62 protein-coding genes and 1 tRNA gene (2 of these 63 running past the window's edge) are annotated in these 55,025 nt (G+C 62.1%); 6 read left to right on the top strand and 57 right to left on the bottom strand.

The window, feature by feature from the left end; genetic code table 11:
* Positions 1-641, top strand: partial view of a M48 family metallopeptidase gene (locus NKI46_RS08775; RefSeq protein ID WP_352745762.1) — the 3' portion only. 430 nt of this gene lie to the left of the window's left edge; only the last 641 of its 1,071 coding nucleotides appear in the window; the start codon falls outside the window, past its left edge; its stop codon occupies positions 639-641.
* Between the two features lie 25 nt (positions 642-666).
* Here the strand turns inward: NKI46_RS08775 and NKI46_RS08770 are convergent, their stop codons facing one another.
* The gene (locus NKI46_RS08770) at positions 667-2,667 is read right to left on the bottom strand and encodes a hypothetical protein (protein ID WP_352745759.1); all 2,001 of its coding nucleotides are present in this window, start codon (positions 2,665-2,667) and stop codon (positions 667-669) included.
* The gene (locus tag NKI46_RS08765) at positions 2,664-4,205 is read right to left on the bottom strand and encodes an NAD(P)H-hydrate dehydratase (RefSeq protein ID WP_352745885.1); all 1,542 of its coding nucleotides are present in this window, start codon (positions 4,203-4,205) and stop codon (positions 2,664-2,666) included. Before NKI46_RS08765 ends, NKI46_RS08770 begins: the two co-directional genes overlap by 4 nt.
* Positions 4,206-5,363: 1,158 nt before the next feature.
* On the opposite strand from NKI46_RS08765, the gene NKI46_RS08760 reads away from it, so the two are divergent.
* Together NKI46_RS08760 and glnA are read left to right on the top strand one after the other, a co-directional pair.
* Positions 5,364-5,702, top strand: a complete 339-nt coding sequence (locus tag NKI46_RS08760; RefSeq protein ID WP_006205430.1) for a P-II family nitrogen regulator — start codon at positions 5,364-5,366, stop codon at positions 5,700-5,702.
* A gap of 59 nt (positions 5,703-5,761) precedes the next feature.
* Positions 5,762-7,171, top strand: coding sequence for a type I glutamate--ammonia ligase (glnA, locus tag NKI46_RS08755; RefSeq protein WP_023672775.1), 1,410 nt, complete (start codon positions 5,762-5,764; stop codon positions 7,169-7,171).
* Between the two features lie 137 nt (positions 7,172-7,308).
* Here glnA and NKI46_RS08750 read toward each other — a convergent pair whose 3' ends face one another.
* Positions 7,309-8,349 carry a glutamine synthetase beta-grasp domain-containing protein gene (locus NKI46_RS08750; RefSeq protein ID WP_023748691.1) on the bottom strand — a complete coding sequence of 347 codons (1,041 nt, stop codon included), beginning with the start codon at positions 8,347-8,349 and terminating at the stop codon, positions 7,309-7,311.
* A gap of 317 nt (positions 8,350-8,666) precedes the next feature.
* Here NKI46_RS08750 and NKI46_RS08745 point away from each other — a divergent pair, with 317 nt between their 5' ends.
* Positions 8,667-8,864: a DUF2735 domain-containing protein gene (locus tag NKI46_RS08745; protein WP_023672773.1), complete on the top strand. Its 198-nt coding sequence runs from the start codon at positions 8,667-8,669 to the stop codon at positions 8,862-8,864.
* A 94-nt stretch (positions 8,865-8,958) separates the two neighbouring features.
* Here NKI46_RS08745 and NKI46_RS08740 read toward each other — a convergent pair whose 3' ends face one another.
* From NKI46_RS08740 to rpsL, 39 genes are all read right to left on the bottom strand, one after another.
* Positions 8,959-10,845: an MFS transporter gene (locus NKI46_RS08740; protein ID WP_023743043.1), complete on the bottom strand. Its 1,887-nt coding sequence runs from the start codon at positions 10,843-10,845 to the stop codon at positions 8,959-8,961.
* 179 nt (positions 10,846-11,024) lie between these two features.
* Positions 11,025-11,816, bottom strand: a complete 792-nt coding sequence (locus tag NKI46_RS08735) for an ATP12 family chaperone protein (RefSeq protein ID WP_023748694.1) — start codon at positions 11,814-11,816, stop codon at positions 11,025-11,027.
* An 11-nt stretch (positions 11,817-11,827) separates the two neighbouring features.
* A complete protein-coding gene (locus tag NKI46_RS08730; protein ID WP_502896809.1) occupies positions 11,828-12,685 on the bottom strand; it encodes a DMT family transporter in 858 nt (285 codons plus the stop codon).
* Positions 12,686-12,747: 62 nt separating this feature from the next.
* Positions 12,748-13,728 (bottom strand): RluA family pseudouridine synthase, encoded by a 981-nt coding sequence (locus NKI46_RS08725; RefSeq protein ID WP_023672769.1) that lies wholly within the window; start codon positions 13,726-13,728, stop codon positions 12,748-12,750.
* A 133-nt stretch (positions 13,729-13,861) separates the two neighbouring features.
* The gene (gene crcB, locus NKI46_RS08720) at positions 13,862-14,236 is read right to left on the bottom strand and encodes a fluoride efflux transporter CrcB (RefSeq protein ID WP_023726805.1); all 375 of its coding nucleotides are present in this window, start codon (positions 14,234-14,236) and stop codon (positions 13,862-13,864) included.
* 24 nt (positions 14,237-14,260) lie between these two features.
* On the bottom strand, positions 14,261-15,091 hold the full coding sequence (locus NKI46_RS08715) for an aspartyl/asparaginyl beta-hydroxylase domain-containing protein (protein ID WP_352459020.1): 831 nt from the start codon (positions 15,089-15,091) through the stop codon (positions 14,261-14,263).
* A 183-nt stretch (positions 15,092-15,274) separates the two neighbouring features.
* Positions 15,275-16,585, bottom strand: a complete 1,311-nt coding sequence (locus NKI46_RS08710; RefSeq protein ID WP_023730668.1) for a replication-associated recombination protein A — start codon at positions 16,583-16,585, stop codon at positions 15,275-15,277.
* 47 nt (positions 16,586-16,632) lie between these two features.
* Complete coding sequence (locus tag NKI46_RS08705; RefSeq protein WP_023734056.1) at positions 16,633-18,126, bottom strand: DegQ family serine endoprotease; 1,494 nt, start codon at positions 18,124-18,126, stop codon at positions 16,633-16,635.
* 197 nt (positions 18,127-18,323) lie between these two features.
* Positions 18,324-18,755, bottom strand: a complete 432-nt coding sequence (rplQ, locus tag NKI46_RS08700; RefSeq protein WP_023691248.1) for a 50S ribosomal protein L17 — start codon at positions 18,753-18,755, stop codon at positions 18,324-18,326.
* Between the two features lie 101 nt (positions 18,756-18,856).
* Positions 18,857-19,867: a DNA-directed RNA polymerase subunit alpha gene (locus NKI46_RS08695; RefSeq protein ID WP_023682599.1), complete on the bottom strand. Its 1,011-nt coding sequence runs from the start codon at positions 19,865-19,867 to the stop codon at positions 18,857-18,859.
* A 102-nt stretch (positions 19,868-19,969) separates the two neighbouring features.
* Complete coding sequence (gene rpsK / locus NKI46_RS08690) at positions 19,970-20,359, bottom strand: 30S ribosomal protein S11 (RefSeq protein WP_006205444.1); 390 nt, start codon at positions 20,357-20,359, stop codon at positions 19,970-19,972.
* A gap of 126 nt (positions 20,360-20,485) precedes the next feature.
* Positions 20,486-20,854 (bottom strand): 30S ribosomal protein S13, encoded by a 369-nt coding sequence (gene rpsM / locus NKI46_RS08685; protein ID WP_006205445.1) that lies wholly within the window; start codon positions 20,852-20,854, stop codon positions 20,486-20,488.
* A 211-nt stretch (positions 20,855-21,065) separates the two neighbouring features.
* Positions 21,066-21,674, bottom strand: a complete 609-nt coding sequence (locus NKI46_RS08680) for an adenylate kinase (protein WP_023738902.1) — start codon at positions 21,672-21,674, stop codon at positions 21,066-21,068.
* The gene (gene secY / locus NKI46_RS08675; protein ID WP_023672761.1) at positions 21,671-23,011 is read right to left on the bottom strand and encodes a preprotein translocase subunit SecY; all 1,341 of its coding nucleotides are present in this window, start codon (positions 23,009-23,011) and stop codon (positions 21,671-21,673) included. Before secY ends, NKI46_RS08680 begins: the two co-directional genes overlap by 4 nt.
* A 257-nt stretch (positions 23,012-23,268) precedes the next feature.
* On the bottom strand, positions 23,269-23,739 hold the full coding sequence (gene rplO, locus NKI46_RS08670) for a 50S ribosomal protein L15 (RefSeq protein WP_023672760.1): 471 nt from the start codon (positions 23,737-23,739) through the stop codon (positions 23,269-23,271).
* Between the two features lie 22 nt (positions 23,740-23,761).
* The gene (gene rpmD, locus NKI46_RS08665; protein WP_006205449.1) at positions 23,762-23,959 is read right to left on the bottom strand and encodes a 50S ribosomal protein L30; all 198 of its coding nucleotides are present in this window, start codon (positions 23,957-23,959) and stop codon (positions 23,762-23,764) included.
* Positions 23,960-23,983: 24 nt separating this feature from the next.
* A complete protein-coding gene (gene rpsE, locus NKI46_RS08660; RefSeq protein ID WP_006333394.1) occupies positions 23,984-24,547 on the bottom strand; it encodes a 30S ribosomal protein S5 in 564 nt (187 codons plus the stop codon).
* Between the two features lie 154 nt (positions 24,548-24,701).
* Positions 24,702-25,061, bottom strand: a complete 360-nt coding sequence (rplR, locus tag NKI46_RS08655; protein ID WP_023682602.1) for a 50S ribosomal protein L18 — start codon at positions 25,059-25,061, stop codon at positions 24,702-24,704.
* Between the two features lie 140 nt (positions 25,062-25,201).
* Positions 25,202-25,735, bottom strand: coding sequence for a 50S ribosomal protein L6 (gene rplF / locus NKI46_RS08650; protein WP_023682603.1), 534 nt, complete (start codon positions 25,733-25,735; stop codon positions 25,202-25,204).
* A gap of 41 nt (positions 25,736-25,776) precedes the next feature.
* Positions 25,777-26,175 carry a 30S ribosomal protein S8 gene (gene rpsH, locus NKI46_RS08645; RefSeq protein WP_006205453.1) on the bottom strand — a complete coding sequence of 133 codons (399 nt, stop codon included), beginning with the start codon at positions 26,173-26,175 and terminating at the stop codon, positions 25,777-25,779.
* Between the two features lie 12 nt (positions 26,176-26,187).
* Positions 26,188-26,493: a 30S ribosomal protein S14 gene (gene rpsN, locus NKI46_RS08640; RefSeq protein ID WP_010909282.1), complete on the bottom strand. Its 306-nt coding sequence runs from the start codon at positions 26,491-26,493 to the stop codon at positions 26,188-26,190.
* A 27-nt stretch (positions 26,494-26,520) separates the two neighbouring features.
* On the bottom strand, positions 26,521-27,120 hold the full coding sequence (rplE, locus tag NKI46_RS08635) for a 50S ribosomal protein L5 (protein WP_023672755.1): 600 nt from the start codon (positions 27,118-27,120) through the stop codon (positions 26,521-26,523).
* A complete protein-coding gene (rplX, locus tag NKI46_RS08630) occupies positions 27,113-27,427 on the bottom strand; it encodes a 50S ribosomal protein L24 (RefSeq protein WP_013531428.1) in 315 nt (104 codons plus the stop codon). The genes rplE and rplX overlap by 8 nt, the downstream gene beginning before the upstream one ends.
* 12 nt (positions 27,428-27,439) lie before the next feature.
* Positions 27,440-27,808, bottom strand: coding sequence for a 50S ribosomal protein L14 (gene rplN, locus NKI46_RS08625; protein ID WP_006205457.1), 369 nt, complete (start codon positions 27,806-27,808; stop codon positions 27,440-27,442).
* A 72-nt stretch (positions 27,809-27,880) separates the two neighbouring features.
* Positions 27,881-28,120 (bottom strand): 30S ribosomal protein S17, encoded by a 240-nt coding sequence (rpsQ, locus tag NKI46_RS08620; protein ID WP_010909280.1) that lies wholly within the window; start codon positions 28,118-28,120, stop codon positions 27,881-27,883.
* A gap of 11 nt (positions 28,121-28,131) precedes the next feature.
* Complete coding sequence (gene rpmC / locus NKI46_RS08615; RefSeq protein WP_006205459.1) at positions 28,132-28,332, bottom strand: 50S ribosomal protein L29; 201 nt, start codon at positions 28,330-28,332, stop codon at positions 28,132-28,134.
* A gap of 13 nt (positions 28,333-28,345) precedes the next feature.
* Positions 28,346-28,759, bottom strand: coding sequence for a 50S ribosomal protein L16 (gene rplP / locus NKI46_RS08610; RefSeq protein ID WP_006205460.1), 414 nt, complete (start codon positions 28,757-28,759; stop codon positions 28,346-28,348).
* 26 nt (positions 28,760-28,785) lie between these two features.
* A complete protein-coding gene (rpsC, locus tag NKI46_RS08605) occupies positions 28,786-29,511 on the bottom strand; it encodes a 30S ribosomal protein S3 (RefSeq protein WP_023672753.1) in 726 nt (241 codons plus the stop codon).
* Complete coding sequence (rplV, locus tag NKI46_RS08600) at positions 29,511-29,900, bottom strand: 50S ribosomal protein L22 (protein WP_006205462.1); 390 nt, start codon at positions 29,898-29,900, stop codon at positions 29,511-29,513. The genes rpsC and rplV overlap by 1 nt, the downstream gene beginning before the upstream one ends.
* Positions 29,901-29,902: 2 nt before the next feature.
* Positions 29,903-30,181: a 30S ribosomal protein S19 gene (rpsS, locus tag NKI46_RS08595; protein WP_006205463.1), complete on the bottom strand. Its 279-nt coding sequence runs from the start codon at positions 30,179-30,181 to the stop codon at positions 29,903-29,905.
* A 16-nt stretch (positions 30,182-30,197) separates the two neighbouring features.
* Positions 30,198-31,031: a 50S ribosomal protein L2 gene (gene rplB, locus NKI46_RS08590; protein WP_023706515.1), complete on the bottom strand. Its 834-nt coding sequence runs from the start codon at positions 31,029-31,031 to the stop codon at positions 30,198-30,200.
* Between the two features lie 23 nt (positions 31,032-31,054).
* Complete coding sequence (locus NKI46_RS08585) at positions 31,055-31,348, bottom strand: 50S ribosomal protein L23 (RefSeq protein WP_023672751.1); 294 nt, start codon at positions 31,346-31,348, stop codon at positions 31,055-31,057.
* The gene (gene rplD / locus NKI46_RS08580; RefSeq protein ID WP_023672750.1) at positions 31,345-31,965 is read right to left on the bottom strand and encodes a 50S ribosomal protein L4; all 621 of its coding nucleotides are present in this window, start codon (positions 31,963-31,965) and stop codon (positions 31,345-31,347) included. The genes NKI46_RS08585 and rplD overlap by 4 nt, the downstream gene beginning before the upstream one ends.
* Positions 31,965-32,693 carry a 50S ribosomal protein L3 gene (gene rplC, locus NKI46_RS08575; RefSeq protein WP_023682606.1) on the bottom strand — a complete coding sequence of 243 codons (729 nt, stop codon included), beginning with the start codon at positions 32,691-32,693 and terminating at the stop codon, positions 31,965-31,967. The genes rplD and rplC overlap by 1 nt, the downstream gene beginning before the upstream one ends.
* Positions 32,694-32,754: 61 nt before the next feature.
* A complete protein-coding gene (rpsJ, locus tag NKI46_RS08570; RefSeq protein WP_010909272.1) occupies positions 32,755-33,063 on the bottom strand; it encodes a 30S ribosomal protein S10 in 309 nt (102 codons plus the stop codon).
* A gap of 69 nt (positions 33,064-33,132) precedes the next feature.
* Positions 33,133-34,308 (bottom strand): elongation factor Tu, encoded by a 1,176-nt coding sequence (gene tuf, locus NKI46_RS08565; protein ID WP_023723394.1) that lies wholly within the window; start codon positions 34,306-34,308, stop codon positions 33,133-33,135.
* 65 nt (positions 34,309-34,373) lie between these two features.
* On the bottom strand, positions 34,374-36,464 hold the full coding sequence (fusA, locus tag NKI46_RS08560) for an elongation factor G (RefSeq protein ID WP_352745752.1): 2,091 nt from the start codon (positions 36,462-36,464) through the stop codon (positions 34,374-34,376).
* 30 nt (positions 36,465-36,494) lie between these two features.
* A complete protein-coding gene (gene rpsG / locus NKI46_RS08555; RefSeq protein ID WP_008875664.1) occupies positions 36,495-36,965 on the bottom strand; it encodes a 30S ribosomal protein S7 in 471 nt (156 codons plus the stop codon).
* A 60-nt stretch (positions 36,966-37,025) separates the two neighbouring features.
* Positions 37,026-37,397 (bottom strand): 30S ribosomal protein S12, encoded by a 372-nt coding sequence (gene rpsL / locus NKI46_RS08550; RefSeq protein ID WP_006333356.1) that lies wholly within the window; start codon positions 37,395-37,397, stop codon positions 37,026-37,028.
* Between the two features lie 496 nt (positions 37,398-37,893).
* On the opposite strand from rpsL, the gene NKI46_RS08545 reads away from it, so the two are divergent.
* Positions 37,894-38,175, top strand: a complete 282-nt coding sequence (locus NKI46_RS08545) for a transcriptional regulator (RefSeq protein ID WP_352659110.1) — start codon at positions 37,894-37,896, stop codon at positions 38,173-38,175.
* 106 nt (positions 38,176-38,281) lie between these two features.
* Complete coding sequence (locus NKI46_RS08540; RefSeq protein WP_352659112.1) at positions 38,282-39,217, top strand: Gfo/Idh/MocA family protein; 936 nt, start codon at positions 38,282-38,284, stop codon at positions 39,215-39,217.
* Between the two features lie 46 nt (positions 39,218-39,263).
* On the opposite strand, the gene NKI46_RS08535 is transcribed toward NKI46_RS08540, so the two are convergent.
* From NKI46_RS08535 to NKI46_RS08465, 15 genes are all read right to left on the bottom strand, one after another.
* Positions 39,264-39,929: an O-methyltransferase gene (locus NKI46_RS08535; protein WP_352745749.1), complete on the bottom strand. Its 666-nt coding sequence runs from the start codon at positions 39,927-39,929 to the stop codon at positions 39,264-39,266.
* Between the two features lie 79 nt (positions 39,930-40,008).
* Complete coding sequence (gene rpoC / locus NKI46_RS08530) at positions 40,009-44,205, bottom strand: DNA-directed RNA polymerase subunit beta' (protein WP_023667434.1); 4,197 nt, start codon at positions 44,203-44,205, stop codon at positions 40,009-40,011.
* A 147-nt stretch (positions 44,206-44,352) separates the two neighbouring features.
* Positions 44,353-48,489 (bottom strand): DNA-directed RNA polymerase subunit beta, encoded by a 4,137-nt coding sequence (gene rpoB, locus NKI46_RS08525; RefSeq protein WP_023686024.1) that lies wholly within the window; start codon positions 48,487-48,489, stop codon positions 44,353-44,355.
* Positions 48,490-48,737: 248 nt separating this feature from the next.
* The gene (rplL, locus tag NKI46_RS08520; RefSeq protein ID WP_023667436.1) at positions 48,738-49,115 is read right to left on the bottom strand and encodes a 50S ribosomal protein L7/L12; all 378 of its coding nucleotides are present in this window, start codon (positions 49,113-49,115) and stop codon (positions 48,738-48,740) included.
* A 54-nt stretch (positions 49,116-49,169) separates the two neighbouring features.
* Positions 49,170-49,688, bottom strand: a complete 519-nt coding sequence (gene rplJ, locus NKI46_RS08515) for a 50S ribosomal protein L10 (RefSeq protein WP_023667437.1) — start codon at positions 49,686-49,688, stop codon at positions 49,170-49,172.
* A gap of 373 nt (positions 49,689-50,061) precedes the next feature.
* Positions 50,062-50,760 (bottom strand): 50S ribosomal protein L1, encoded by a 699-nt coding sequence (rplA, locus tag NKI46_RS08510; protein ID WP_023667438.1) that lies wholly within the window; start codon positions 50,758-50,760, stop codon positions 50,062-50,064.
* Between the two features lie 4 nt (positions 50,761-50,764).
* The gene (gene rplK, locus NKI46_RS08505; RefSeq protein ID WP_006333334.1) at positions 50,765-51,193 is read right to left on the bottom strand and encodes a 50S ribosomal protein L11; all 429 of its coding nucleotides are present in this window, start codon (positions 51,191-51,193) and stop codon (positions 50,765-50,767) included.
* A 172-nt stretch (positions 51,194-51,365) separates the two neighbouring features.
* The gene (gene nusG, locus NKI46_RS08500) at positions 51,366-51,893 is read right to left on the bottom strand and encodes a transcription termination/antitermination protein NusG (RefSeq protein ID WP_006333333.1); all 528 of its coding nucleotides are present in this window, start codon (positions 51,891-51,893) and stop codon (positions 51,366-51,368) included.
* 27 nt (positions 51,894-51,920) lie between these two features.
* A complete protein-coding gene (gene secE / locus NKI46_RS08495; protein ID WP_023667439.1) occupies positions 51,921-52,124 on the bottom strand; it encodes a preprotein translocase subunit SecE in 204 nt (67 codons plus the stop codon).
* A gap of 489 nt (positions 52,125-52,613) precedes the next feature.
* Entirely contained in the window at positions 52,614-53,081 is a 468-nt protein-coding gene (locus tag NKI46_RS08490; RefSeq protein ID WP_023749180.1) for a hypothetical protein, read from the bottom strand.
* A gap of 73 nt (positions 53,082-53,154) precedes the next feature.
* Positions 53,155-53,619: an Hsp20 family protein gene (locus NKI46_RS08485; RefSeq protein ID WP_352608128.1), complete on the bottom strand. Its 465-nt coding sequence runs from the start codon at positions 53,617-53,619 to the stop codon at positions 53,155-53,157.
* Positions 53,620-53,732: 113 nt separating this feature from the next.
* Positions 53,733-53,927 carry a hypothetical protein gene (locus NKI46_RS08480; protein ID WP_352745744.1) on the bottom strand — a complete coding sequence of 65 codons (195 nt, stop codon included), beginning with the start codon at positions 53,925-53,927 and terminating at the stop codon, positions 53,733-53,735.
* 119 nt (positions 53,928-54,046) lie between these two features.
* Positions 54,047-54,122, bottom strand: a tRNA-Trp gene (locus NKI46_RS08475).
* 158 nt (positions 54,123-54,280) lie between these two features.
* Positions 54,281-54,763, bottom strand: coding sequence for a group II truncated hemoglobin (locus NKI46_RS08470; RefSeq protein ID WP_352745741.1), 483 nt, complete (start codon positions 54,761-54,763; stop codon positions 54,281-54,283).
* A gap of 199 nt (positions 54,764-54,962) precedes the next feature.
* Positions 54,963-55,025: the final stretch of a COG3904 family protein gene (locus NKI46_RS08465; protein ID WP_352745738.1), read on the bottom strand. The gene runs 1,572 nt beyond the window's last position; 63 of the gene's 1,635 nt are visible here — the last part of the coding sequence; the start codon falls outside the window, past its right edge; it ends in the stop codon at positions 54,963-54,965.

Below are 55,025 nucleotides of genomic sequence, written 5' to 3'. Positions count from 1 at the left end.
CCGCGATCCTTGCCCATGAGGACGCGCATGTGCGCAACAAGGATACCAATGGCAGCCTCAATCTCGCTGAGTTCGAAAACGGTTTCGGATTTGTCTTCGAGTATGCCCCGCCCGGAACCACGATCACAGGCAGCCTGCTCCACGCCGCTATCGGCTGGCTGGCGCAATCGTTCGAGCGGGAAGAAATCCGGCTTTCGCGCGAAGCGGAGATCAAGGCAGATCGACACGCGGCATCCTCCGGCGACGCCGAGCACGCCGCACGCGCGCTGTTGCTTCTTGCCACGGCAGACGTGCATTTCACGGAGACGGTCTATGACCCTTTGCAGCATGAATTGCGAGGTGCTTTGCGTCCGCCGCGAGCGCCGCTCGAGCGCGTGCTGGAAGCTGCCGGCCAGCTGCGAGAACCCATTTGCCTCAATGTTTGCGCCCGCAAGGCGTGGGCAAGCCCGGATGACGCAAAGTCTACCCATCCATCATGGGCTCAACGGCTGGCGGCGCTTGGCTACACGGAGCCGCCCGACCTGGACCCGATCGCCGTGACCGCGCTCTCGACGCTGCTGAACTCGAGCGTAGCACAGCGGCATATTGCGGAATTCGACACCAAATGGACTGCGCGGATGGAAGACTATCTCCAGCGCTGAACTGGTGGTCGCCCAACTCGCAGGCTCACTCCTCTTCCGCCGCGCCGAACCCCGCATCCCTGGGGGCGCTGGTCGCGGTCGCCCAAGGCGTTGCGTGGTTGTCGATGCGCATCTGGAAGATGAAATAGGTCGGCGAGCAGTAGCCGATGCCTTTTACCTTGTCGGCGCCCGGCGTGTCCGGCGGCAGCGACTGGCACATATAATCCTCGCGGCAGAAATGATCGGCCGAACATGCGGGACGGTTGCCGCGGTTGACCGCGCCGCCGAGGCACTGGTCGAAATTGTTGGTGGCGACGCAGGTGTCGAATTTCTTGCCGCCGACCATGCCGCAAATTTCCGATGGCATCGGCTTGCCCGTCTTGAAGGCGGCGAAGCTGCGGTCCTTGTCGTCGCAGGCGCGATAAGCGATGCCTGCCGGTACGCCGATTTTCGGTGGCCGGCAGGTGTAGGCGGTCCGCGAAAAGGTCGGCGCAAAAGCGGCGAACTGGCCGGTGATCTTGTAGCGGTCGTTGAACGGCTGAGACGGGTTGCTGGAGATCGACCCGGTCAGGCAGGGATGGCCCGAAAACATCTTTGGACTGTCCTTGGGCAACAGACATTGCGCCAGCGTGGTGCGCACGCCTGAGGCCGTCGCCAGCGGCGTGCAGACGGTGCCGCCACCGCATTGCCAAGTCGCGCCGAAGCGTTTTGCATCATCCGGCATCAGGCACGGCATCGCGATCTCGGCCGGGGCGTAGCCGACATCGCCGGCATCGGTCCATGTCGCCGGCGGCGCGAAGGACAGCGGCCGGTAGCGGTTCGGCTCCTTGCCTTCTTCCGTCGCGCGCAGCCAGGCCTCACGTCGCGCAATCTCGGCATGGAGATGCGGCGAGATGCCGACCTCGATCCGGTTGAGAGGCGACGTCGTTTTGTCGTCGAGGCCGATGAAGTGAAAGCCGGCCGTCGAGCCCGCCTGGTGGCAGCCCTGGCAGGCGCCATTGTCCAGCCGCTCGACCAGCGCCTCCGGTGTCCGCACCAGCTTCAGCGCCGCATAGTCCAAGCCGGCGAAATCCGCTGGCTGGAACAGCGGCGTGAACGGATGGTTGGCCCGTCTCGCGCTGCCGAAGGTCGACCACGAGATGATTTTCTTGGCCAGGAATTCGTCGGGGATTTCGTAGACGCCGAGATCGACGGCCGCGACATTGGCGCTGACGTAGTCGGCGAGCCCTTTCTTCAGTGCGGCATCATCCGAGAGCCGCGCAACGTCAGGCGTATTCTCCAGCGGCTTCTCGCTGATGGCAGCGCCATCGATACCGAAGATCCGCATCAGATAGGCCGCCTGCCCGCCGAATTCGGTCTCCTGTCCCGAGGGAAAACGCACCACCTGCGCATTGAGTTCAAGCTGCTTGAACGTCAGTTCCTCCGGTGCCAGCGAACCGCCGGCCAGCCAGCCGGCATCGACGTTTTCGTCGATCTGCGGTGTCCAGCGCCCGGCAACGCCGACGCAGCCGCCATCGGCATCCGGCGCCACGCTGTAGACGGCGTTGAAATTGAATGGCAGCCGCGATGCCAGAACCTTGCCGTTCTTGCGGAAACTGTAGGCCAGGCGATAGACAAAGCGCACCTCGCCACAGCTCTTGTCACCTTGCAGCGCGGTGAAGTCACGCCGGTCCAGCCGGTTGACGACGCCGACCAGGCGGAAGCGCGCGGCCTCGGTCTTCAGCCAGCGCATATCCATGATGCGGCCGACATTGCCGTCGGTCACCTCGTAGAGCGTGCGCCCGCCGGCCTTTATCTCGGCCCGTAGCGTGGCAATATCGGCCGCAACCATGTCGACAACAGCACGATAGGCCGGCACCTCGCTGTAGAGCGTCTTCAGATCGTCCGCGCCGTCGACGGCGAAAATGCCGGCGAAGCCAAACCCCTTGGCATCGAGGGCGGCGAGCACCGCCGGATCGTCGACGATGGTCACCGGCTGCTCAGCGCGCACGCCATGCGAGGCGAACAGCGCGATGATGGCTGCAATGGCGAGCGCGAAACGCTTCATCCGATCGGCACCTTCTGCCGTGCCTCGACAAGTTCACGCAGCACCGGCACCAGCGCCAGCGGCAGATCCTCGGCGATCAGACCCGGTCCGAAGCGGCTGCCGGCCTCGGCATGGATCCAGACCGCTGCGCAGGCGGCCTCGAATGCCTGCATGCCCTGCGCCAGCAGCGCGGCGACAATGCCCGCCAGCACGTCGCCGGAACCGGCGGTGGCGAGCCATGGTGCACCATTGGCGTTGATCACCGCGCGGCCGTCCGGCGCCGCGATGACGGTGTCGGCGCCCTTGTAGACCATGATGGCGTTGGCTCGTTCAGCGGCTGCGCGCGCCTTGGCGAGCTTGGACAGACTTTTGTCGTCGGCGATGTCGGGAAACAGTCGGCCGAACTCGCCCTCATGCGGCGTCATGACCAATGCTGGCGCATCCGGCCTGCCGGCCGCCTCGAACAGCGTTGAGACCGCGTTGCGGAAAGACGTGATGCCGTCGGCATCGAGCACCAACCCTTCAACACCACCCTCTTGCCGTGCTCTGCCGAGCACGGCGAGGGCGAAATCGCGCGCCTTGTCACCAACACCAAAGCCCGGGCCGAGGACAAAGCTCGACGACCGGCGATCGCCGAGAAAGTCTTGCACGTCCTCGATAGCGTCGGCCTTGCGCAGCATGATCGCGGTCAGATGCGTGGCGTTCACCTGCATGGCATTGGCGGGAGACAGCATGGTCACGGCCCCTGCCCCGCTTCTTGCAGCGGCAAGTGCGGCCAACCGCGCCGCACCCGTCGCCGACGGTCCGCCGGAGAAGACGCCGACATGGCCGCGTTTGTATTTGTGTGCATCGACGGCCGGCACCGGCAACGCGTCGAGCCAGAACGCCGGCTTGTTTTCGAATGCGCGCGGCGCGACCTGGGCGATGATGTCGTCGCCAATGCCGATATCGGCGACGACGATCTCGCCGCATCGGTCCCGGCCGGGCAACAGCAGATGCCCCGGTTTCTTGCGCGCGAAGGTGACGGTGATGTCGGCACGAAATGCCGTGCCGAGAATGTCGCCGCTGTCACCTGAGACACCTGAAGGCAAATCGACGGCGACAACAGACAGGCGGGCAGCACTGTCGACCGCGCGTGCGGCATCGCCCGAAAGGTCCTTGGATAGGCCCGCGCCATAGAGAGCATCGACAATCAACGAGCCGGGCTCGGCGGCAAAAGCCGCTAGCGGCTTGCGCTCCAGCAGGCATTGGGTCGCGGCGATCGCGGCATCGCTGCCTGCCCTCGGTTCGCCTGATGTCCACAGCGCGACTTCGACACCCGTCTCCGCCAACAGCCGCGCCACGACAAAGCCGTCGCCGCCATTATTGCCGGGGCCGCACAGCACATGCACCCTAGTGGCTGAAGGATAGCGCGCCAACACCACCGCCGCGACCGCTTCGCCGGCGCGCTTCATCAGGCCATAGCCGTCCAGTGGACCGGCCGCGATTGCCAACCGGTCGGCATCCGCCATCTCGGTCGGCGACAGCAGTTCCAATTTGGCGCCGGCTGGCAAACCCATCGCTGGTACGTCCTTCGGTTCATCCGCCTTGCGTGGCAGCGTCGGGAGCTCCGCCGGACACGAGGCCCGGATCGAGCTTTGAGGCATAGATCGCCGATTCCATGACGATGGTGAGACCCAGCTTCGGGTCGAGCAAATCCTTGGCTGACCGAGAATCAATGCCGCCACATTGGCGGTGATGGCCGGCCAATTGATCACATCGGCCTCGCCATAGACAATTGTCGCATTCGGCAGACGGCCGGTCAGACACGTCACCGCCACTGGCCATGCAAATCCAAGCAGCTTCCTGACCGGGAAATGCGGATGATGATTTTTGCCGAACGACGGCAGCCCCTCCAGTGGGCCGCCCAGCGTCTGCGAGACATGGGCGAACATGGCCTCCAGCGAAGGCATACCATTCGGCGGCAGGCCGTTGTTGATCGCCGTTCCGGCAGCGAGGTTCCAGAGCCGCTCCGGAGCCTTCTTGTCGTCGCGGGCAAAGAGCATCTCGTTCAGCGGCTCGCCGAACAGGAAACGCGACCCGTCCTTGGTCGTCACGATGTCTAGCTCGGGTGTGCGGCCGCTGAGCAGAGCGCACTGCGCGGCAAAACCGGCAATCGCTCCCGCAGCCGAAACAATGGTCTCGGCATGGATGCGTCCATTCACCGCCAAAAGCTGCGGAAGGTTGTCGCGCAAATGCCCGAATGCAAAGTTGCAGGCGGCGCTGTCAGGTTTGTCGCGCCATGGAAAATCCACGGCGCGCGGTGGTCCGCCACCAGTCGAACCGCCACCGGAGCCGGCAGAGCCACGTGAAGACTGCCCGCGCCCAGATACACCTTCATTCGTCCACCTTTCACTGCGTCGTTGACGCGGATATGCCCACACCGGGAATGATGGGTCAAATCTGCCAGGCCGCCCAACTGCACGGATCCGCGCGGGCCTGCAAAATGCGCAATCTGCCTAATTATCGTGCAGACGCCCGAAGCGGCAATGTGTAGGCTTCGGGCAGCTTTGCCGCAGCCGAAGCAGAGGATGACGCGAATGTGCATCCCGGCGCGGCGCGGCATTGGAATTGCGCGAAACCGCTTCGCGTGGGCTGAAATTGGCACAGTTCGTGCTTGATGGAGGCGCAAGCGGGGCGCACAACCCGTTTTTTTGGCAGTGGAGGCCACTTTTTACATGAAAAAGATCGAAGCGATCATCAAGCCGTTCAAGCTAGACGAAGTGAAGGAAGCGCTTCAGGAGGCCGGTCTGCAAGGCATAACCGTGACCGAGGCCAAGGGCTTTGGCCGCCAGAAAGGCCATACCGAACTCTATCGCGGCGCCGAATATGTCGTCGACTTCCTGCCCAAGGTGAAGATCGAAGTGGTGCTGGGCGACGACGCCGTCGAAGGCGCCATCGAAGCCATCCGCAAGGCGGCGCAGACCGGCCGCATCGGCGACGGCAAGATCTTCGTCTCCAACATCGAGGAGGTCGTTCGCATCCGCACCGGCGAAACGGGGATGGACGCCGTCTGAGCTTTCTGATTTCAGATTAACGTCTCCTCGAAACGTCATCCACACAGGGAAGAAACGACATGACGACAGCCAAAGACATCATGAAGCAGATCAAGGACAACGACGTGAAATTCGTCGACCTGCGCTTCACCGATCCGAAGGGCAAGCTGCAGCACGTGACGATGGATGTCATCGAGGTCGAGGAAGACATGTTCGCCGACGGCGTCATGTTCGACGGCTCCTCGATCGCCGGCTGGAAGGCGATCAACGAGTCCGACATGGTGCTGATGCCCGATGCGGACACCGTCCACATGGATCCGTTCTTCGCCCAGTCGACCATGGTCATCCTGTGCGACATTCTCGATCCGGTCTCCGGCGAATCCTACAACCGCGATCCGCGCGGCACTGCAAAGAAGGCCGAGGCCTACATGAAGGCCGAAGGCATCGGCGACACCATCTATGTCGGCCCCGAAGCCGAGTTCTTCGTCTTCGACGACGTCAAGTACAAGGCCGATCCCTACAACACCGGCTTCAAGCTGGACTCGACCGAACTGCCGTCCAACGACGACACCGATTACGAGACCGGCAATCTCGGCCACCGCCCGCGCGTCAAGGGCGGCTATTTCCCTGTGCCGCCGATCGACAGCGCGCAGGACATGCGCTCCGAAATGCTGACCGTGCTCGCCGAAATGGGCGTGCGCGTCGAAAAGCACCATCACGAGGTTGCCGCTGCCCAGCACGAGCTCGGCATCAAGTTCGACACGCTGGTCCGCAACGCCGACAAGATGCTGATCTACAAATATGTCGTGCACCAGGTCGCCAACGCCTATGGCAAGACGGCCACCTTCATGCCGAAGCCGATTTTCGGCGACAACGGCTCGGGCATGCACGTCCACCAGTCGATCTGGAAGAACGGCAAGCCGACCTTCGCCGGCAATGAATATGCCGGCCTGTCGGAGTCGTGCCTGTTCTACATCGGCGGCATCATCAAGCACGCCAAGGCGATCAACGCCTTCACCAACCCGCTGACCAACTCCTACAAGCGCCTTGTGCCTGGCTATGAAGCCCCGGTGCTGCTCGCCTACTCCGCGCGCAACCGTTCGGCCTCCTGCCGCATTCCGTTCGGCTCGTCCCCGAAAGCCAAGCGCGTCGAGGTCCGCTTCCCCGATCCAGGCGCGAACCCCTACCTCGCTTTCGCCGCCATGCTGATGGCCGGCCTCGACGGCATCAAGAACAAGATCCACCCGGGACAGCCGATGGACAAGGATCTTTACGATCTGCCGCCGAAGGAACTGAAGAAGATTCCGACCGTCTGCGGTTCGCTGCGCGAAGCGCTGCAGAGCCTCGACAAGGACCGCGGCTTCCTGAAGGCCGGCGGCGTCTTCGACGACGACCAGATCGACTCCTACATCGAGCTCAAGATGGCCGAAGTGATGCGCTTCGAAATGACCCCGCATCCGGTCGAATACGACATGTACTATTCGGTCTGAACGATAAGCCTCAGCGACAAGGAAAAACCCCGGCGTCAGTTCAGACGCCGGGGTTTTTGTTTGACCAATAGCAGACCGTAGACGTGATAGCAGCAGGCTACGGCGCAGGCTTACGAAGCCTGCGCCGCTATAGATGCTTAGGCGGCCGCCGAAACCTGCGCGCTGGTCGCAACCTCCGCGATGGTCTTCAGGATCTGCGAAGCGATCTGGTAGGGGTCGCCTTGCGAATTCGGGCGGCGGTCTTCCAGGTAGCCCTTGTAGTCATTGTTGACGAAGGAATGCGGCACGCGGATCGAGGCGCCGCGGTCGGCGATGCCGTAGCTGAAGCGGTTCCACGGCGCGGTCTCATGCTTGCCGGTCAGGCGCTTGTCGTTGTCCGGGCCGTAGACGGCGATGTGGTCCATCAGGTTCTTGTCGAATTGAGCCATCAGCGCTTCGAAATAGGCCTTGCCGCCGACTTCGCGCATATAGGCGGTCGAGAAGTTAGCGTGCATGCCCGAGCCGTTCCAGTCGGTGTCGCCGAGCGGCTTGCAGTGATACTCGATGTCGATCTCGTATTTTTCGGTCAGGCGCTGCAAGAGATAGCGGGCCATCCACATCTGGTCGGCGGCCTTCTTGGAGCCTTTGCCGAAAATCTGGAATTCCCACTGGCCCTTGGCCACTTCGGCGTTGATGCCTTCATGGTTGATGCCTGCTGCGAGGCAGAGGTCGAGATGCTCCTCGACGATCTGGCGCGCGATCGGGCCGACATTCGAATAGCCGACGCCGGTGTAGTACGGACCCTGCGGCGCCGGATAGCCGCTCTCGGGGAAGCCGAGCGGACGGCCGTCCTTGTAGAAGAAATACTCCTGCTCGAAGCCGAACCAGGCGCCCTCGTCGTCGAGGATGGTGGCGCGCTTGTTGGACACATGCGGCGTCACGCCATCTGGCATCATCACTTCGCACATCACCAGCACGCCATTGGTGCGGGCCGGATCGGGGAACACGGCAACCGGCTTCAGCACGCAATCGGAGCTATGGCCTTCGGCCTGCTGCGTCGAGGAACCGTCAAAGCCCCACAGCGGCAGCTGCTCGAGCGTCGGGAACTCGGCGAACTCCTTGACCTGGGTCTTGCCGCGAAGATTGGGGACCGGCGTGTAACCATCGAGCCAGATATACTCGAGCTTGTATTTCGTCATTCTAGAGCCTCTCGTTGCTTGATCACCGAACCTGGATGACGCCGGCGCGCCGAGCCATCCAGCAGCCCAGCTGCCAAGCCAATAAAATGCAAATCGTGTGCCACTTCAGTTGGTCAGGGTGCGGCAAAAATGCCCTTTCATGCCGGTGACGAAGGCAAGCCGCCTAAGCAATGCGCCCGGATCGATCAAAGGCAGAATTTGCTTAAATAACAGGCAAATGCCGATCTTTCTTTAGGCATCTTGCCTAAATGGATTGCAGGACTTACCTTGATGGAAAGATGAATCGAAGAGCCTCTCCAGAAGAAAGGAGACCGACCATGGAAATCACCTCAGCCCGTCCGTCGGCCAAAATCCTGATGTTCCCGGTGGCAGCGCGTGCGGGTGCCTCAAATTTAGGCGTAAAGGCCAAGTTTGCGGCAGAGCTTGCTTCGCTGCGCGATCAGCCGCTTGACCATGGCGAGGCTTGGTATCATGAGGCCGCCATTGCGGACGCCGAACAGCCTCGCAAGAGCTAGGCGTCTTCCGCGCTGATAGATCGAACAGGCCCACAAATGAAAAACCCGGCGCGATCGCTCGCGCCGGGTTTTTTGTATGACACAGACCTGTCGGCTACTGTTTGGTATGCAGGTCGGTGCCGAGCGTATCCCTGACGAAGATCATGCCGATGATCAGCGACATTGCCGCGATCACCACCGGATACCAGAGCCCGTAGTAGATATCGCCCTTGTAGGCACTGAGCGCGAACACGATCGCCGGGAGGAAGCCGCCGAACCAGCCATTGCCGATGTGGTAGGGCAGCGACATGCCGGTGTAGCGGATGCGGGTCGGGAACATCTCAACCAGGATCGCCGCGATCGGCCCGTAGACCATGGTCACGTAGAGGACCAGGATGAACAGGATGCCGATGACCTTGGCCCAGTTGACCTGTGCCGGGTCGGCAAACATCGCAAACGCACCCGCTGCCGGAATGCTGTAGACGGTCACCTCGGTGGCGCCGGCTGCCTCATCCTTGGTCAGCACCTTGTCCTTGATCGCCTGCTCGGTCGGGACTGCGGTCTTTTCGCCTGCGCGGATGGCTGCCGCGTCGAGCTTCAGTTCGGGGTTGGCCGCGACAAAGGCGTCGAGCTTCTGGTCGGCAACCTTGGCGGCAGCGCGCTTCAGCGGATAACCACCATCCTGCAAGGCAATATTGATTGCCTTGCCGAAGGCTGCCTCTTTGGCCTTCAATTGATCGCCAGCCGCGACCGCGTCATAGGATTCAGCTGTCTCGTTGCCGATCTTGACTGTAGCAGGCGTTCCAGCCGCTGCCGTCGTCACGACGTCATAAGGCACCGAGTTCTTGCTGAGAAAGGCGGTCGCGATATCGCATGACGTCGTGTATTTGAAAGTGCCCGTGGGGTTGAACTGGAATTTGCAGTCGCCAGGCGCGGCGGTCACAGTCGCACGCGTTGTCTGTTGTGCCGTTGCCAGAGCTGGATTAGCCGCCCAGGTCAGCGCCTTAAACAGCGGGAAAGTGGTGACGATCGCCAGCGCAAGACCGGCCATGATAATCGGCTTGCGGCCGATCTTGTCGGAAAGCCAACCGAACACGACGAAGAAGATCGCGCCTACCGCCAGCGCGATGGCGACCATGATGTTGACCGACTGCGCGTCCACCTTGAGCACATTGGTGAGGAAGAACAGTGCGTAGAACTGGCCGTTGTACCAGACCACGGCCTGGCCGGCGGTGAGGCCGAAAAGCGCCAGCAGCGCAATTTTTGCATTCTTCCATTGGCCGAAGGCTTCCGACAAAGGCGCCTTGGAGCCCTTGCCCTCTTCCTTCATACGGACGAAGGCCGGCGATTCCGAAAGCGTCAGGCGAATCCAGACCGATATTGCGAGCAGGATGGCCGAGAGTAGGAATGGAATGCGCCAGCCCCAGGCCGCGAAATCCTCCTTGCTCAACGAATTCTGCACGGCCAGGATGATGATCAGCGACAGGAAAAGGCCAAGCGTCGCTGTCGTCTGAATCCACGACGTATAGAAGCCACGGCGATCGTCGGGTGCATGTTCGGCGACATAGGTCGCGGCACCGCCATACTCACCGCCGAGCGCCAGGCCCTGCAGCATGCGCAGCCCAACCAGGATGATGGGCGCCGCGATGCCCCAGCTCGCCGAACCGGGAAGCAGGCCGACCAGGAAGGTCGACAGGCCCATGATCGTGATGGTGACGAGGAATGTGTATTTGCGGCCGACGAGATCGCCGATACGGCCGAACACCAGCGCGCCGAACGGCCGCACGAGGAAGCCGGCAGCGAAAACCAGCAGCGTGAAGATGTTGCGCGTCCCCTCCGGATAAGAGGCGAAGAATGTGGTGCCGATTGCGGCCGCCAATGCGCCGTAGAGATAGAAATCATACCATTCGAAAACCGTGCCGAGCGAGGAAGCGAAGATGACTTTCTTCTCCTCCCGCGTCATGCCGCGGCTGCTTCCGCCGGCGGTCGATGCCAATGCCATTGAACTGTCCTCCCGTGAAATCCGTCTGCTTTCGATTCTGGGCGTCATCGTCGGCGTTCCCTCTGAACGCGACTCGAACCAGCCATCGGCATAAAAAATGACAGAAAGCGACCGCCGGAGGCAGACAGACCTTGGATTTATGACTTTGGTATTAGGTGCAGTGCGGCAAAGGCCGAGGATCAGGTCTTCAGCGCATCGAGCAGGCCGACGGCCGCCATCATGTCGCGTTTGCGAGCCGAGCGGCGTGCGACAGCCTCGGCATCCTGGCCCCAATGCTCGATCTGCCAGTCCTCGTCGACATGGCCGGCGGCCCAAGCCGCATCGCCATCGAGCGCACCGTAATCGACCGCCAGCGCCAGCAGCGCCGACCCGGTCAGCGAAGTCATGACATGGATTGCGGCCAGCCGCAGCGGCTCGGCACGCTGGGCAAGATGGGCGCCGAGGATGGCGATGCTTTCGCGCGGCTGCTCGACATGGATGATGCCCTCGGCGAGATTGAACCGAGCCCCTAATGTCACCCTCGCCCAGTCGATCACCGGATCCCAATGCTGGTTCTGCCGCTCGACCAGCCCCTGCGGGGCGTCGGCGCGGTAGCAGGTCAGATCGGACGAGGCGAAGCGCAAGACGTCCTCCAGCACCGCCTGCGGGTCGCTGGCGACGCCGTCGATGGCGGTGTTGACCAGACGCAACACCGGCATCGTGACCGGGTCGATGGTCTCGCCCTGTGCAGCGAACTCATTGGCGACCAGGGCGCCGGCCTTCTCGGTCGGCAGCGCCAGCAGCGCCTTGCCCGGCGTGCGCACCGGCTTGCCATCGAGGTGGACGGCAAAACCGTCCTCCACAGCTACGACCGACACGTCCTTGTAGAAGCGCTTCGGCAGGTGCGTCTTCATCTGGATCTGCGCGCGGCGCACCGGATCCGGATCGGACAGATGCTTTCCCGCTTCGAGATCGTTGAGGATGTCACGCATGGTCGAACTTTCTATCCAGGTACCTGCTTGCGCGCCGGCCGGTTGACGATGATCAGGCCGACAGCGATCAGCCCAAGCGCCACAAAGATCCTGGTCGTCGGCGCCTCGCCCAGAATGATAGCGCCGCAGAGGACGCCGAACACCGGCGACAGGAAGGCGAAGCTCGACAGGCCCGATGCCGGATAGCGCCTGAGCAGCCAGAACCACAGCACATAGGTGAAGGCAACTATATAGAGCGACTGGAACAGCAGCGCCAATGTCGGCAAGGCACTGACCGCGCGGATCGGCGGGCCGGCGAAAGGCAGAACCAGGACACCGACAATGGCCGCACCGGCCAGCTGATAAAGCAGCAATTTCTCGGCACTGGTCTCGACCAGTTTCGAACGCTTGATGACGATGCTGGTCGCCGCCCACAGGATGCCCGAGCCGAGGCTGAGCAGATCGCCCATCAAGGTCACGTCGGTGCCGCCGGCAATCCCGTCGGAAAACACCGCCACAAGGCCACAGAAGGCAAGCACGAGCCCGCCAAGCTTGCGCGCGTTGATACGCTCACCGAGCAGGAAATGGCCGCCGATCAGGACCCAGAACGGCATGGTGTTGACCAGCAGTGTGTTGCGGGCAACGGTCGTGTATTCCAGCCCGATATAGAGGCACAGGAACTCGACGCCGAACAGCACGCCGACGATGATGCCGGCGACAAGCGACCCGTCGGCCTTAAACAGCCTGATGCCGCGCAGCCAGCACCAGCCGAGCACACAGAGCCCGCCGATGATCGAACGTGCGATCGAGACGAAAACCGGATCGAAGCCGGCAGAGGAGATCTTGGCGGCGACGTAGTTCAGCCCCCAGGAAAAGGTCAACCCGACCATGATGGAAGCAGCCGCCAGATCGACCGCATCGCGGCGATCCAATGCCGAGGCGACGGCCAATGTCAGTCCTCCGCGCTGGCGTCGTCGAAGCCGATCAGGTTCCAGCTCTGGCGCATATGCGGCGGCATCGGCGCGGTGACGTCGATGACGCCCTTGTCCGGGTGCGGAATGACGATGCGGCGCGCATGCAGATGCAGGCGGTTCTGAATGCCGCCCGGAAAGTCCCAGTTGGTGTCGGCCTCGAAATATTTGGGGTCGCCAAGGATCGGGCAGCCGATATAGGCGGCATGAACGCGCAGCTGGTGGGTGCGGCCAGTGTACGGCTCCATTTCCAGCCAGGTCATCGTCTGAGCCGCCTGCTCGATGATGCGGTAGTAGGACACGGCGTGGTCGGCGCCCTTTTCGCCATGGGCTGCCACGCGCACGCGGTCGCCGTCCTCGGTCGGTTCCTTGATCAGCCAGGTCGAGATCTTGTCCTCACGCTTGGGCGGGACGCCCTTGACCAGCGCCCAATAGGTCTTCTTGGTCTCGCGCGCCCGGAATGACTCGGAAAGCTTCATCGCCGCAAGCCTGGTGCGGGCAACCACCAGCACGCCCGACGTGTCGCGGTCGAGCCGGTGCACCAGGCGCGGCTTCTCGCCCTTCTGGCTGCGCCAGGCCTCCAGCATGTCGTCGACATTGCGGGTGACGCCCGAGCCGCCTTGCACCGCCAGGCCCGCCGGCTTGTTGAAGACGAAGACTTTTGGATCTTCGTGGATCAGCATCTTGGCCAGCACATCGGCGTCGCCCTGGTTGCGGATCGAGTAACCCGTAAGCGCACTCTCGCCCTTCTTGTCGACCTCGAGCGGCGGCACACGCACCACCTGGCCGGGCTCGACACGGCTGTCGGCCTTGACCCGGCCGCCATCGACGCGGATCTGGCCCGAGCGCAGCAACTTCTGCAGATGGCCAAAGCCGAGACCGGGGAAATGGGTCTTGAACCAGCGATCGAGCCGCATGCCCGCCTCGCCGGCCTCCACCGTGATCTGTTCTACGCCTGCCATGATTTTCGCTTTATCCGTTTCTAGCGCGTGACCCCGAAAATCTACTCCGGCTTTCGGAAAGGATCATGCGCAAGATCAAAGTTTCTGCAGCGCGTCCAGAGGATGCGGCGTGCTCCAGGTCGGGGCAATAACACTATGAAACGGTTCTTGCGAGCCAAAGTCCCAGAAACAGGGCGATAATGGCGCCAACGACACTGGCCAGCGCATATCCCAACGCCGGCAGCGTCGCTCCGCGCTCCCACAGGGTCGCGAAATCGAGCGAAAAGGCGGAGAAGGTGGTGAAGCCGCCAAGGATGCCGGTGGCGACGAACAGCCGGAGCTCATTGGAACCGCCGCGCCGCATCAGCGCGGCGACGAACAGCCCCATAACAAAGGAGCCGAGGATGTTGATCGCCATTGTCCCCCAGGGGTAGTTGGGGCCGACGAGGCGCAAGGCGCCGATGTTGGTCAGGTGGCGGATGCCGGCGCCGATGCCGCCGCCGACCACAACGAGAAGCAGATTGAACATGCCCAATCCCTTCAGGCCAACGCCTCAGGTCGTCTCGACCTTCTTTGCCTTGCTCGAGCCGATCATCTTCCAGTTCTTGTAGAACATGGAATTGATGCGCTCGACGGTGACCGAAACGATGGCGAGAAGTCCGGCGATGAAGCCGGGGAACGGCGACGGGCGGATTATGTCCATGAACACGCAGTAGCGGCGTCCGTCATACTCGTTGACCGAGCGGTGCAGCAGCGTGTCGTCGAAAATATAGAGCGGGTTGTCGTGCCAGTAATTCCTGGCGCCGTTGCATTCGACGAAAACCTCTGCCTTCACCGGCAAGAGATTGTAGAGGATGCGCAGGCTGAGCCGAAGCGGTCCGAAATGCCAGGAAGTCGATTCCTTGCCTCTGAAGACAGACACGGCAATGGTCTTGATGTATTTGAAAGCCTTGTTGAATTCCGCGACATTGTCGATCCGGTGCTTGCCGTACCACTGATAGACATACATGCCGCGACGACCGGTGCCGAAATTGGCGTCGATATCGGCGATGATCTCGTCCTTGCGCGCCTTGAAGACGTCAAGAACCTCGTTGACCTCGCGCTGATAATCGGCGGGAAACTGCTCCAGCTTCCACACGCCCGGGTTCCTGTAGCAAACGAGGTCCACCAGCAGATTGAAGGGCGACAGCAGCCAGGTGAAGATGCCATTGCCGAGGAAATAGCCGCGCAACAGCGACAGATCCTTGTTGGCGTTGCGCAGCACATCGATCAGGCCGCAGACGATCCAGATCGTGGTCAGGATCGGAATGAAATAGAATCCGAGCGCGAGCAGCGGGACAGCAATCACAGCCTGGCGAAGCATTTTGCGAAGGGATTTTGTCATTTTCTGTTCGCGCGGCGCGCTGTCCCCGTTCCGAATTATCGCCCGTCCTGGCAGCCTCCCGGCCGAGTCATGCGACGTGATAGGGCTTTTTGTCATGCGGTACAATCACACTGCTGTGACTGGCGGGGACAGAATTTCAGTTCATCGCGGGCAGGCCGAGTTCGTCCCGTTTGTCCCGCGCGCCTATTTTTCCCGCTCGCTGCGCAGCTTTGCCCAATAGTCCAGCCGTTTCTTGATATCGCGCTCGAAGCCGCGTTCGGGCGGATCGTAAAAGGTCTGCCGGCCCATCTTTTCGGGGAAATAGTCCTGGCCGGAAAAGGCATCGGGCTGGTCGTGATCGTAGCGGTAGCCGGCGCCGTAATCCTCCTCTTTCATCAGCTTGGTCGGCGCGTTGAGGATGTGCTTGGGCGGCAGCAGCGAACCGAACTCCTTCGCCGCCCGCGTGGCTGCCTTGAAGGCGGTATAGACGGCGTTGGATTTGGGCGCGGTGGCGAGATAGACGGTGGCCTCGGCGAAGGCCAGTTCGCCTTCGGGCGAGCCGAGATAGTCGTATGCGTCCTTGGCGGCGTTGGCCACGACCAGCGCCTGCGGGTCGGCGAGCCCGATATCCTCCATCGCCATGCGCACCAGCCGGCGGCCGAGATAGAGCGGATCCTCGCCGGCGTCGAACATGCGGGCGAGATAGTAGAGCGCCGCGTCGGGATCGGACCCGCGCACCGATTTGTGCAGCGCCGAGATCAGATTGTAGTGGCCGTCCTGGCCCTTGTCGTAAATCGGCGCGCGGCGCTGGACGATGCGCTGCAACCCTTCGGGATCAAAAACCTCGCCGGGTTTGGCGGCGCGCCAGACTTCCTCGGCCAGCGTCAGCGAGGCCCGGCCGTCACCATCGCTCATGCGGATGAGCATCGCCCGCGCCTCTTCGTCGAGCGGCAGCGCCCTGCCCTCTGTCTCCTCCGCGCGCGTCATCAGCTTGGCGATGCTCTCCTCGCCCAGCGAGTGAAACACCAGTACCCGCGCGCGCGACAAAAGCGCGGCGTTCAGCTCGAAGGACGGATTTTCGGTCGTGGCGCCAACCAGCACGACGGTGCCGTCCTCCATGACCGGGAGAAACGAATCCTGCTGGGCGCGGTTGAAGCGATGGATCTCGTCGACGAACAGCAGCGTCTGGCGGCCATTGGTGCGACGCAGCTTTGCCGCCTCGAACACTTTCTTCAAATCGGCAACGCCGGAAAACACCGCTGAGATCTGCTCGAAGGCAAGGCTGGTCTCGCCGGCCAGCAGCCGCGCCACGGTGGTCTTGCCGGTGCCGGGTGGCCCCCAGAAAATCATCGAGCCGAGCGAACCGGAGTTGATGAGCCGCGTCAGTGCGCCGTCGGGGCCGGTCAGATGCTCCTGGCCGACGACCTCGCCAAGGTTTTTCGGGCGCAGCCGATCGGCCAAAGGCCGGCCGGGCGGCGCTCTTTCCGGTTCATCGACGCTGAACAGATCGGCCATCTAGGTCTTCTGGTTGGAGCACGATCCTCAGAAATGGGAAGATCGCCTCAGTAACGCAACACCTGGCGCAGTATCTGCCCGCCGCGCTCGACGGTAAAGCGCCACCAGCGTGTATCCTGCTGGGCAAGCTGCGCCAGTGTCGCCGCCGTATCGACCGTCGTGCCGTTCACCTCGCGCACGATGTCGCCCGGCTGGAAGCCGAAATCGGCGGCCGGCGAATCGCGGTTGATGTCGACCACGGTGACCCCCTTGAGGTCGGTGCGCAGGCCAAGCCGCTGGGCGAGCCTGGGCGACAGTTCCGCGACCTTGGCGCCGGAGAACGGGCTGCGGCCATGCAGGGTCACTTCCGACGCCTTGGCGCCTTCCGGCGCGCGCTCCAGTGCAATCTCCATCGTCGCCTGCTGGCCCTTGCTCAGGATGGCGAAGGTCGCCTTGGTGCCGATCGACAGGGTCGCCATGCGGTAATCCAGCGCCTCGATGCCTTCGACCGTCGTGCCATTGAGCTGCAGCACGACATCGCCGGGCTTCAGCCCTGCCTTGGCCGCCGGTCCGGCTTCCTCAACCGACGACACCAGCGCACCGGTCGGCTTATCCATGCCAAGCGATTCGGCGATCTGCGGTGTGACCGCTTCGAACTCGGCGCCTATATAAGGCCGCTCGAAGAAATCGAGCCCGGCCTTGGCCGCGTCGGCGAAGGCGCGCACCATGTTGGCCGGGATGGCAAAACCGATGCCGATCGAGCCGCCGCTGCGGCTGTAGATGGCGGTGTTGATGCCGACCAGCTGGCCGCCCATGTTGATCAGCGCGCCGCCGGAATTGCCGGGATTGATGGCGGCGTCGGTCTGGATGAAATAGCCCGAATCCGAAACGCCGATATGGCTGCGGGCAAGCGCCGACACGATGCCGCTGGTGGTGGTCTGGCCGACGCCGAACGGATTGCCGATGGCCAGCACCAGGTCGCCGACCTCGAGGGCGTCGGAATCGCCGATGGCGATCACCGGAAACGGCTTGTCGGAGGTGATCTTGAGCACGGCGAGGTCGAGCGTCTCGTCCTTGAGCATGACCTTCGAGGTGAATTCGCGCCCGTCCGCGGTCGCCACCTTGACCTCGTCAGCATCCTTGATCACGTGGAAATTGGTGACGACCACGCCGCTCGGGTCGACCAGCACGCCCGAGCCGAGCGAGGATTGCGCGCGCGGCTGCGCGCGGCCGAAGAATTCCTCGAAGAAAGGATCGCCGTCAAAGGGCGACGTGACCTTGGCCGTCTGCGAAGCATAGACATTGACCACCGCCGGCGCCGTCTGCTTGACCAGGGGCGCAAACGACAGCTGTACCTCTTCGCGGCCGAACGGCACGCGCTTGTCGGGACCGGAGGTGCCGTTCTCGCCTTCGACGCCATGCAGGAGGTCGGTCAGCACATCGGAGAGCCCCGGATCGGCTGGCTTGGCGGCGTCCTCGGCCAGCGCCTGCCTGACTGTCGGCGCGGCTGCGAACGCCATCATGGCGAAGAGCAGAACAAGAGACAGTCGGTTGGCGCGCATTCGCGAATCCTCCAAGGCAAGTTCGGGGGCATTGTCCCGACGATTGTGCAGAATGAAAGGCTAATGCACTGAAATGCGGCGATTGTCGTGCAAAAGCACTTGGCCGGCAGGCAAAAAAAGCCCGGCGAAGCATGCCCTTGCGACAATGCAAAAAGGGGCCCGAAGGCCCCTTGAAAGTCATTTGCGAAAACCGAGCCTTATGCGGCAGTGGCTTCCTCGTTGGCGCCTTCGGCTTCGAGGCGGGCGCGGTCGCCGGCGCCCTTGGCGTCGGTGTCGCGGTCGACGAACTCGATGACCGCCATGGCGGCATTGTCGCCGTGGCGGAAGCCCGCCTTCATGATGCGCAGATAGCCGCCGTTGCGGTCGGCGTAGCGCGGCGCAATCGTGTCGAACAAACGCTTGACGACGCCTTCATTGCCGATCTGGGCAATGACCTGGCGGCGCGCATGCAAGTCGCCGCGCTTGCCGAGCGTCACCAGCTTCTCGACGATTGGACGCAAATCCTTCGCCTTCGGCAGGGTGGTGACGATCTGCTCATGTTCGAGCAGCGACACGGCGAGGTTGGCGAACATCGACTTGCGATGGCTAATGCTTCGGGCGAAGCGGCGGCCTTTAAAACCGTGGCGCATGGCTCTTTTCCTTCAGTTGTTCAAGAGGCCACGGCCTCTGATGGTTTTCCGCATGACCGTCGGATCGAGCGGCCCACGCCGCCGATCCTTGGACTTCATGCTCAATATTGGTCTTCGTAACGCTTGGCGAGGTCTTCGATGTTTTCCGGCGGCCAGTCCGGCACTTCCATGCCGAGGTGCAGGCCCATCGCCGCGAGCACTTCTTTGATCTCGTTCAGCGACTTGCGGCCGAAGTTCGGGGTGCGCAGCATCTCGGCTTCGGTCTTCTGGATGAGATCGCCGATGTAGACGATGTTGTCGTTCTTCAGGCAGTTGGCCGAACGCACCGAAAGCTCGAGTTCGTCGACCTTCTTGAGCAGCGCCGGGTTGAAGGCAAGCTCGGTAACGGCCTCGGTGGCGACTTCCTTCTGCGGCTCGTCGAAATTGACGAACAGGCCAAGCTGGTCCTGCAGGATGCGGGCAGCGAATGCCACCGCGTCCTCGCCCGAGATCGAACCGTCGGTCTCGATGGTCATGGTCAGCTTGTCATAGTCGAGAACCTGGCCCTCGCGGGTATTTTCGACCTTGTAGGAGACCTTCTTGACCGGCGAATACAGGCTGTCGACCGGGATCAGGCCGATCGGCGCGTCTTCGGCGCGGTTGCGGTCGGCCGGCACGTAACCCTTGCCGGTGTCGACGGTGAATTCCATGCGGATTTCAGCGCCCTCGTCCAGCGTGCAGATGACGTGGTCGGGGTTGAGGATCTCGACGTCGCCAACCGTCTGGATGTCGCCAGCCAGAACCGCACCCGGGCCCTGCTTGCGAACGACCATGCGCTTGGGACCATCGCCTTCCATGCGGATGGCGATTTCCTTGATGTTGAGGACGATGTCGGTCACGTCCTCACGCACGCCGGCAATCGACGAGAATTCATGCAGAACGCCGTCGATCTGCACGGCGGTGACAGCCGCACCGCGCAGCGAAGACAAAAGCACGCGGCGCAGCGCGTTGCCGAGCGTCAGGCCGAAGCCACGCTCGAGCGGCTCGGCGACCAGCGTGGTCAGCGTCTTCTTCTTCGACGAGAACTCGATCTTGTTCGGCTTGATCAGTTCCTGCCAATTTTTCTGGATCATGATGCTTTCCTTCCGTTGACCCGCCACCATCCAATCGTGGCGGGCGACCTGGAGTGCCGTGGAGGAGCGCCTTGAGGCGCTCACGCGGCGTTCGGTAATGTCTTAGACGCGGCGCTTCTTGCGCGGGCGGCAGCCATTGTGCGGGATCGGCGTCACATCACGGATCGAGGTGATGGTGAAGCCGGCCGCCTGCAGGGCGCGAAGCGCCGATTCACGACCGGAGCCGGGTCCGCAGACCTCGACTTCGAGCATGCGCATGCCGTGTTCCTGGGCCTTCTTGGCGACGTCTTCGGCAGCCATCTGGGCGGCGAACGGGGTCGACTTGCGCGAACCCTTGAAGCCCTGGGCACCGGCCGACGACCAGGCAATGGAATTGCCCTGCGCGTCGGTGATGGTGATCATCGTGTTGTTGAAGGTCGAATTGACGTGGGCAACGCCCGAAGAGATGTTCTTGCGTTCGCGACGGCGAACACGAGCGGCTTCCTTGGCCATGATAGTCCTTTCAGTTGATCTCTACACCGCCGTAATGCCAGCGGCTCCACCTTTGAAAGCGAGTAGTGAGCAGGACCAGCGAATAGGGAACCCCTACTCGCTAATGGCTACTCGCTATTCGCTCACTTACTTCTTCTTGCCGGCAATCGACTTGGCCGGGCCCTTGCGGGTGCGTGCATTGGTGTGCGTGCGCTGGCCGCGAACCGGCAGCGAACGGCGGTGACGCAGACCGCGGTAGCAGCCGAGGTCCATGAGACGCTTGATGTTCATCGACACTTCGCGGCGCAGGTCGCCTTCGACCTGGTAGTCGCGGTCAATGGTCTCGCGGATCTGCAGCACTTCCGCGTCGGTCAGCTGGTTGACGCGGCGCTCGGCCGGGATGCCGACCTTGTCGACGATCTCCTGGGCGAACTTCTTGCCAATGCCGTGAATGTACTGAAGCGCAATGACGACGCGCTTGTTGGTCGGAATGTTGACGCCGGCTATACGAGCCATATTCTTCTCTTCTCCATGTGGGACCGGCCGGCCTTCAAAAAAAGGCATGCGCGGCGCTGTTCAAATTACCCGCGTCCGGTGGAGGCCGGCCCTTGCGGGAGTTCCCTAGTTTCAATGCGGCTGCCTTGCCCTTGCGGACAAGCAAAGCCTCATGCCTGATAGGAAGACGGGCCGCCATAACCCAGCGAACCGTTCCAGTCAAGCGCAATCTTTACTTTACCGTAACGGTCTCCCGCGTCACCGCCGCGAGCAGCGCGTCAATCTCCGCCGTCACGGTGTCGACAGGGGCCATGCCGTCGACACTCCTAAGCGAGCGTTTGGCATAATAATAGCCGATCAGAGGCGCGGTCTTCTTGTAATATTCCCGCAGGCGCTCTTCGAACACCACCGGATTGTCGTCCTTGCGCACCGGCTGTCCGGCGGCCTTGGCGTCGTCGGCGCGCTTGACGATGCGGCCGACCAGCGCTTTGTCATCGACGACGAACTCGATCACGGCATCGAGGCCAATGCCGCGCTCGGCGAGCATCGATTCAACCGCATCGGCTTGCACCAGCGTGCGCGGATATCCGTCGAGGATGAAACCGTTGGTGCAATCGGGCTGATCGATGCGCTCGGCCACGATGGCGTTGACGATGGCGTCGGAAACCAGCTCGCCGGCATCCATCACCGCTTTGGCGCGCTTGCCGACTTCGGTGCCGGCCTGCACGGCCGCCCGCAGCATGTCACCCGTCGACAGCTGCGGTATGCCGTATTTTTCTACCAGTCTTTGTGCTTGCGTCCCCTTGCCCGCTCCTGGCGGCCCAAGCAATATCAATCTCATCTGGCCTTCTTCCCCCCGCGCAGCTTCGACTTCTTGATCAGGCCCTCATACTGGTGCGCGATCAGGTGACCCTGGATCTGCGCCACCGTATCGAGGGTTACACTGACCACGATCAGAAGCGATGTGCCACCGAGGTAGAATGGTACGCCAGTTGCCGAAATCAGGAACTCGGGCAGCAGGCACACCAGCACCAGATAGATGGCGCCGACGACGGTGATGCGCGTCAGGACATAGTCGATGTAATCGGCGGTGCGCTCACCCGGACGGTAGCCCGGAATGAAGCCGGAATGCTTCTTGAGCTGGTCGGCGGTGTCCTTCGGATTGAACACGATGGCCGTGTAGAAGAAGGCGAAGAACACGATCATTGCCGCATAGAACAGCATGTAGAGCGGCTGGCCGTGGCCGAGCGAAGCGAGCACGGTGCTTGCCCAGGCCGGCAGGTTTGTCGTCTGCGAGAAGCCGGCGACCGTTGCCGGCAGCAAAAGCAGCGACGACGCGAAGATCGGCGGAATGACGCCCGACGTGTTGAGCTTCAGCGGCAGATGCGAGGTGTCGCCCTGGAACATGCGGTTGCCGACCTGGCGCTTCGGATACTGGATCAGCAGGCGGCGCTGCGCGCGCTCGAAGAACACGATCAGCGCGATGACGATGATGGCCAGCACGATGATCGCGAGTATCAGCCCCGTCGATAGGGCGCCGGTGCGGCCGAGCTCCAGCGTGCCGGAGATGGCGCGCGGCAGGCCGGCGACGATGCCGGAGAAGATGATCAGCGAAATGCCGTTGCCGATGCCGCGGGCGGTGATCTGCTCGCCCAGCCACATCAGGAACATGGTGCCGCCAACCAGCGTGACGACGGTCGAGATGCGGAAGAACATGCCGGGATCGTTGACGATGCCGTTGCCGCCTTCCAGGCCCACCGAAATGCCGTAGGCCTGCACCAGCGCCAGGAGTACCGTGCCGTAGCGCGTGTACTGGTTGATGACCTTGCGGCCCTGCTCGCCTTCCTTTTTCAGCGCTTCCAGCGACGGAATGACCGAGGTCATCAGCTGCATGATGATGGAGGCTGAGATGTAAGGCATGATGCCGAGCGCGAAGATCGCCATGCGCTGCACGGCGCCGCCGGCGAACATGTTGAACATGCCGAGCACGCCCTTGGCCTGCGAAGAGAAGGCCTGCGCGAATGCATCCGGATTGATGCCGGGCAGCGGGATATAGGTGCCGAGGCGATAGACGAGCAGCGCGCCGACGGTGAACCAGATTCGCTTCTTCAGGTCCTCCGCCTTGGCGAAAGCCGCAAAGTTCAGATTCGAGGCTAGTTGTTCAGCAGCCGAAGCCATGCCTGATTCTCCGCTAGAGCATGATGCCGAAAAGTGTGAAGCGGTTTTCGGACAACGTCATGCGCTACTTCTTTGATTTGTATGCCACGCTCGATGCCCGCAGTTCAGGCGGCGCGTGGCACCGAAGCTCACGAGATAAGCTCCGGGCTCTAAACATGCAAGCGGCCGCGTTGACGCGGCCGCCTAATTGATTGGATCAAAGCGCAATCGTGAACAAAAACGGATACCGTTCCTGCCGGCCGCGCTTCAAATTGCCGTTACTCCGCTGCCGCTTCCGGCAGCTTGACCGAACCGCCGGCCTTTTCGATCTTCTCGATCGCGGCCTTGGAGGCGCCGGCGACGTCGAAGGCAAGCTTTGCCTTGAGTTCGCCGTCCGAGAGGATGCGCACGCCGTCCTTGACGCGGCGGATGACGCCGGCGGCAACGAGTGCCTCGGCCGTCACGGTCGCCTTGGCGTCGAGCTTCTTGGCATCGAGCGCCGTCTGGATACGAGCCAGCGACACGACGACAAAGCTCTTGGCGAAGATGTTATTGAAGCCACGCTTCGGCAGGCGCCGATAGAGCGGCATCTGGCCGCCCTCGAAGCCGTTGATGGCAACGCCGGAGCGCGCCTTCTGGCCCTTGACGCCGCGACCGCCGGTCTTGCCCGAGCCGGAGCCGATGCCACGGCCGAGACGCTTCTTGGAGTGCGTCGCGCCGTCCTTGTCACGCAGATCGTTGAGTTTCATCTGGGTTCTCCTGCGCTTTTGCTCAGCCCTCGTCCACGACGCGGACGAGATGCTGGACGGCAGCGATCATGCCGCGCACCGAGGGAGTGTCCTCCAGCGTGCGCTGCTTGTGCATCTTGTTGAGGCCGAGGCCGACCAGCGTTGCGCGCTGTTCCTTCGGGCGGCGGATCGGCGAACCGATCTGCTCAACGGTGATGGTCTTGGTTGCTTTCTTGGCCATGGTCAAAATCCCTGGTCAGATCGACTATTCTTCAGCCGCAACGGCGGTGCCGCGGCGGGCCTGAAGGGTCGAATATTTGATGCCGCGCGCAGCAGCCACATCCTTGGGATGCATCTGGCTCTTCAGCGCGTCGAACGTGGCGCGAACCATGTTGTAGGGGTTCGACGAACCCATCGACTTGGCGACCACGTCATGCATGCCGAGCGTCTCGAAGACAGCGCGCATCGGGCCGCCGGCGATGATGCCGGTACCCTGCTTGGCAGCGCGCAGCAGCACGCGTCCGGCGCCCCAGCGTCCTTCGACGTCGTGGTGCAGCGTGCGGCCCGAGCGCAGCGGCACGAAAATCATGTCGCGCTTGGCCGACTCGGTTGCCTTGCGGATCGCTTCCGGCACTTCGCGCGCCTTGCCGTGACCGAAGCCGACGCGGCCCTTCTGGTCGCCGACGACGACGAGTGCTGCAAAACCGAAGCGACGGCCGCCCTTGACGACCTTGGCGACACGGTTGATGTGGACGAGCTTGTCCACCATGCCGTCATCGCGTTCTTCACGATCGCGGCCGCGGCCGCCATCCCTACGTTCCTGTGCCATATCCTGTTCCTTGTTTTTTTCCGGAAGCACGGTTGCTGATAAGATCCGGTGCGCCTCTTTGGGTCACCGGGGGCGAATTATTTTTCCTTGCATGATCTTGTCCGAAAAGTCTGCAACTTTTTGCTGCGCTGACCTTCGGTTCGGGATCAGGCAATTAGAAGCTCAGACCGCCTTCACGGGCAGCCTCGGCCAGCGCCTTGACGCGGCCGTGATAGATGTAGGCGCCGCGGTCGAAGACGACTTCCTTGACGCCGGCCTTCGAAGCACGCTCGGCGATCAGCTTGCCAACAGCGGCTGCTGCCTCGGTGTCAGCGCCGGTCTTGAGCGAACCCTTGAGGTCCTTCTCGAGTGTCGATGCAGCCGCGATGGTATGGCCCTTGGCGTCGTCGATGACCTGCACGTAGATGTTCTTCGACGTGCGGTGAACCGAGAGACGCGGACGTTCGCCGGCGACCTTCTTGATCTGGCGGCGGACGCGCTGCGCGCGGCGCTGGATGGATTCCTTGGTAGCCATGATAATCTTCCTTGCCTTCAAAAAACGGGGGCCGCCATGTGCGGTAGGCGAAAGCGCCTCCCGCGACCGCTCCCCGCGGCGTTGCACTTCTTTGGCTTGGCCTTTTCCGAAAAGTCTGCAACTTTTCGGGCCCAGGCCTACTACTTCTTCTTGCCTTCCTTGCGGACGATCTTCTCGCCGGCATAGCGGACACCCTTGCCCTTGTAGGGCTCGGGACCGCGATACTCGCGGATCTCGGCTGCAACCTGGCCGACCTGCTGCTTGTCGATGCCGGTCACGGTGATTTCCGTCGGCTTCGGCACAGTGATCGTGATGCCGGCCGGCGTCTCGTAAACGACGTCGTGGCTGAAGCCAAGCGCCAGCTGCAGGTTCTTGCCCTGGAGTGCCGCGCGATAGCCGACGCCGGTGATCTCGAGCTTCTTCTCGAAACCGTCCTTGACGCCCTGCAGGATGTTGACGATCTGCGTGCGCGACATGCCCCACTTGGATCGGGCGGTCTTGGTCTGGTCGCGCGGCTGGACAGCGATTTCGCTGCCTTCCATCTTGACCAGCACTTCGTCGTTCACCACGAACTTCAGCTCGCCCTTGGGGCCCTTCGCCGTCACGGTCTGGCCGTTGACGGTCGCGGTCACGCCCTGCGGCAGCGAAACGGGTTTCTTTCCAATACGAGACATTTGGTTGTCCTCGTCACTTCTCTTGTTTCAGGTCTGCCGAATTAGAAAATCTGGCAGAGGATTTCGCCGCCGACATTCTGTTCGCGTGCTTCGTGATCGGCCATCACGCCCTTGGGCGTCGAAAGGATGGCGATGCCGAGGCCGTTGGCGACGTGCGGGATCGACTTGGCCGAAACGTAAACGCGGCGGCCAGGCTTCGAGACGCGGGCGATTTCGCGCACGACCGGAGCACCGTCGAAATACTTCAGCTCGATTTCGATTTCGGACTTGCCGTTGTCGAAGTCGGTCTGGCTGTAGTCGCGGATATAGCCTTCAGCCTTCAGCACGTCGAGGACGCGGGTACGCAGGCGCGACGCCGGCGTCGAAACGCTCGACTTCTTACGGCCATACGCGTTGCGGATGCGGGTCAGCATATCGCCGAGAGGATCGCTCAATGACATGTTATGTCCTCCTTACCAGCTCGACTTGACCAGGCCCGGGATCTGGCCGTTATTGCCGAGATCACGAAGCGCGATGCGCGATACTTTGAGCTTGCGATAATAGGCGCGCGGACGGCCGGTAACTTCGCAGCGGTTGCGGATGCGGATCTTGGCCGAGTTGCGCGGCAGGGCAGCAAGCTTCAGCTGAGCGCGGAAACGCTCTTCCATCGGCTTGGACTGGTCCATGATGATCGCCTTGAGCGCTGCGCGCTTGGGACCGTACTGGTCGGCAAGCTTGCGGCGCCTGTTGTTCTTCTCGACTGAGCTGGTCTTTGCCATTTCAGATTTTTCCTTTTCTCGCTGCCGTTACTGGCGGAAGGGGAAGTTGAAGGCCTTGAGCAATGCCCTGGCTTCGTCGTCCGTCTTCGCAGTCGTACAAACGATGACGTCCATGCCCCAGATCTGATCAACCTTGTCGTAGTTGATCTCCGGGAACACGATGTGTTCCTTGATGCCCATGGCGTAGTTGCCACGGCCATCGAAGCTCTTCGGATTCAGTCCGCGAAAGTCGCGGACGCGCGGCAGTGCGATGTTCACGAGACGGTCGAGGAACTCGTACATGCGTTCCTTGCGCAGCGTGACCTTGGCGCCGATCGGCATCTTCTCGCGGACCTTGAAGCCGGCGATCGAATTACGGGCGCGGGTGACGACGGCCTTCTGGCCGGCGATCATCGCCAGGTCTTCGGCCGCGATCGAAGGCTTCTTCGAATCCGCGGTCGCTTCGCCGACGCCCATGTTCAGCACGATCTTGTCGATGCGCGGAACCTGCATCTCGTTCTCGTAGCCGAACTGCTCCTGCAGCGCCTTGCGGATGGTCTCGTTGTAGACCTGCTTGAGGCGCGGCGTGTTCTGGGCCTTGGACTGTTTGCTTTCAGCCTTGGGCTTCGTGGTTTGAGCCTTAGCCATTGATGACTTCTCCCGAGCGCTTGGCGACGCGCACCTTCTTGCCGTCCTTCTGGAAGATGAAGCCGACGCGGGTCGGCTTGCCATCCTTGGGGTCGGCGAGCGCGATGTTCGACAGCTGGATCGGCGCTTCCTTGGTGATGATCCCGCCCTCTTGGGACTGGGACTGCTTCTGGTGACGACGGATCATGTTGACGCCGCGAACCAGCGCGGTGTCTTCCTTCGGCTGAACCGAGAGGACTTCGCCCGAACGGCCCTTGTCCTTGCCGGCCAGCACGACGACCTTGTCGCCTTTTCTAATCTTTTGCATTGGTCCGGCTCCTTACAGCACTTCAGGCGCGAGCGAGATGATCTTCATGTGGTTCTTGGCGCGGAGTTCGCGCGGAACCGGTCCGAAGATACGCGTGCCGATCGGCTCTTTCTTGTTGTCGACGAGAACGGCCGCGTTCTTGTCGAAACGGATCACGCTGCCGTCCGGGCGGCGGATGTCCTTGGCCGTGCGAACCACGACCGCCTTCATCACATCGCCCTTCTTAACGCGGCCGCGCGGAATGGCTTCCTTGATCGACACCACGATGATGTCGCCTACGGAAGCGTATTTCCGCTTCGAGCCGCCCAGCACCTTGATGCACATGACACGACGGGCGCCGGAATTATCCGCGACGTCGAGGTTTGTTTGCATCTGAATCATGACTGGCCGCCTTCTTCTCTTCTAACGGGACGGGCTCAAAGCCCCTCCCCGGTCTGTCCAAAATTCGGTTTGTTACGCCTGGTCCGAAGACACGACGATCCAGCGCTTATCCTTGGAAATCGGCTTCGATTCCTGGATGAACACCTGATCGCCGACCTTGTGGGCGTTGTTCTCGTCGTGCGCCTTGTACTTCTTGGTCATGCGCACGGTCTTCTTCATCACGGGATGCGTGAAGCGCCGTTCGACCTTGACGACTACCGTCTTCTCGTTCTTGTCGCTGACGACAGTGCCCTGCAGAATGCGCTTTGGCATGATTTTCGTCCTTAAGCCTTCTTGGCCGCGGACTTTTCCGCAGCGATGGTCTTGATACGCGCAATGTCCTTGCGAACCTGCCGCACGCGCGCGGTCTTCTCGAGCTGGCCGGTGGCCTTCTGGAAGCGCAGGTTGAACTGCTCCTTCTTCAGGCTGGCCAGATCGTCGGTCAGCTGGTCCTGGGTCTTGGTCCGGATGTCTTCGGCTTTCATGATCAGCCCGTCCTTATTCTGCGATGCGCTGTACGAAGCGCGTCCTGACCGAGAGCTTGGCCGCGCCGAGACGCAGCGCCTCACGGGCGGTTTCTTCGTTGACGCCGTCGATCTCGAACATGATGCGGCCCGGCTTGACGCGCGCCGCCCAGTAGTCGACAGCGCCCTTGCCCTTGCCCATGCGCACTTCGGTCGGCTTCGACGTCACCGGCACATCAGGGAAAATACGGATCCACACGCGGCCGGCACGCTTCATCTCACGAGTGATCGCGCGGCGGGCCGCCTCGATCTCACGCGCGGTGACGCGGTTCGGCTCAAGCGCCTTCAGCCCGAAACCACCGAAATCCAGGTTGGTGCCGCCCTTTGCGGTGCCATGGATACGGCCCTTGAACTGCTTGCGGAACTTTGTGCGCTTTGGCTGCAGCATCGTTCTAACTCCAAATTCCTAAATAATCAGGCGTTTTCGCGACGACGACCGCGTTCGCGATCACCACCACCGCCATGCGCAGCATCACCCTCGGTCGCGCGACGCTCCGAAGCCATCGGATCGTGCTCGAGGATTTCGCCCTTGAACACCCAGACCTTGACGCCGCAGATGCCGTAAGCCGTATGCGCTTCGGCCGTGCCATAGTCGACATCGGCGCGCAGCGTATGCAGCGGCACGCGGCCTTCGCGGTACCATTCCATGCGTGCAATCTCGGCGCCGCCGAGACGGCCGGCGCAGTTGATGCGGATGCCTTCGGCGCCCAGGCGCATGGCCGACTGAACGGCGCGCTTCATGGCGCGGCGGAACGCGATACGACGCTCGAGCTGCTGGGCGATCGACTGGGCGACCAGGGTCGCGTCGATTTCCGGCTTGCGCACTTCAACGATGTTCAAGTGCGTCTCGGACTTCGTCATCTCCATCAGCTTCTTGCGAAGCTTTTCGATGTCGGCGCCCTTCTTGCCGATGATCAGGCCCGGGCGCGCCGCATGGATGGTGACGCGGCACTTCTTGTGCGGGCGCTCGATCACGACCTTCGAAATCGCAGCCTGCTTGAGTTCCTTTTCAAGATATTTGCGGATCTTGATGTCCTCATGCAGCAGTTTGCCGTACTCGCCGGTGTTCGCGAACCAGCGCGAATCCCAGGTGCGGTTGATGCCGAGGCGCAGACCGATCGGATTGACTTTCTGGCCCATTATGCGGCCTCCCCTTTTTCTTCGACTTCACGAACGACGATCGTGAGGTGCGAGAACGGCTTTTCAATACGGCTGGCGCGACCGCGGCCACGAGCATGGAACCGCTTCATGACGATCGACTTGCCGACATAGGCTTCCGCCACGATCAGCGCATCGACGTCGAGGTCGTGGTTGTTTTCCGCGTTGGCGATCGCCGATTCCAGCGTCTTCTTGACCGTGCCGGAAATCCGCTTGGCCGAGAATTCGAGATCGGAAAGCGCTGTCGCGACCTTCTTGCCGCGGATCAGCGCGGCAACCAGGTTCAGCTTCTGCGGGCTGATACGGATCGTGCGCAGAACGGCGCGCGCTTCGTTGTCAGCAAGCCTGCGCGGAGCTTTGGCCTTGCCCATGATTATTTCCTCTTCGCCTTCTTATCCGCGCCGTGACCGTAATAGGTCCGGGTCGGAGCGAATTCACCGAACTTGTGACCGACCATGTCCTCGTTCACCGAGACGGGAACATGCTTCTGGCCGTTGTAGACACCGAAGGTGAAGCCGACGAACTGCGGCAGGATGGTGGAGCGACGGCTCCACATCTTGATCACCTCATTGCGACCACCTTCACGAACCTTGTCCACCTTCTTGAGAAGGTAGCCGTCGATGAAGGGGCCTTTCCAAATAGAACGAGTCACTTGGCGTTACCTCTTCTTAGCTCTTGCGCTGATGGCGCGAGCGCAGGATGAACTTGTCGGTCGCCTTGTTGGACCGCGTCTTCTTGCCTTTGGTCGGCTTGCCCCACGGGCTGACCGGATGACGGCCACCGGAGGTGCGGCCTTCACCACCGCCATGCGGATGGTCGACCGGGTTCATGGTCACGCCGCGATTGTGCGGGCGCTTGCCGCGCCAGACCGTGCGGCCGGCTTTGCCGTCGTTGATGTTGCCGTGGTCGGGGTTCGACACGGCGCCGACGGTGGCCATGCAGGAGCCGTGAACGACACGCTGCTCGCCCGAGTTGAGGCGCAGGATCGCCATGCCCTGGTCGCGACCGACCAGCTGGCCATAGCCACCCGCTGAACGTGCGACCTGGGCGCCCTTGCCCGGCTTCAGCTCGATGTTGTGGACGATCGTGCCGACCGGCATCGAGGCCAGCGGCATCGCATTGCCCGGCTTCACGTCGACCGATTCACCGGCCACGATCTTGTCGCCGGCGGCAAGGCGCTGCGGAGCGATGATGTAGGACAGCTCGCCATCGTCATACTTGATCAGCGCGATAAAGGCGGTGCGGTTCGGATCGTATTCAATGCGCTCGACCGTGCCGACGACGTCGAACTTGCGGCGCTTGAAGTCGATGATGCGGTACGAACGCTTGTGACCGCCGCCGATGAAGCGGGCCGTGATGCGGCCGTGATTGTTGCGGCCGCCCGACTTGGTCAGGCCTTCGGTCAGACCCTTGACGGGCTTGCCCTTGTAGAGGCCCGAGCGGTCGACGATGACCAGCTGGCGGGTGCTCGGCGTTACCGGGTTGAATTTTTTAAGTGCCATGTTTGTTGTCCTCGCGGCCTAGCTCAGAGACCCGTCGCGACGTCGATCGACTGGCCGTCGGCCAGTGTCACAATCGCCTTCTTGACGTCGCTCTGGCGGCCGATCGTGCCGCGGAAGCGCTTGATCTTGCCCTTGCGGACAAGCGTGTTCACGGCCGTAACCTTGACGCCAAACAGCGCTTCGACAGCGGCCTTGATTTCCGGCTTCGACGCCTTCTTGGCGACGTTGAAAACAACCTGGTTGTTCTCGGAAGCCATGGTCGACTTTTCGGTGATCGCCGGCGAGACGATCACGTCGTAATGACGGAGGTCGGTCATTTAAAGCGCTCCTCGAGAGCCTCGACGGCGGCCTTCGAAAGGACCAGCGTGCCGCGGCGCAGAATGTCGTAGACGTTGATGCCCTGGATGGGCAGCACGTCGATGTTCGGGATGTTGGTCGCCGCCAGCTTGAAGTTCTGGTCAAGCTCGGCACCGCCGATCACCAAGGCGTTGGTCAGGCCCAGCGTCGCGAAATTCGCGATCAGCGCCTTCGTCTTGGCTTCGGTCAGCTTCAGCTCGTCGATGATGATGATCGACGCGCTCTTGGCCTTGGCCGAGAGAGCATGCCGCAAGCCCAGAGCGCGCACCTTCTTCGGCAGATCGTGCTCGTGGCTGCGAACGACCGGGCCGTGGGCCTTGCCGCCGCCGCGGAACTGCGGAGCGCGTGCCGAATGGTGACGGGCGCGGCCCGTACCCTTCTGCTTGTACATCTTGGCGCCGGTGCGCGCGATTTCGGCGCGGCCCTTGGCCTTGTGCGTGCCCTGCTGGCGCTTGGCCAGCTGCCAGCGCACGACGCGCTGCAGGATGTCCTCGCGCGGATCAAGGCCGAAAATCTCCTCGGAGAGTTTCACCTTGCCGGCGTCCTTGCCGCCAAGCGTTGTGATCTTGAGATCCATTATTCTGCTCCCTCTGCGGCCGGAGCCTCGTTCTTGGCGCCACTCTCGGCAGCAACGGCGCGGATCGCGGCAGGCTTCGGCGCATTGGCCGGCAGTGCCACCTTGGCCGCATCGCGGACCAGGATCCAGGCGCCCTTCGATCCGGGAACCGCACCGCGGATCAGGATCAGGCCGCGATCGGCGTCGGTCGAAACGATCTCGACATTCTGTGTGGTGACGCGGGTGTCGCCCATGTGGCCAGCCATATGCTTGCCCTTGAACACTTTGCCCGGATCCTGACGCTGGCCGGTCGAACCGTGCGTACGGTGCGAGACCGAGTTACCGTGCGTCGCGCGGCCACCACCCATGTGATGGCGCTTGATGACGCCCTGGAAACCCTTGCCGATCGTCGTGCCCGTCACATCGACCTTCTGGCCGGCGACGAAGTGCTCGACGGTGATCTCGGCGCCGACATCGATCATGTTGTCGGCGGAGACGCGGAACTCGGCGACCTTCGCCTTCGGCTCGACGGAAGCGGTCGCGAAATGGCCGCGCATCGCCTTCGACGTGTTCTTTACCTTGGCAAGGCCAACGCCGAGCTGGACGGCCGTATAGCCGTTCTTCTCCTGCGTGCGCTGAGCCACGACCTGGCAGTTCTCCATCTGGAGAACGGTGACGGGAACATGTTCCCCGGCATCATTATAGATGCGGGTCATTCCCACCTTCTTTGCAATCACACCTGAACGCATCGGTTCAATTCCTTTAGAGTTCCGGGCCAGGGGCACCGCCCCTTACCGCGCTCTCATTCCCTTAGAGCTTGATCTCGACGTCGACACCGGCGGCCAGATCGAGCTTCATCAAAGCATCGACCGTCTGCGGGGTCGGATCGACGATGTCGAGCAGACGCTTGTGCGTGCGCATCTCGAACTGCTCGCGGCTCTTCTTGTCGACGTGAGGCGACCGGTTGACCGTGAACTTTTCGATCCGCGTCGGCAGCGGAATGGGGCCGCGGACGTTTGCTCCGGTGCGCTTGGCCGTCGACACGATTTCTTTCGTCGAGGCGTCGAGCACGCGGTGATCAAACGCCTTCAGGCGGATGCGGATATTCTGTCCGTTCATGCGTCACTTCCTTGTTCTGGCGCGGCGCGGGCAAATCCTGCGCCCGCGACAGATCGGTTTAAGTCCAAATTACTCTTTGATGGTGACGACGATGCCGGCACCGACGGTGCGGCCGCCTTCACGGATGGCGAAGCGCAGCTTCTCTTCCATGGCGATCGGCACGATCAGCTCGACATCGACCGTGATGTTGTCGCCGGGCATAACCATTTCCGTGCCTTCCGGCAGCGACACGATGCCGGTCACGTCGGTCGTGCGGAAGTAGAACTGCGGACGGTAGTTGGTGAAGAACGGCGTGTGACGGCCACCTTCGTCCTTGGTCAGGATGTAGGCTTCGGCCACGAACTTCTTGTGCGGCTTCACCGTACCGGGCTTGGCCAGAACCTGGCCGCGCTCGACGCCTTCACGATCAACGCCGCGCAGCAGCGCGCCGATGTTGTCGCCGGCCTGGCCCTGATCGAGCAGCTTGCGGAACATCTCGACGCCCGTGCAGGTCGTCTTGGTCGTCGGACGGATGCCGATGATTTCCAGTTCCTCGCCGACCTTGACGATGCCGCGCTCGACGCGGCCGGTCACGACCGTGCCACGGCCCGAGATCGAGAACACGTCTTCGATCGGCATCAGGAACGGCTTGTCCAGCGGACGAACCGGCGTCGGGATGTAAGCATCGACCGCAGCCATCAGCTCGCGGATCGCGTCTTCGCCGATGGTCTTGTTGGAATCTTCAAGAGCAGCCAGCGCCGAACCCTTGACGATCGGAATGTCGTCGCCGGGGAACTCGTTCTTCGACAGAAGCTCGCGAACCTCGAGCTCGACCAGTTCGAGCAGCTCGGCATCGTCGACCTGGTCGACCTTGTTCAGGAACACCACGATCGACGGCACGCCGACCTGACGGGCAAGCAGGATGTGCTCGCGGGTCTGCGGCATCGGGCCGTCGGCGGCCGACACGACCAGGATCGCGCCGTCCATCTGCGCAGCACCCGTGATCATGTTCTTCACATAGTCGGCGTGGCCGGGGCAGTCGACATGGGCGTAGTGGCGCGCAGCCGTCTCGTATTCGACGTGCGCCGTCGAAATGGTGATGCCGCGGGCCTTCTCTTCGGGCGCCGCATCGATCTGGTCGTAGCGCTTGTACTCGCCAAAATACTTCGTGATCGCCGCCGTCAGCGACGTCTTGCCATGATCGACGTGGCCAATCGTGCCAATGTTCACATGAGGCTTGTTACGCTCGAATTTACCTTTTGCCATGTGATGTCTCCAATCTGCTCGCCCGTACGGGCCTTGAATTAAGTTACCGATGCAACCCGCTGGGGTTACGCGTATTTCTTCTGGACTTCCTGGGCGACCGCGGTCGGCACAGGCTCATAGTGATCGAACTGCATCGTGTAGGCAGCGCGGCCCTGGCTCATCGAGCGCAGGTTGTCGACGTACTTGAACATGTTGGCCAGCGGCACCATCGCGTTGATGACGACAGCCACGCCGCGAGCCTCCTGGCCCTGAATCTGGCCACGACGGCCGTTCAGGTCGCCGATGACGCTGCCGACATAGTCTTCCGGCGTCACGACTTCGACCTTCATGATCGGCTCGAGCAACTGCACGCCAAGCTTGGGTGCGGCTTCACGGAAGCAGGCGCGGCCGGCGATTTCGAAGGCCAGGACGCTGGAGTCAACATCGTGGTACGCGCCGTCGATGAGCGTCGCCTTGACGCCGATCATCGGGAAGCCCGCGAACGGACCCGACGACATGACGCTGTTGATGCCTTTTTCGACACCCGGGATGTATTCCTTGGGAACGGCGCCGCCGACGATCTTGGTCTCGAACTCGAACTCCGAGCTTTCCGGGTTCGGTTCGAACACGATCTTGACGCGAGCGAACTGACCGGTACCGCCGGTCTGCTTCTTGTGGGTGTAGTCCTGCTCGTGCCTGCGGGTGATGGTCTCGCGGTAAGCCACCTGCGGCGCGCCGACATTGGCCTCGACCTTGAACTCGCGGCGCATGCGGTCGACGATGATGTCGAGGTGAAGTTCGCCCATGCCCGAAATGATGGTCTGGCCGCTTTCCTCGTCGGTCTTGACGCGGAATGACGGATCCTCGGCGGCCAGGCGGTGAAGGGCGAGGCCCATCTTTTCCTGGTCGTTCTTGGTCTTCGGCTCGATGGCGATCTGGATGACCGGATCGGGGAATTCCATGCGCTCGAGGATGACCGGGTGCAGCGGATCGCTGAGCGTGTCGCCGGTGGTCGTGTCCTTGAGGCCGGCCAGAGCAACGATGTCGCCGGCAAAGGCTTCTTCGACGTCGGCGCGCGAATTCGCATGCATCTGCAGCATGCGGCCGATGCGCTCTTTCTTGCCCTTGACGGTGTTATCGACCGAGATGCCCTTGGTCAGCTTGCCCGAATAGATGCGGGCAAAGGTCAGCGAACCGACGAACGGGTCGTTCATGATCTTGAAGGCCAGCATCGACAGCGGCTCGTTGTCGTCGGCATGACGCTCGATCTCGACGTCGGTCTTGGCGTCGACGCCCTTGATGGCGGGAACATCGGCCGGCGACGGCAGGTATTCGACGACGGCATCGAGCAGCGGCTGCACGCCCTTGTTCTTGAAGGCCGAGCCACAGAACATCGGGTAGAACTTGACCGCGATGGTGCCCTTGCGGATCAGCGCGCGGATCTCGTCATTCGACGGCATCTTGCCTTCGAGGTAATTCTCGAGTGCCGTCTCGTCCATTTCGACAGCGGCTTCGATCATCTTCTCGCGGTATTCTTCGGCGCGAGCCTGCAGGTCGGCCGGGATCTCGACGACGTCCCAGGCAGCGCCCAGCGTCTCGTCGCGCCAGACCAGCGCGTTCATCTCGACGAGATCGACGACACCCTTGAACTCGGTCTCAGCGCCGATCGGCAGCTGCATGACGACGGCATGCGCACCAAGACGCGAGCCGATCATCTCGACCGAGCGGTAGAAGTCGGCGCCGATCTTGTCCATCTTGTTGCAGAAGATCATGCGCGGAACTTTGTACTTGTCGGCCTGGCGCCAGACGGTTTCCGTCTGCGGCTCAACACCGGCATTGGCATCGAGCAGCGCAATGGCGCCGTCGAGCACGCGCAGCGAACGCTCGACTTCGATGGTGAAGTCGACGTGTCCGGGAGTGTCGATGATGTTGAAGCGGTACATCTTGCCGCTGCGACCCTTCCAGAAGGTCGTGGTGGCGGCGGACGTGATGGTGATGCCGCGCTCCTGCTCCTGCTCCATCCAATCCATGGTGGCAGCGCCGTCGTGGACTTCGCCGATCTTGTGCGACTTGCCCGTGTAATAGAGGACGCGCTCGGTGGTCGTCGTCTTGCCGGCGTCAATATGCGCCATGATACCGAAATTGCGGTAGTCTTCGATTTTGTATTCGCGGGCCATCGTGGATGCCTTCTCAGTCTCGTTCGCGCTTTACCAGCGGTAGTGCGCGAAAGCGCGGTTGGCTTCTGCCATCTTGTGGGTGTCTTCACGCTTCTTCACGGCGGTGCCGCGGTTATTAGCCGCGTCCATCAGCTCGCCGGAGAGGCGGTCGACCATGGTGGTCTCGTTGCGGTTGCGGGCCGCGGCGATCAGCCAGCGGATCGCCAGGGCCTGGCGGCGCTCGGGGCGCACATCGACCGGAACCTGGTAGGTGGCGCCGCCGACGCGGCGCGACCGGACTTCCACATGCGGCGCGACATTGTCGAGCGCCTGATGGAAGACGGTGACCGGCTCCTGCTTGGTCTTCGACTGAACCTGGTCGAGCGCACCGTAGACGATGGTCTCGGCAACCGACTTCTTGCCGTCATACATGACGGCGTTCATGAACTTGGTGACGATCAGATCGCCGAACTTCGGGTCCGGATTGATCTCACGCTTTTCTGCACTGTGACGACGCGACATGGCTTTTGTCTCTCAATCTCGTAGCCCGACGCATTCAAGCAGCGCCAGGGCCGGAAAATCTTACTTCGGACGCTTGGCGCCGTACTTCGAACGGCGCTGCTTGCGGTTCTTCACGCCCTGCGTGTCGAGCACGCCGCGGATGATGTGGTAGCGCACGCCCGGAAGATCCTTGACGCGGCCGCCGCGGATCATGACCACGGAGTGTTCCTGAAGGTTGTGGCCTTCGCCGGGGATGTAGCCGATCACTTCAAAGCCGTTGGTCAGGCGGATCTTGGCCACCTTGCGCAGTGCCGAGTTCGGCTTCTTCGGCGTCGTTGTATAGACGCGCGTGCAGACGCCCCGCTTCTGCGGGTTCTGCTGCATGGCCGGGACCTTGTTGCGCTTCACTGGCGCAATGCGCGGCTTGCGGATCAGCTGGTTGACGGTAGGCATTAAACCCTCTTGTCTCTCAATTCCGTGTCTCGCCCGGTCAGGGCCGCTCAAAGCGCCAATTCCATACGCAAATTCGGGCCATAAACCGCGCCTCGCGGTCCTGCCCGAACAAAATGCAGAGGAAGCGGGAACCGCTTCATGCGCGCCGGAAATGTCTTTTCGCTCGTAAAACGAACCCTGTTTGAGGCAAACTCCAAGGCGTGTCGCTTCGGAAGGGAGAGCCTCACATCGGTTCTGACTGGGCGGCTTCTACTCGCAAGACCGTGAACCGTCAACCCCGGCACGCCAAATATTGCGCGCTGACGACGGCTTGGCAGCCATGTGAAAGACGCATGTAATTTTCTTTCTTCATTTTGCAAGGCAGAGGAAGAAAGTGACCCGCGCAGACAAGAAAAGTGACCGGCTTTTGGCTGTCATGCGCGGGTTCTTCATGGCAAAAGGCGCCATGGACAGCGCAAATCCCCTCGCCCGCACCCGTCTCAAAAGGAATCAGCCCGTGAACGACAATGAGGAGCGCCCGGTCACCATCGTCACCGGCCGGGTCTGGAAAAAAAAGGGCGGCAAGCCGGAAGGCGTCCATGTGATGCTGGTTGCGCCCGACGACGATTCGGCCGTGCGCCGGGCGCTCGAATCGCTCGCCGCCGAAGGCTATGCCGAAGCTGAGCTCGACCAGATCGGCGATATCGAGGGCGTACCCGACGAGGAGCCGCATCTGTCGGCCTTCCAGGGCGCGCTCGAAGGCGAAGTGTCGATCGTTACGTTCGAGGTTCCGCTCTGAGCGTCGCCGGCTGCTTGCGCCTGTCACCGCGCCGGCTTGCCCGGCACCGGTTCTCTGCTAAGAACCGGGCGACTTAACCAGCCAAATTCGAATCCGCGGAGTTCCCATGCCCTCGAACAATGGTCCCATCAAGCTCGGCATCGTCGGCGTCGGCAAGATCGTGCGCGACCAGCATCTGCCGGCAGTGGCCAAGGATGCGGACTACCGCCTCATCGCCGCCGCCAGCCGGCACGGCAAGGTGGACGGCATCCCGAATTTTCCGACCATCGAGGCGATGCTCGACGCGGTGCCGGAACTCGAGGCCGTGTCGCTGTGCATGCCGCCGCAGTTCCGCTACGACGCGGCACGCACCGCGCTGATGGCGAAGAAGCATGTTTTCCTGGAGAAGCCGCCGGGCGCCACGGTCAGTGAGGTCGAGGACCTGAAGCGGCTGGCGGCAGCCAATGGCGTTTCACTGTTCGCCAGCTGGCATTCGCGCTACGCGCCGGCAGTGGAGGCCGCGCGCGCCTTCCTGGCGTCGGCCAAGGTCAACTCGGCTGCCATCGTCTGGAAGGAAGATGTCCGCCGCTGGCATCCGAACCAGGATTGGATCTGGGCGCCGGGCGGTTTCGGCGTCTTCGATCCCGGCATAAACGCACTGTCGATCGCAACCCACATCCTGCCGGCGATGTTCATCACCTCGGCCGTCCTCGACTTCCCGGAAAACCGCGCCTCGCCTGTGGCGGCCCACGTGACCTTCCGTACCTCGGATGGGTTGCCGGTGACCATGGAGCTCGACTGGCTGCAGACGGGACCACAGAGCTGGGACATCCTGGCCGACACCGACAAGGGCAAGATGGTGCTGTCCGGCGGCGGCACCAGGCTCGCCATCGACGGCAAGGTGGTTCACGACGAGCCGGAGGCCGAATATCCCCAGCTTTACCGGCGCTTCGCTGAAATCGTACGCGACGGCGTCTCCGATGTCGATTTGGCACCCCTGCAGCACGTGGCCGACGCCTTCATGCTCGGCAAGCGCAATGTGGTGGAAGCGTTCTTCGATTGAACGATGAGTTCTGCCGCACCGCAGTCCGGACACTCACCATGCAGCCTTACTCGACGATCGCAATCGCAAAGCCGTCATAGCCTTTGGCGCCGACGGTCTGGATGGCGGTGCCGTCCAGGCGCTTGTCGCCGCCGATTAAGGAAAACGCACCGCGTGCGCCTTCGACATAGGCGTCACGGCCATCGTCGTTGAGCACGGTGCCGTCGCGGATGACGTTGTCGCAGATGATGACCGTCCCCGGCCGCGACAGGCGCATGGCCCATGACAGATAATTCGGATTGTTCGGCTTGTCGGCGTCGATGAAGATCAGATCGAACGGACCGGCATTTTCGACAGCCAGCGTCTCAAGCGACTGAAGCGCGGGGCCGATCCTGAGCTCGACCTTGTCCGACACCCCTGCCCGCTCGAGATTCGAGTGCGCGACTTTTGCATGATGCGGCTCGAGTTCGAGCGTCACGATCTTGCCGCCGACGGGCAATCCCCTTGCCATCCAGATGGTCGAGTAGCCGCCAAGCGTGCCGATCTCCAGCACCTTCCTGGCGCCGCTGATGCGGACCAGCAGCGACAGCAGCTTGCCCTGCGCCGGCGATACGTCGATGGCCGGCAGGCCCTGGTCGCGGTTGGCCGCAAGCACCGCGTCAAGGACGGGATCCGCCTCGAAGAGAGAGGAAACGATGTAGTCGTCGACGTCAGTCCAAACCTTCTTGCTCATGTTTTCCTCGATTCGATTAGGGGTCAAAACGCGAAAAGGGGCCACTGGGGCCCCCTTCCTTCTTCTCGTCCTACCGCGCTTACTGCGCGGCGTTGACCATGTCGGTCAGCATCGGCTCGGCGACCTCGACACCGGAGGCCTTGCGGCGCTCGTCGATGATCAGTTCGTCGCGCGAGGTGGCGATGCGCCGGATCTGGCTCATCGTGCCGCCGGTACCGGCCGGGATCAGCCGGCCGACGATGACGTTTTCCTTCAGGCCCTGCAGCATGTCGGTCTTGCCGGCAACCGCAGCTTCGGTCAGCACCCTGGTCGTCTCCTGGAAGGAGGCGGCCGAGATGAAGGACGGCGTCTGCAGCGAGGCCTTGGTTATGCCCAGCAGCACCGGCTGGCCTTCGGCCGGCTTCTTGCCGTCCTCGACCAGGCGCTCGTTGACCTCTTCCAGTTCGATCACGTCGACGTGGTCGCCCGGAATGTAGGTCGAGTCGCCCTGCACCGTGATCTCGACCTTCTGCAGCATCTGGCGAACGATCACCTCGATGTGCTTGTCGTTGATCGACACGCCCTGCAGACGGTAGACTTCCTGGATTTCGTTCACGAGGTAGGAAGCAAGTGCTTCCACGCCCTTGATCGCCAGGATGTCGTGTGGCGCCGGATTGCCGTCGAGGATGTAGTCGCCCTTCTCGATGACGTCGCCGTCCTGGAGATGGAACGGCTTGCCCTTCGGGATCAGGTATTCGACCGGCTCAAGCGTCGAGTCATGCGGCTCGATGATGATGCGGCGCTTGTTCTTGTAGTCGCGGCCGAAGCGGATCGTGCCATCGATCTCGGCGATGATGGCGTGATCCTTCGGACGACGTGCCTCGAACAGTTCGGCAACACGCGGCAGACCGCCGGTGATGTCCTTGGTCTTGGCGCTTTCCATTGGGATACGCGCCAAAACGTCGCCGGGACGAACCTGCGAACCCGGCTCGACCGAAAGAATGGCCTCTACCGAGAGCAGGAAGCGGGCGTCGCCGCCCTTCGACAGCTTGCCGACCTTGCCCTTGGGGTCAAGGATGGCGATCGCCGGCTTGAGGTCGTTGCCGCGTGGCGTCGAGCGCCAGTCGATGACCTCGCGCTTGGTGATGCCGGTCGATTCGTCGGCCGTTTCCTGAACGGAAATGCCGTCGACCAGATCCTCGTACGACACCTTGCCCTCGATTTCGGTGAGGACGGGGCGGGTATAGGGATCCCATTCGGCGATACGCTGGCCGCGCTTCACCTTGTCGCCATCGTCCACGAAGATGCGCGAACCATAGGTAAGGCGATGCGAGGCACGCTCCTTGCCGGCTTCGTCGAGGATCAGCACCGCCATGTTGCGGCCCATGACCATCTGCTGGCCGTCCGAGTTGCGCACCACGTTGCGGTTGCGGATCTCGACCTTGCCCTCATACGAGGCTTCAAGGAACGAGCTGTCCACCACCTGCGCCGTACCGCCCATGTGGAAGGTACGCATGGTGAGCTGGGTGCCCGGCTCGCCGATCGACTGCGCCGCGATGACGCCGACGGCTTCGCCCTGGTTGACCGGAGTGCCGCGGGCAAGATCGCGTCCGTAGCAGACCGCGCACACGCCGATCCTGACCTCGCAGGTCAGTGCCGAGCGAATGCGGACCGACTGCACGCCGGCCTTTTCGATCTTTTCCACGTCACGCTCGTCCATCAGCGTTCCGGCCTTGACCAGAACCTCGCCCGAAACCGGGTGCGTGATGTCGTCGAGCGAGGTGCGGCCCAGCACGCGCTGACCGACCGAAGCGACGACCTGACCGGCATCGACGATCGGCTGCATGGTGAGGCCCTTGTCGGTGCCGCAATCCACGGAGTTGACGATGCAGTCCTGCGCCACGTCGACCAGACGACGGGTGAGGTAACCCGAGTTCGCCGTCTTCAAGGCGGTGTCGGCCAGACCCTTGCGGGCGCCGTGGGTCGAGTTGAAGTACTCGAGCACGGTCAGGCCTTCCTTGAAGTTCGAGATGATCGGCGTCTCGATGATTTCACCCGAGGGCTTTGCCATCAGGCCGCGCATGCCGGCGAGCTGACGCATCTGGGTGGGCGAACCACGCGCACCCGAATGCGACATCATGTAGATCGAGTTCATCGGCTTTTGACGGCCACTGTCCTCGAACTCGACGGCCTTGATGCGGGCCATCATCTCGTCGGCGACCTTTTCCGAGCACTTGGCCCAGGCGTCGACGACCTTGTTGTACTTCTCGCCCTGAGTGATCAGGCCGTCATTGTACTGCTGCTCGTATTCCTTGGCCAAAGCTTCGGTGTCGGAAACCAGCTTGATCTTGGCGTCCGGGATCAGCATGTCGTCCTTGCCGAACGAAATGCCGGCGCGGCAGGCGTGGCTGAAGCCGAGGGCCATGATGCGGTCGCAGAAAATGACCGTCTCCTTCTGACCGCAGTGGCGGTAGACGGTGTCGATCATCTTGGAGATGTTCTTCTTGGTCATCTCCTGGTTGGCGGTCTCGTAAGGCACATTGACGTTCTTCGGCAGCAGCTCGCCGATGATCATGCGGCCAGGCGTGGTGTCGTAGATTTTCGACACGACCTTGCCTTCGGCATCGACCGTGCGGAAACGACCCTTGATCTTGGAGTGCAGCGTCACCGCCTTGGTCTCGAGCGCGTGCTGGAGTTCGCCCATGTCGGCAAACACCATGCCTTCGCCCGGCTCGTTCTGATTGACGATCGAGAGATAGTAGAGACCCAGGACCATGTCCTGCGAAGGCACGATGATCGGCGCGCCGGAAGCCGGGTGCAGGATGTTGTTGGTCGACATCATCAGCACGCGGGCTTCAAGCTGCGCTTCGAGCGACAGCGGCACGTGAACGGCCATCTGGTCGCCGTCGAAGTCGGCGTTGAAGGCCGTGCAGACCAGCGGATGCAGCTGGATCGCCTTGCCTTCGATCAGGATCGGCTCGAACGCCTGGATGCCGAGGCGGTGCAGCGTCGGTGCACGGTTCAAGAGCACCGGATGCTCGCGGATGACCTCGTCGAGGATATCCCAGACTTCCGGACGCTCCTTCTCGACCAACTTCTTGGCCTGCTTGACGGTCGAGGAGAACCCCTTGGCGTCGAGGCGGGCGTAGATGAACGGCTTGAACAGTTCGAGCGCCATCTTCTTCGGCAGGCCGCATTGGTGCAGCTTGAGCTCCGGACCGGTGACGATGACCGAACGGCCCGAATAGTCGACGCGCTTGCCGAGCAGGTTCTGGCGGAACCGGCCCTGCTTGCCCTTCAACATGTCGGACAGCGACTTCAGCGGACGCTTGTTGGCGCCGGTGATGACGCGGCCGCGACGGCCGTTGTCGAACAGCGCATCGACGGCTTCCTGCAGCATGCGCTTTTCATTGCGCACGATGATGCCGGGGGCGCGCAGCTCGATCAGCCGCTTCAGACGGTTGTTGCGGTTGATGACGCGGCGATAGAGATCGTTCAGGTCGGACGTCGCGAAACGTCCACCATCCAGAGGAACCAGCGGGCGCAGGTCCGGCGGGATCACCGGAACCACCTTCATGATCATCCATTCCGGACGGTTGCCGGACTCCATGAAATTCTCGACGACCTTGAGCCGCTTCAGATACTTCTTCTGCTTCAGCTCGGACGTGGTCGAAGCCAGTTCCGAACGCAGGTCGCCGGCGATCTTCTCCAGGTCCATGCCGGCCAGAAGGTCATGAATGGCCTCGGCGCCGATCATGGCGGTGAACGAATCCTCGCCATACTCGTCGACGGCGATCATGTACTCTTCCTCGCTGAGCAGCTGGTGCTCCTTCAGCGCAGTGAGGCCAGGCTCCGTGACGATGTAGTTCTCGAAGTAGAGGACGCGCTCGATGTCCTTCAGGGTCATGTCGAGCAGCGTGCCGATGCGCGACGGCAGCGACTTCAGAAACCAGATGTGAGCGACAGGTGCCGCCAGCTCGATGTGGCCCATGCGTTCGCGGCGAACGCGCGACAGCGTGACTTCGACGCCGCACTTTTCGCAGATGACGCCCTTGTACTTCATGCGCTTGTACTTGCCGCACAGGCATTCATAGTCCTTGATCGGGCCAAAAATGCGCGCACAGAACAGACCGTCACGCTCCGGCTTGAAGGTGCGGTAGTTGATGGTCTCCGGCTTCTTGATCTCGCCGAACGACCAGGACAGAATCTTCTCAGGGCTGGCGAGCGATATCCGAATGGAATCGAACACCTGCGCCGGCGCCTGCGGATTGAAGAGATTCATGACCTCTTGGTTCATGCCGTTCTCCTTTTCGGGGTCCTCGAAAACCCCTTGCATCTAACGCGGGCCAAATGCCCGCTGAGTGGTCGGCCCACTGGCCGTAGAATTTGTTGCATCCGGTCGCGGCGTTCCGCGACCGGATGTCTTGCTTACTCGGCCGCGCCCCTATTCGGCAGCATCTGGCAGCCGGACAGGGTTGTCGTCGAGCTTGGTATTCTCCAGCTCGACATTGAGGCCGAGAGACCGCATTTCCTTGACGAGCACGTTGAAGCTCTCGGGAATGCCGGCCTCGAACGTGTCGTCGCCGCGCACGATCGCCTCGTAGACCTTGGTGCGGCCGGCGACATCGTCCGACTTCACCGTCAGCATTTCCTGCAGCGTGTAGGCGGCGCCATAGGCTTCCAGCGCCCAGACCTCCATTTCGCCGAAGCGCTGGCCACCGAACTGCGCCTTGCCGCCCAGCGGCTGCTGGGTAACGAGCGAGTACGGACCGATCGAACGCGCGTGGATCTTGTCGTCCACCAGGTGGTGAAGCTTGAGCATATAGATATAGCCCATCGTCACCTTGCGATCGAACGGCTCGCCGGTGCGTCCGTCATAGAGCTGCGACTGACCGCTGGTGTGCAGGCCTGCCTGCTCCAGCATGATGTTGATGTCGACTTCATGCGCGCCGTCGAACACCGGTGTCGCGATGGAGACGCCGCGGCGCATCTGCTCGCTGAGGCGAACGATGCTCTCGTCGTCATATTCGCGGACCGGCTCGTTGCGGTCGTTGGCCGGGATGAAGCTCTCAAGCGTCTTGCGCAACGGCTTGATGTCTCCAGCCGTCTTGTACGCGTCGATCAGCTCGCCGATCTTCTTGCCCATGCCCGCGCATGCCCAGCCCAGATGGGTTTCCAGGATCTGGCCGACATTCATGCGGCTCGGCACACCCAGCGGGTTGAGCACGATATCGGCATGCGTGCCGTCCTCGAGGAAAGGCATGTCCTCGACCGGAACGATCCGCGACACGACACCCTTGTTGCCGTGACGTCCCGCCATCTTGTCGCCCGGCTGCATCTTACGCTTCACGGCCACGAAGACCTTGACCATCTTCATGACGCCCGGAGGCATTTCGTCGCCGCGCTGCACCTTCTCGACCTTGTCCATGAAGCGCTGCTCGAGCGCCTTCTTGGAATCGTCGTACTGGCCACGCAGGGCTTCCAGTTCGCTCTGGAGCTTTTCGTTCTCCACCGCAAACTGCCACCACTGCGAACGTGGATACTCGTCAAGCGTGTCCTTCGACAGCTTCGAGCCCTTCTTGAAGCCCTTCGGCCCGGCAATCGCTTCCTTGCCGACGAGAACGTCGGAAAGGCGCGAATAGACGTTGCGGTCGAGGATCGCCTGCTCGTCGTCGCGGTCCTTGGCGAGGCGTTCGATCTCCTCGCGTTCGATCGCCATGGCGCGCTCGTCCTTCTCGACGCCGTGGCGGTTGAAGACGCGCACTTCGACGACTGTGCCGAAGGTGCCCGGAGGCATGCGCATCGAGGTGTCGCGAACGTCGGACGCCTTTTCACCGAAGATGGCGCGCAGGAGCTTTTCTTCCGGCGTCATCGGGCTTTCGCCCTTCGGCGTGATCTTGCCGACCAGGATGTCGCCCGGCTGCACTTCCGCGCCGATATAGACGATGCCGGCTTCGTCGAGGTTCTTCAGCGCTTCTTCCGAAACGTTCGGAATGTCGCGCGTGATTTCCTCCGGTCCAAGCTTGGTGTCGCGGGCCATGACCTCGAATTCCTCGATGTGGATCGAGGTGAAGACGTCGTCGGCCACGATGCGCTCGGAGAGCAGGATCGAGTCCTCGTAGTTGTAGCCGTTCCACGGCATGAACGCGACCAGCACGTTGCGGCCGAGCGCCAGATCGCCGAGCTCGGTCGACGGACCGTCGGCGATGATGTCGCCCTTGTTGACGCGGTCGCCCATGCGCACCAGCGGACGCTGGTTGATGCAGGTGTTCTGGTTCGAACGCTGGAACTTCATCAGCCGGTAGATGTCGACGCCCGACTTGCCGGGATCGAGATCTTCCGTGGCGCGGATGACGATACGCGTCGCGTCCACCTGGTCGACGATGCCGCCGCGGCGGGCGCCGATGGCGGCACCCGAGTCACGGGCAACGATCGGCTCCATGCCGGTGCCGACGAACGGCGCTTCGGCGCGCACCAGCGGCACGGCCTGACGCTGCATGTTGGAGCCCATCAGCGCGCGGTTGGCGTCGTCGTTCTCGAGGAACGGGATCAGCGCCGCGGCCACGGACACCATCTGCTTGGGCGACACGTCCATGAGATCGACGTTTTCGCGCGGCGCCATCATCACTTCGCCGGCGCTGCGGCAAATGACGAATTCGTCGACGAAACCACCATTCTTGTCGAGCTCGGCATTGGCCTGCGCGACGTGGTGCTTGGACTCTTCCATAGCGGAGAGATAGACGACCTCATTGGTCAGCTTGCCGTTGACGATCTTGCGGTACGGGCTTTCGATGAAGCCGTACTTGTTGACGCGCGCGAAGGTCGCCAGCGAGTTGATCAGACCGATGTTCGGGCCTTCCGGCGTCTCGATCGGGCAGATGCGGCCGTAATGCGTCGGGTGCACGTCCCGCACTTCGAAGCCGGCGCGCTCGCGGGTCAGACCGCCCGGTCCAAGTGCCGACAGGCGGCGCTTGTGGGTGATCTCCGACAGCGGGTTGGTCTGATCCATGAACTGCGACAGCTGCGAGGAACCGAAGAACTCGCGTACGGCGGCAGCCGCCGGCTTGGCGTTGATCAGGTCCTGCGGCATCACCGTGTCGATCTCGATCGAGGACATACGTTCCTTGATCGCGCGCTCCATGCGCAGCAGGCCGACGCGGTACTGGTTCTCCATCAGCTCGCCGACGGAACGCACGCGGCGGTTGCCGAGATTGTCGATGTCGTCGATCTCGCCCTTGCCGTCGCGCAGTTCGACCAGCGTCTTGACCACCGCCAGGATGTCGTCCTTGCGCAGCACGCGCACGGTGTCCTCAGCCTTGAGCTCGAGGCGCATGTTCATCTTGACGCGGCCGACGGCCGACAGGTCGTAGCGCTCCGAGTCGAAGAACAGCGAGTTGAACATGGCTTCGGCGGTTTCAAGCGTCGGCGGCTCGCCCGGGCGCATGACACGGTAGATGTCGAACAGTGCGTCCTGGCGGCTCTCGTTCTTGTCGACGTTGAGCGTATTTCGGATGTAGGCGCCGACATTGACATGGTCGATGTCGAGAACCTTGATCTCGCTTTCGCCCGTGCCGAGCAGCACCTTCAGCGTCTTTTCGTCGATCTCGTCGCCGGCTTCGAGGAAAATCTCGCCGGTGCCGTAGTTGACGATGTCCTCGGCCAGGTAATTGCCGAGCAGATCCTCGTCGGTCGCCTTGATCGCCTTCAGACCCTTTTCGCCAAGCGCTCTTGCCTGGCGGGCGGTGATCTTCTTGCCGGCCTCGACGACAACTTCGCCGGTGTCGGCATCGACGAGGTCGCCAACGGCCTTCAGGCCGCGGAAGCGCTCGACGTTGAACGGGATGCGCCAGTGGTCGCCGGCGCGCTTGTAGGTGATCTTGTTGTAGAAGGTCGACAGGATTTCTTCGCCGTCCATGCCGAGCGCCATCAAGAGCGACGTCACCGGAATCTTGCGGCGGCGGTCGATACGGGCGTGCACGACGTCCTTGGAATCGAACTCGATGTCGAGCCACGAACCGCGATAGGGAATGACGCGCGCCGCAAACAAAAGCTTGCCCGAGGAGTGCGACTTGCCCTTGTCATGGTCGAAGAAGACGCCCGGCGAACGGTGCATCTGCGAGACGATGACGCGCTCCGTGCCATTGACGATGAAGGTGCCGTTGAGCGTCATGAGCGGCATGTCGCCCATATAGACGTCCTGCTCCTTGATGTCCTTGATCGACTTTGCGCCGGTATCCTCGTCGATATCGAACACGATGAGGCGCAGCGTCACCTTGAGTGGCGCGGCATAGGTCAGGTCGCGCTGACGGCATTCGTCAACGTCGAATTTCGGTCCTTCAAACTCGTACTTCACGAACTCCAGCATCGAGGAGCCGGAGAAATCGGAGATCGGGAAAACCGACTTGAAAACGGCCTGCAGTCCCTCGTCCGGACGTCCACCCTTGGGCTCCGCCACCATCAGGAACTGGTCATAGGATGCTTTTTGAACCTCGATCAGGTTCGGCATCTCCGCAACTTCCGGAATCTTTCCGAAGAACTTGCGTACGCGTCTGCGGCCATTGAAAGTCTGGGTCTGGGCCATCGTCGCTCCTTAGCTATAAACTCGGGGCGAGCCTCGCCGCGGCTCACCTTGCATGCGCGGCCACCTCGGCGGCGGCCCCTGATCTGTTTCCCGCCGCCTGGCGGCGACGGCTAAAACGGGAGAAAACCCGTTTCCTGAAGGCCGGTTTCGGCCCTCAGGAAAGAGGTTCTCGTACATCTCGCGCTACGCATCCTCCCCTCTGATGAAGGGAGTGGCGGACGGCGCGAGGCCGCCCGCCGCTTTTACGCTTACTTCAGGTCGACCTTGGCGCCGGCTGCTTCCAGCTGGGCCTTGAACTTCTCAGCGTCAGCCTTGGAAACGGCTTCCTTGACCGGCTTCGGAGCTGCTTCGACCAGATCCTTGGCTTCCTTGAGGCCCAGGCCGGTGATGGCGCGGACTTCCTTGATGACGTTGATCTTCTGAGCGCCTGCCTCGGTGAGGACGACGTCGAATTCCGTCTTTTCCTCAGCCGGAGCAGCAGCAGCGGCAGCGCCGCCGGCAGCGGCAACCGCCACCGGAGCAGCAGCCGAAACGCCCCACTTTTCTTCCAGAAGCTTCGACAGCTCGGCCGCCTCGAGGACGGTCAGCTTCGAAAGGTCGTCTACGATCTTTGCCAGATCAGCCATTGTTGTATTCCTTCATCAGGTTCGAACGTGTGTTTGTGATAGCGAGGAACGGCCTCATGCCGCCTCGTCCTTCCGGGCGTAAGCGCCGATGACGCGCGCGACCGAAGCCGCTGGCGCATTGACGATCTGGGCGATCCGGGTTGCCGGCGTGGCGATCATGCCAACCAGCCTGGCGCGCAACTCATCGAGCGACGGAAGTGTGGCGAGTGCCTTCACACCGTCGGCGTTGAGCGAGGTGGTGCCCATTGCGCCGCCGAGAATGACCAACTTGTCATTTCCCTTGGCGAAATCGGACGCGACCTTCGGCGCCGCAATCGGATCCTCCGAATAAGCGATCAGCGTCTGTCCCTTGAACAGGTCGATGATCGATGCGGAGTCCGTGCCCTGAAGAGCGATTTTGGCGAGACGGTTCTTCGCGACTTTGACGGTGCCACCGGCAGCGCGCATTTTCGACCGAAGGTCGTTCATTTGCGCGACGGTGATACCGGCGTAGTGGGCCACGACGACTGAACCAGCGCCTGCAAAAGCACCATTCAGGCCCGTGACGAGTTCGCGTTTTTCCGCTCTGTCCACTGCCTATCTCCAGTTGACCCCTGCCCCGCTAGTGGGACAGGCGTCGGGTTGCCTTTTTGCCGGCCGGGCCATCCATTACAGATCTCCCGAACGACGCTCGAGGATCCTGCCCCCTTTCGCCACACCGACGGCAAGCCGGAGATGCGCAGACAAAAGGCAAACACGGTTCGAACCTTTCATTGGAGCTTGTCGCTCCGTTGTCCGGTTTTCACCCGTCTCATGCAGGCCCAATTCAATTAAGGCTTCTGGGCCGCCTGCAATCTCGGACAGGATGTCCGGAAGCCTCTCGACTTCCGGTACCGGGCCGCCGACAAGTCGGAGGCCCGGAATTCACTTGCGGATCAGCGCCTTGGCAGCCGATCCAGATTTCGTATCAAGACGCTGCGAGCGTCGAGACGTCGAGCTTGAGGCCCGGGCCCATCGTCGAGGTGACCGACACCTTCTTGACGTAGTTGCCCTTGGCGCCAGCCGGCTTTGCCTTGGTCACGGCATCGGCGAAGGCGCGGACGTTTTCTTCCAGCGCCTTGACGTCGAACGAGACCTTGCCGACGCCGGCATGAACGATGCCGGCCTTCTCGACGCGGAACTCGACAGCGCCGCCCTTCGATGCCTTGACGGCGGCGGCGACGTCGGTGGTGACGGTGCCGACCTTCGGGTTCGGCATCATGCCGCGCGGGCCCAGCACCTTGCCCAGACGGCCGACCAGCGGCATCATGTCCGGCGTGGCGATGCAGCGATCGAAGTCGATCGTGCCCTTCTGGACGATGTCGACCAGATCCTCGGCACCGACGATGTCGGCGCCGGCGGCGCGAGCCTCATCGGCCTTGCCGCCACGTGCGAACACGGCGACGCGGACAGAGCGGCCGGTGCCGTTCGGCAGGTTGACCACGCCGCGGACCATCTGGTCGGCATGGCGCGGGTCGACGCCGAGGTTCATCGCAACTTCGATGGTCTCGTCGAACTTCACCGTCGAACGGTCCTTGAGCAGCTTCAGCGCCTCACCAAGGGCATAAGCCTTGTTGGGGTCGATGCCGTCACGGGACTTCGATACACGCTTTGCAATCTTTGCCATGATCTCAGCCCACCACTTCCAGACCCATCGAGCGGGCGGAGCCCTCGACCATGCGCATGGCCGCCTCGACGTCGTTTGCGTTCAGATCCTTCATCTTCTGTTCGGCGATGGCGCGCACCTTGTCGCGACCGATCGTGCCGGCCTTGATCTTGCCCGGCTCTTTCGAACCTGACGTCAAGTTCGCCGCCTTTTTCAGGAAGTAGCTCACCGGCGGCGTCTTCATGACGAAGGTGAAGGACTTGTCCTGGTAATAGGTGATGACGACCGGGATCGGCGATCCCTTTTCCATTTCCTGGGTCTGCGCGTTGAACGCCTTGCAGAATTCCATGATGTTGATGCCGCGCTGACCAAGTGCCGGGCCGATCGGCGGAGACGGCGTAGCCGATCCCGCTTTGACCTGGAGCTTGAGCTGGCCTGCAATTTTCTTAGCCATCTCTTTCCTGCCTTTATCTCATGCCGGCCCCAGTATCGGGAACACCGGCGGTTGCAGTCTGGTGGTGCGGTCCGCGCAGCCGGCTAAAGCCGCATTCGCCTCCCACCCGTTCATGGCCGCGCGCTTTCCGCGCCGCCTCCCCTTGCCGGCGAACCGGCGCAGGGTTTTCGGATCAGCCCTTTTCGACCTGTCCGAATTCCAGATCGACCGGCACGGCGCGCCCGAAGATCGAAACTTCCACCTTGAGCCGCGCCCGCTCCTCGTCCACTTCCTGGACGAAACCGTTGAACGAGGCGAACGGACCATCCGAAACGCGGATCGCCTCGCCGATCTCGAAAGTGACCGAGGGCTTCGGCCGCTCGACGCCTTCCTGAACCTGGTTTAGGATGCGTTGCGCCTCGGCTTCGGTGATCGGCACCGGCTTGGAGTCACCGAGGAAGCCGGTGACCTTCGGCGTGTTCTTGACCAGCGAGAACACCGCATCGGTCAGATTGGCCTTGAGCAACACATAGCCCGGAAAGAACTTGCGCTCGGCATCGACCTTGCGGCCGCGGCGGATCTCGACGACCTTCTCGGTCGGCACCACGATCTGCTCGATATCGGCGGACAGGCCCTTCTGCTTGGCCTTGTTCTCAATGTCCTCGGCGACCTTCTTTTCGAAGTTCGAATAGGCGTGGACAATGTACCAGCGCGCGGTCATTTCAAGACTTCTCCGTAATCGCCGGACTTAATGGCCGAGGCTCAGTAACCGCTCGATCGCGTAGCCCATGGCCACGTCGGCGGTGAAGAAAAAGATCATCGCGATGACCGCGAATACGAGCACCATCACCGTCGAGATCATCGTCTCCCGGCGCGACGGCCAAGTCACCTTGGCAGTTTCCGCGCGAACCTGCTGGAGAAAGACGAAAGGATTTGTGGTTTTCGAAGCCATATGCCGCTCTGTCTTCAAGACCCGTTGGCCGGGTCTCCTGGATGATCCCGCTGGCCGGGACGTGCCGCCTGGGTTCAAGTCGGCGCCGAATCAGCGCTATTTCGCCCATGCAAATCGGACGCGTAAAGCCGGCTTCCCAGCTCCACGCGTCGCGTGTCTGTTGTGTCTACATAAAACCGATTCTTGATCCACGCAAGTGGCAAGTGTCCGCTTTATGATCAAACGCCGCCTCGGAACCATCCAGTCGTCCCGTCCCGGCTATCGGGGCCTTATGCCTCAGTTCGCCCAATATGGCAAGCCACCTGCCGTTTTTCAATGCCAGACCCCAATTCCGGAGGATGCATCCGGAAGATCAGGCACGTGATTACAAGTTCGAGGAAATGGCGTTGAGGTCGAAACTGCGACCTGCTGTGTTGGAAAGCAAATGAAGCACCCAAGGTTGGAATCCAGCTGCCCCTGGCGAGGCAGCTGGATCAACCCAGGGTTAGTTCAGGCACAGGCGAGTTCGACCTCGGCCACTGCGCCGATTCCGCGTGGTGGGCGTGGGCGCGGCGCGATCACTGCCGGGCACGGGGGCGGGTCGTCGTCATCGTCGGGGCCGAAAGAACGGCCACGACGCCGCCAAGCCTTGAGAGCGCTGCGGCGCGAGGAGGGTCGCCAAGGCAGCACTCGGCCTGAAGTCTCTTTCCCCAGCGTGGGTTTCTCATCGAGAGCCTTCAACGCCCTCAGAATCTGGTCGACAGGGATTACCGTGCCGTTGTCCAGGCGGCGCAAGGCAGGCTGGTTTTCCACCGCGCAGGCATCGGACGCCCACGAGGAAAGCAGTGCCCGCTTTTCTCCACGGCTGAGGCGTGGATGGTTGATGACGTCGTCTGGATTGTCGAGCAGGCACAAAGAAGTTTCAATTTTGCCCGAGCGTGCCGCAGAAAGTGTCGGTGTCTCGTAGAAGTTGTCCATCTCCATTCTCCGCAATCTGGGCCTCCCGGCCGAAGCCGGGAGGCGGACCGCAGGGATAACTGAATCGATACGATCAGGCCGCTTTGCGGGTGCGTTCCGTATCCTGGGCGATCTGCTTGCCGCCCACCTGGGCGTCGCCCACGCCGATGCTGATGCGGCGCGGCTTCAGCTCTTCGGGAATCTCGCGGACAATGTCGATCGAGAGGAGGCCATTCTCCAGTTTGGCTGCCTTGATCTTCATGTGGTCGGCAAGCTTGAACGTCTGCCTGAAACTGCGGTAGGCAATGCCCTGGTGCAGCAGCTGGCGTCCGCTCTGATCATCAGCTTTCTGGCCTACCACGACCAGTTCGGGTCCATGCTGGGTCAGCTCAACCTCATCCTGGCTGAAGCCCGCGATGGCCATCGAGATACGGTAGTCGTTCTCGTCGACCTTCTCGATGTTATAGGGCGGCCAGTCCGGACGCGTACCGCTGTCGGGCATGTCGAAAAGCCGGTCGAAACCGACGGTGGTCCGATAGAGACTATCAAAGGTTCTCATAGCCACATCCTCCTTGAAGCAACATGGGTACAAGGGCGCCGCCCAGCAGCGCCGCCTTTTGCCAAGCCAATCGGCCTCGGCGGGAAACGAATTAGGAAGGGCCGAAAACCGGTTCAAGAGCCCTGTTCAGAAAATTTCAGAAGCCAGGCCAGCATCCCGCTTCCAATAATTCGCAGCCGCTGAAAAGCAGCCGGCGGCAGCAAAATAGGCCTATTCTGAATTGTGAACGCAAATGGCAATTGGCTCGCCAATGGCAGTTGAATCAAGGAAATCGTTCGTGGAAATACGCCGACTTCGGCATTGCGCATCAGCGCTCTCGCTCTGCGCATGCCTTCGGAACGTCGCTCGTCGAGTACGCGGCTTCAGCCCAACCAAACGAGGAGCCAAAACAAGGCGTTTCTAAAATGCCGGATTCCAACGAGGAAAATGGCACGGGCAGCAGGGCTCGAACCTACGACCTGCGGTTTTGGAGACCGCCGCTCTACCAACTGAGCTATGCCCGTACGCGCGTTTCAGCGCAGGCGCTTCCTAAAAGCTTCCGGGCGCGCTGTAAAGAGTGTCTGACGCGCTTTCAGATCCTTTGCCAAAATCCGAATAGGTGATGACCAGCCCGTCCCTGCCGATCTCGATTTTTCGCCTGCCTGAAGCCGCATGCCGGCGCTCAATCCCCGGCCGGCGGCTTGTACGGCCCGCCCGGTACGCCCCAGCCCCAGGCCGGCATCGGTTCGGTCTGCGGGTCGCAGGTCTCGCCGAGGGTGGAATTCATCTTGGCAAGCCGTGACCCCCATTCGACATAGCCCATGAAGGCGGAACGGAATTCGGGATCGTCCGGCAGCCCGACCGCATCGGCGGCATCGGCAAGCAGGCTGATCCAGCGGCGGCGCTGTTCCTCCGTCAGATGCTTGCCCAAGTGATGCATGACCATCTCGCGATGGCCGCCATGCTGTTCGCTGTAGGTCTTCGGTCCGCCAAAAACCTCGCCGATGAAGGCCGCGACATGCGTGGGATGATCCGGCGACATGTGTTTGAACACCGGGCCGACCACCGGGTCGCGCGACACCTTGTCGTAAAAGGTTTCCGTCAGCTGGTTGAGGGCTTCGATGCCGCCGGCCCATTCGTAGAGTGTCGGGACATCCTGGCTCATTCTTGATCCTCCGCCAAGCCCGGCGCCTGCACGACGATAGCGGAAATCGCGCCCTGCTCAACCTGCCTCGATGGCGAGTGTGAACCCGCCGCGCTACAATTTGGCCGGCGCTTCGGCGTGATGTCGCTTGCCGGCGTCGCCTTCCTCGGCTCCAGCACGCCCATCCGACCCCTTTCGCTTCCATGACGATAGGGCACGATCAGCCATTGGACGACGGCACCACGCGGCAATTCTCAGGTTTCGGCGCCGATCTGCAGATGCT

Source organism: Mesorhizobium sp. M0615 (assembly GCF_040320805.1).
Classification (GTDB): Bacteria; Pseudomonadota; Alphaproteobacteria; order Rhizobiales; family Rhizobiaceae; genus Mesorhizobium.
Note: the sequence above shows the minus strand (reverse complement) of the source record. Positions and strands in the feature narration are given on the sequence as shown.

Coding starts and splice junctions, on each gene's coding strand:
- rplD (WP_023672750.1), bottom strand. CDS start 31,965: ATGGATCTCAAGATCACAACGCTTGGCGGCAAGGACGCCGGCAAGGTG.
- rpmD (WP_006205449.1), bottom strand. CDS start 23,959: ATGGCCAAGAAAGCAACCAAGACCATCACCGTTGAGCAGATCGGTTCG.
- rplB (WP_023706515.1), bottom strand. CDS start 31,031: ATGGCACTTAAAAAATTCAACCCGGTAACGCCGAGCACCCGCCAGCTG.
- NKI46_RS08735 (WP_023748694.1), bottom strand. CDS start 11,816: ATGCGTGACATCCTCAACGATCTCGAAGCGGGAAAGCATCTGTCCGAT.
- rplC (WP_023682606.1), bottom strand. CDS start 32,693: ATGCGTTCAGGTGTGATTGCAAAGAAGGTGGGAATGACCCGCATCTAT.
- rpsC (WP_023672753.1), bottom strand. CDS start 29,511: ATGGGCCAGAAAGTCAATCCGATCGGTCTGCGCCTCGGCATCAACCGC.
- NKI46_RS08710 (WP_023730668.1), bottom strand. CDS start 16,585: ATGGCCGATCTGTTCAGCGTCGATGAACCGGAAAGAGCGCCGCCCGGC.
- NKI46_RS08760 (WP_006205430.1), top strand. CDS start 5,364: ATGAAAAAGATCGAAGCGATCATCAAGCCGTTCAAGCTAGACGAAGTG.
- rplN (WP_006205457.1), bottom strand. CDS start 27,808: ATGATTCAGATGCAAACAAACCTCGACGTCGCGGATAATTCCGGCGCC.
- rpsM (WP_006205445.1), bottom strand. CDS start 20,854: ATGGCTCGTATAGCCGGCGTCAACATTCCGACCAACAAGCGCGTCGTC.
- glnA (WP_023672775.1), top strand. CDS start 5,762: ATGACGACAGCCAAAGACATCATGAAGCAGATCAAGGACAACGACGTG.
- NKI46_RS08695 (WP_023682599.1), bottom strand. CDS start 19,867: ATGATCCAGAAAAATTGGCAGGAACTGATCAAGCCGAACAAGATCGAG.
- NKI46_RS08705 (WP_023734056.1), bottom strand. CDS start 18,126: ATGCGCGCCAACCGACTGTCTCTTGTTCTGCTCTTCGCCATGATGGCG.
- NKI46_RS08745 (WP_023672773.1), top strand. CDS start 8,667: ATGGAAATCACCTCAGCCCGTCCGTCGGCCAAAATCCTGATGTTCCCG.
- rpsK (WP_006205444.1), bottom strand. CDS start 20,359: ATGGCCAAGGAAGCCGCTCGTGTTCGCCGTCGCGAACGCAAGAACATC.
- rpsN (WP_010909282.1), bottom strand. CDS start 26,493: ATGGCAAAGACCAGCTCAGTCGAGAAGAACAACAGGCGCCGCAAGCTT.
- rplP (WP_006205460.1), bottom strand. CDS start 28,759: ATGCTGCAGCCAAAGCGCACAAAGTTCCGCAAGCAGTTCAAGGGCCGT.
- crcB (WP_023726805.1), bottom strand. CDS start 14,236: ATGTTCAATCTGCTTCTCGTTGTGGTCGGCGGCGGCATCGGCGCCGGC.
- nusG (WP_006333333.1), bottom strand. CDS start 51,893: ATGACCGCGCGCTGGTACATTGTCCACGCCTATTCGAACTTCGAAAAG.
- rplQ (WP_023691248.1), bottom strand. CDS start 18,755: ATGCGCCACGGTTTTAAAGGCCGCCGCTTCGCCCGAAGCATTAGCCAT.
- NKI46_RS08750 (WP_023748691.1), bottom strand. CDS start 8,349: ATGACGAAATACAAGCTCGAGTATATCTGGCTCGATGGTTACACGCCG.
- rpsJ (WP_010909272.1), bottom strand. CDS start 33,063: ATGAACGGACAGAATATCCGCATCCGCCTGAAGGCGTTTGATCACCGC.
- secY (WP_023672761.1), bottom strand. CDS start 23,011: ATGGCTTCGGCTGCTGAACAACTAGCCTCGAATCTGAACTTTGCGGCT.
- NKI46_RS08680 (WP_023738902.1), bottom strand. CDS start 21,674: ATGAGATTGATATTGCTTGGGCCGCCAGGAGCGGGCAAGGGGACGCAA.
- rpsH (WP_006205453.1), bottom strand. CDS start 26,175: ATGTCATTGAGCGATCCTCTCGGCGATATGCTGACCCGCATCCGCAAC.
- NKI46_RS08470 (WP_352745741.1), bottom strand. CDS start 54,763: ATGAGCCAGGATGTCCCGACACTCTACGAATGGGCCGGCGGCATCGAA.
- rpoB (WP_023686024.1), bottom strand. CDS start 48,489: ATGGCCCAGACCCAGACTTTCAATGGCCGCAGACGCGTACGCAAGTTC.
- NKI46_RS08535 (WP_352745749.1), bottom strand. CDS start 39,929: ATGAGCAAGAAGGTTTGGACTGACGTCGACGACTACATCGTTTCCTCT.
- NKI46_RS08730 (WP_502896809.1), bottom strand. CDS start 12,685: ATGGTCGGGTTGACCTTTTCCTGGGGGCTGAACTACGTCGCCGCCAAG.
- rpsE (WP_006333394.1), bottom strand. CDS start 24,547: ATGGCACAGGAACGTAGGGATGGCGGCCGCGGCCGCGATCGTGAAGAA.
- rplK (WP_006333334.1), bottom strand. CDS start 51,193: ATGGCTAAGAAAATTGCAGGCCAGCTCAAGCTCCAGGTCAAAGCGGGA.
- rpoC (WP_023667434.1), bottom strand. CDS start 44,205: ATGAACCAAGAGGTCATGAATCTCTTCAATCCGCAGGCGCCGGCGCAG.
- NKI46_RS08770 (WP_352745759.1), bottom strand. CDS start 2,667: ATGAAGCGTTTCGCGCTCGCCATTGCAGCCATCATCGCGCTGTTCGCC.
- tuf (WP_023723394.1), bottom strand. CDS start 34,308: ATGGCAAAAGGTAAATTCGAGCGTAACAAGCCTCATGTGAACATTGGC.
- rpsQ (WP_010909280.1), bottom strand. CDS start 28,120: ATGCCAAAGCGCATTCTGCAGGGCACTGTCGTCAGCGACAAGAACGAG.
- rplR (WP_023682602.1), bottom strand. CDS start 25,061: ATGGCTACCAAGGAATCCATCCAGCGCCGCGCGCAGCGCGTCCGCCGC.
- NKI46_RS08725 (WP_023672769.1), bottom strand. CDS start 13,728: ATGGCAGGCGTAGAACAGATCACGGTGGAGGCCGGCGAGGCGGGCATG.
- rplV (WP_006205462.1), bottom strand. CDS start 29,900: ATGGGCAAGGCCAAAGCTCCGCGCAGGCTTGCTGACAACGAAGCGCGC.
- rplA (WP_023667438.1), bottom strand. CDS start 50,760: ATGGCAAAGATTGCAAAGCGTGTATCGAAGTCCCGTGACGGCATCGAC.
- NKI46_RS08585 (WP_023672751.1), bottom strand. CDS start 31,348: ATGACCGACCTCCGTCATTACGACGTGATCGTCTCGCCGGCGATCACC.
- rplX (WP_013531428.1), bottom strand. CDS start 27,427: ATGCAAAAGATTAGAAAAGGCGACAAGGTCGTCGTGCTGGCCGGCAAG.
- rpmC (WP_006205459.1), bottom strand. CDS start 28,332: ATGAAAGCCGAAGACATCCGGACCAAGACCCAGGACCAGCTGACCGAC.
- rplO (WP_023672760.1), bottom strand. CDS start 23,739: ATGAAACTCAACGATCTGCGTGACAAGGACGGCGCGACGCACTCCAAG.
- NKI46_RS08715 (WP_352459020.1), bottom strand. CDS start 15,091: ATGACAAAATCCCTTCGCAAAATGCTTCGCCAGGCTGTGATTGCTGTC.
- NKI46_RS08765 (WP_352745885.1), bottom strand. CDS start 4,205: ATGGGTTTGCCAGCCGGCGCCAAATTGGAACTGCTGTCGCCGACCGAG.
- rpsG (WP_008875664.1), bottom strand. CDS start 36,965: ATGTCGCGTCGTCACAGTGCAGAAAAGCGTGAGATCAATCCGGACCCG.
- NKI46_RS08540 (WP_352659112.1), top strand. CDS start 38,282: ATGCCCTCGAACAATGGTCCCATCAAGCTCGGCATCGTCGGCGTCGGC.
- NKI46_RS08740 (WP_023743043.1), bottom strand. CDS start 10,845: ATGGCATTGGCATCGACCGCCGGCGGAAGCAGCCGCGGCATGACGCGG.
- NKI46_RS08490 (WP_023749180.1), bottom strand. CDS start 53,081: ATGGACAACTTCTACGAGACACCGACACTTTCTGCGGCACGCTCGGGC.
- rplF (WP_023682603.1), bottom strand. CDS start 25,735: ATGTCTCGTATTGGAAAGAAACCCGTTTCGCTGCCGCAGGGCGTGACC.
- rplL (WP_023667436.1), bottom strand. CDS start 49,115: ATGGCTGATCTGGCAAAGATCGTAGACGACCTTTCGAAGCTGACCGTC.
- rpsL (WP_006333356.1), bottom strand. CDS start 37,397: ATGCCTACCGTCAACCAGCTGATCCGCAAGCCGCGCATTGCGCCAGTG.
- secE (WP_023667439.1), bottom strand. CDS start 52,124: ATGGCTTCGAAAACCACAAATCCTTTCGTCTTTCTCCAGCAGGTTCGC.
- fusA (WP_352745752.1), bottom strand. CDS start 36,464: ATGGCCCGCGAATACAAAATCGAAGACTACCGCAATTTCGGTATCATG.
- NKI46_RS08485 (WP_352608128.1), bottom strand. CDS start 53,619: ATGAGAACCTTTGATAGTCTCTATCGGACCACCGTCGGTTTCGACCGG.
- NKI46_RS08480 (WP_352745744.1), bottom strand. CDS start 53,927: ATGCGCAATGCCGAAGTCGGCGTATTTCCACGAACGATTTCCTTGATT.
- rplE (WP_023672755.1), bottom strand. CDS start 27,120: ATGGCTAAGGCTCAAACCACGAAGCCCAAGGCTGAAAGCAAACAGTCC.